51 protein-coding genes and 1 pseudogene (2 of these 52 only partly in view) are annotated in these 55,675 nt (G+C 73.6%); 28 read left to right on the top strand and 24 right to left on the bottom strand.

Annotated features, from left to right (window positions below):
• Both ACBJ59_RS01900 and ACBJ59_RS01895 read left to right on the top strand, forming a co-directional pair.
• Positions 1-920, top strand: the 3' end of a protein-coding gene (locus ACBJ59_RS01900) for a propionyl-CoA synthetase (RefSeq protein ID WP_375108411.1). Its footprint begins 946 nt before the window's first position; only the last 920 of its 1,866 coding nucleotides appear in the window; its start codon lies beyond the left edge, outside the window; its stop codon occupies positions 918-920.
• Between the two features lie 94 nt (positions 921-1,014).
• Positions 1,015-3,858 carry an NACHT domain-containing protein gene (locus ACBJ59_RS01895; RefSeq protein WP_375108410.1) on the top strand — a complete coding sequence of 948 codons (2,844 nt, stop codon included), beginning with the start codon at positions 1,015-1,017 and terminating at the stop codon, positions 3,856-3,858.
• A gap of 40 nt (positions 3,859-3,898) precedes the next feature.
• Here the strand turns inward: ACBJ59_RS01895 and ACBJ59_RS01890 are convergent, their stop codons facing one another.
• The 6 genes from ACBJ59_RS01890 to ACBJ59_RS01865 all read right to left on the bottom strand — a co-directional run bounded on the left by ACBJ59_RS01890 (position 3,899) and on the right by ACBJ59_RS01865 (position 9,179).
• Complete coding sequence (locus tag ACBJ59_RS01890) at positions 3,899-5,056, bottom strand: sensor histidine kinase (protein WP_375108409.1); 1,158 nt, start codon at positions 5,054-5,056, stop codon at positions 3,899-3,901.
• Positions 5,053-5,709 (bottom strand): response regulator transcription factor, encoded by a 657-nt coding sequence (locus tag ACBJ59_RS01885; protein ID WP_364132926.1) that lies wholly within the window; start codon positions 5,707-5,709, stop codon positions 5,053-5,055. Before ACBJ59_RS01885 ends, ACBJ59_RS01890 begins: the two co-directional genes overlap by 4 nt.
• A gap of 95 nt (positions 5,710-5,804) precedes the next feature.
• Positions 5,805-6,398 (bottom strand): response regulator, encoded by a 594-nt coding sequence (locus ACBJ59_RS01880; protein WP_375108408.1) that lies wholly within the window; start codon positions 6,396-6,398, stop codon positions 5,805-5,807.
• On the bottom strand, positions 6,395-7,555 hold the full coding sequence (locus ACBJ59_RS01875) for a sensor histidine kinase (protein ID WP_375108407.1): 1,161 nt from the start codon (positions 7,553-7,555) through the stop codon (positions 6,395-6,397). Before ACBJ59_RS01875 ends, ACBJ59_RS01880 begins: the two co-directional genes overlap by 4 nt.
• Positions 7,556-7,566: 11 nt before the next feature.
• Positions 7,567-8,289 carry an ABC transporter permease gene (locus ACBJ59_RS01870; RefSeq protein ID WP_375108406.1) on the bottom strand — a complete coding sequence of 241 codons (723 nt, stop codon included), beginning with the start codon at positions 8,287-8,289 and terminating at the stop codon, positions 7,567-7,569.
• Positions 8,289-9,179, bottom strand: a complete 891-nt coding sequence (locus tag ACBJ59_RS01865) for an ABC transporter ATP-binding protein (RefSeq protein WP_375108405.1) — start codon at positions 9,177-9,179, stop codon at positions 8,289-8,291. The genes ACBJ59_RS01870 and ACBJ59_RS01865 overlap by 1 nt, the downstream gene beginning before the upstream one ends.
• 153 nt (positions 9,180-9,332) lie before the next feature.
• On the opposite strand from ACBJ59_RS01865, the gene ACBJ59_RS01860 reads away from it, so the two are divergent.
• The 6 genes from ACBJ59_RS01860 (at position 9,333) to ACBJ59_RS01835 (ending at position 16,184) form a co-directional block, all read left to right on the top strand.
• A complete protein-coding gene (locus ACBJ59_RS01860; protein ID WP_375108404.1) occupies positions 9,333-10,427 on the top strand; it encodes a sensor histidine kinase in 1,095 nt (364 codons plus the stop codon).
• The gene (locus ACBJ59_RS01855; RefSeq protein WP_364132908.1) at positions 10,424-11,074 is read left to right on the top strand and encodes a response regulator transcription factor; all 651 of its coding nucleotides are present in this window, start codon (positions 10,424-10,426) and stop codon (positions 11,072-11,074) included. The genes ACBJ59_RS01860 and ACBJ59_RS01855 overlap by 4 nt, the downstream gene beginning before the upstream one ends.
• A 103-nt stretch (positions 11,075-11,177) precedes the next feature.
• Complete coding sequence (locus ACBJ59_RS01850; protein WP_375108403.1) at positions 11,178-13,400, top strand: MMPL family transporter; 2,223 nt, start codon at positions 11,178-11,180, stop codon at positions 13,398-13,400.
• A 48-nt stretch (positions 13,401-13,448) separates the two neighbouring features.
• Positions 13,449-14,336 carry a hypothetical protein gene (locus ACBJ59_RS01845; RefSeq protein WP_375108402.1) on the top strand — a complete coding sequence of 296 codons (888 nt, stop codon included), beginning with the start codon at positions 13,449-13,451 and terminating at the stop codon, positions 14,334-14,336.
• Between the two features lie 33 nt (positions 14,337-14,369).
• Positions 14,370-15,278 (top strand): hypothetical protein, encoded by a 909-nt coding sequence (locus tag ACBJ59_RS01840; protein WP_375108401.1) that lies wholly within the window; start codon positions 14,370-14,372, stop codon positions 15,276-15,278.
• A 21-nt stretch (positions 15,279-15,299) separates the two neighbouring features.
• The gene (locus ACBJ59_RS01835; protein WP_375108400.1) at positions 15,300-16,184 is read left to right on the top strand and encodes a hypothetical protein; all 885 of its coding nucleotides are present in this window, start codon (positions 15,300-15,302) and stop codon (positions 16,182-16,184) included.
• Here ACBJ59_RS01835 and ACBJ59_RS01830 read toward each other — a convergent pair.
• Entirely contained in the window at positions 16,169-17,371 is a 1,203-nt protein-coding gene (locus ACBJ59_RS01830) for a glycosyltransferase (RefSeq protein ID WP_375108399.1), read from the bottom strand. The genes ACBJ59_RS01835 and ACBJ59_RS01830 overlap by 16 nt on opposite strands.
• A 4-nt stretch (positions 17,372-17,375) precedes the next feature.
• Entirely contained in the window at positions 17,376-18,191 is an 816-nt protein-coding gene (locus ACBJ59_RS01825; protein WP_375108861.1) for a formylglycine-generating enzyme family protein, read from the bottom strand.
• Between the two features lie 138 nt (positions 18,192-18,329).
• On the opposite strand from ACBJ59_RS01825, the gene ACBJ59_RS01820 reads away from it, so the two are divergent.
• Genes ACBJ59_RS01820 through ACBJ59_RS01810 form a run of 3 tightly spaced genes read left to right on the top strand, consistent with a single transcriptional unit; the run spans position 18,330 to position 20,943 of the window.
• Positions 18,330-19,553, top strand: a complete 1,224-nt coding sequence (locus ACBJ59_RS01820; protein ID WP_375108398.1) for a cytochrome P450 — start codon at positions 18,330-18,332, stop codon at positions 19,551-19,553.
• Positions 19,554-19,562: 9 nt separating this feature from the next.
• A complete protein-coding gene (locus ACBJ59_RS01815) occupies positions 19,563-20,522 on the top strand; it encodes a Ppx/GppA family phosphatase (protein WP_375108397.1) in 960 nt (319 codons plus the stop codon).
• A gap of 58 nt (positions 20,523-20,580) precedes the next feature.
• Entirely contained in the window at positions 20,581-20,943 is a 363-nt protein-coding gene (locus ACBJ59_RS01810; protein WP_375108396.1) for a hypothetical protein, read from the top strand.
• Between the two features lie 9 nt (positions 20,944-20,952).
• Here ACBJ59_RS01810 and ACBJ59_RS01805 read toward each other — a convergent pair whose 3' ends face one another.
• Complete coding sequence (locus ACBJ59_RS01805; protein WP_364132878.1) at positions 20,953-21,384, bottom strand: ATP-binding protein; 432 nt, start codon at positions 21,382-21,384, stop codon at positions 20,953-20,955.
• An 89-nt stretch (positions 21,385-21,473) separates the two neighbouring features.
• Positions 21,474-22,019, bottom strand: a complete 546-nt coding sequence (locus ACBJ59_RS01800; protein WP_375108395.1) for a TetR/AcrR family transcriptional regulator — start codon at positions 22,017-22,019, stop codon at positions 21,474-21,476.
• 160 nt (positions 22,020-22,179) lie between these two features.
• On the opposite strand from ACBJ59_RS01800, the gene ACBJ59_RS01795 reads away from it, so the two are divergent.
• The gene (locus ACBJ59_RS01795; protein ID WP_375108394.1) at positions 22,180-23,109 is read left to right on the top strand and encodes a GNAT family N-acetyltransferase; all 930 of its coding nucleotides are present in this window, start codon (positions 22,180-22,182) and stop codon (positions 23,107-23,109) included.
• 7 nt (positions 23,110-23,116) lie between these two features.
• On the opposite strand, the gene ACBJ59_RS01790 is transcribed toward ACBJ59_RS01795, so the two are convergent.
• From ACBJ59_RS01790 to ACBJ59_RS01775, 4 genes are all read right to left on the bottom strand, one after another.
• Positions 23,117-24,394 (bottom strand): AAA family ATPase, encoded by a 1,278-nt coding sequence (locus tag ACBJ59_RS01790; RefSeq protein ID WP_364132870.1) that lies wholly within the window; start codon positions 24,392-24,394, stop codon positions 23,117-23,119.
• Positions 24,391-25,830: a hypothetical protein gene (locus ACBJ59_RS01785; RefSeq protein ID WP_375108393.1), complete on the bottom strand. Its 1,440-nt coding sequence runs from the start codon at positions 25,828-25,830 to the stop codon at positions 24,391-24,393. Before ACBJ59_RS01785 ends, ACBJ59_RS01790 begins: the two co-directional genes overlap by 4 nt.
• 64 nt (positions 25,831-25,894) lie before the next feature.
• Positions 25,895-27,025 (bottom strand): hypothetical protein, encoded by a 1,131-nt coding sequence (locus ACBJ59_RS01780; RefSeq protein ID WP_375108392.1) that lies wholly within the window; start codon positions 27,023-27,025, stop codon positions 25,895-25,897.
• Positions 27,022-27,816 carry a hypothetical protein gene (locus ACBJ59_RS01775; RefSeq protein ID WP_375108391.1) on the bottom strand — a complete coding sequence of 265 codons (795 nt, stop codon included), beginning with the start codon at positions 27,814-27,816 and terminating at the stop codon, positions 27,022-27,024. Before ACBJ59_RS01775 ends, ACBJ59_RS01780 begins: the two co-directional genes overlap by 4 nt.
• A 171-nt stretch (positions 27,817-27,987) precedes the next feature.
• On the opposite strand from ACBJ59_RS01775, the gene ACBJ59_RS01770 reads away from it, so the two are divergent.
• Positions 27,988-28,590: a PadR family transcriptional regulator gene (locus ACBJ59_RS01770; protein WP_375108390.1), complete on the top strand. Its 603-nt coding sequence runs from the start codon at positions 27,988-27,990 to the stop codon at positions 28,588-28,590.
• Entirely contained in the window at positions 28,580-29,305 is a 726-nt protein-coding gene (locus ACBJ59_RS01765) for a VOC family protein (protein WP_375108389.1), read from the top strand. Before ACBJ59_RS01770 ends, ACBJ59_RS01765 begins: the two co-directional genes overlap by 11 nt.
• 7 nt (positions 29,306-29,312) lie before the next feature.
• Here the strand turns inward: ACBJ59_RS01765 and ACBJ59_RS01760 are convergent, their stop codons facing one another.
• Both ACBJ59_RS01760 and ACBJ59_RS01755 read right to left on the bottom strand, forming a co-directional pair.
• The gene (locus tag ACBJ59_RS01760; protein WP_375108388.1) at positions 29,313-29,990 is read right to left on the bottom strand and encodes a class I SAM-dependent methyltransferase; all 678 of its coding nucleotides are present in this window, start codon (positions 29,988-29,990) and stop codon (positions 29,313-29,315) included.
• Positions 29,991-30,051: 61 nt separating this feature from the next.
• Positions 30,052-30,549, bottom strand: coding sequence for an ATP-binding protein (locus ACBJ59_RS01755; RefSeq protein ID WP_375108387.1), 498 nt, complete (start codon positions 30,547-30,549; stop codon positions 30,052-30,054).
• 242 nt (positions 30,550-30,791) lie between these two features.
• Here ACBJ59_RS01755 and ACBJ59_RS01750 point away from each other — a divergent pair, with 242 nt between their 5' ends.
• Positions 30,792-32,453 (top strand): PstS family phosphate ABC transporter substrate-binding protein, encoded by a 1,662-nt coding sequence (locus ACBJ59_RS01750; RefSeq protein ID WP_375108386.1) that lies wholly within the window; start codon positions 30,792-30,794, stop codon positions 32,451-32,453.
• Here ACBJ59_RS01750 and ACBJ59_RS01745 read toward each other — a convergent pair.
• Genes ACBJ59_RS01745 through ACBJ59_RS01730 form a run of 4 tightly spaced genes read right to left on the bottom strand, consistent with a single transcriptional unit; the run spans position 32,401 to position 35,566 of the window.
• The gene (locus ACBJ59_RS01745; protein WP_375108385.1) at positions 32,401-33,579 is read right to left on the bottom strand and encodes a glycosyltransferase family 4 protein; all 1,179 of its coding nucleotides are present in this window, start codon (positions 33,577-33,579) and stop codon (positions 32,401-32,403) included. The genes ACBJ59_RS01750 and ACBJ59_RS01745 overlap by 53 nt on opposite strands.
• Positions 33,503-34,231, bottom strand: coding sequence for a GDSL-type esterase/lipase family protein (locus tag ACBJ59_RS01740; protein ID WP_375108384.1), 729 nt, complete (start codon positions 34,229-34,231; stop codon positions 33,503-33,505). The genes ACBJ59_RS01745 and ACBJ59_RS01740 overlap by 77 nt, the downstream gene beginning before the upstream one ends.
• Positions 34,228-35,343 carry a glycosyltransferase gene (locus ACBJ59_RS01735; protein WP_375108383.1) on the bottom strand — a complete coding sequence of 372 codons (1,116 nt, stop codon included), beginning with the start codon at positions 35,341-35,343 and terminating at the stop codon, positions 34,228-34,230. Before ACBJ59_RS01735 ends, ACBJ59_RS01740 begins: the two co-directional genes overlap by 4 nt.
• A gap of 34 nt (positions 35,344-35,377) precedes the next feature.
• The gene (locus ACBJ59_RS01730) at positions 35,378-35,566 is read right to left on the bottom strand and encodes a hypothetical protein (protein WP_375108382.1); all 189 of its coding nucleotides are present in this window, start codon (positions 35,564-35,566) and stop codon (positions 35,378-35,380) included.
• 161 nt (positions 35,567-35,727) lie between these two features.
• Between ACBJ59_RS01730 and ACBJ59_RS01725 the strand changes: the two genes are divergently transcribed.
• The 4 genes from ACBJ59_RS01725 (at position 35,728) to ACBJ59_RS01710 (ending at position 41,600) form a co-directional block, all read left to right on the top strand.
• Complete coding sequence (locus ACBJ59_RS01725) at positions 35,728-37,536, top strand: glycoside hydrolase family 15 protein (protein ID WP_375108381.1); 1,809 nt, start codon at positions 35,728-35,730, stop codon at positions 37,534-37,536.
• A gap of 79 nt (positions 37,537-37,615) precedes the next feature.
• Positions 37,616-38,170: a TetR family transcriptional regulator gene (locus ACBJ59_RS01720; protein WP_364132841.1), complete on the top strand. Its 555-nt coding sequence runs from the start codon at positions 37,616-37,618 to the stop codon at positions 38,168-38,170.
• Position 38,171: 1 nt separating this feature from the next.
• Positions 38,172-39,362 carry an FAD-dependent oxidoreductase gene (locus ACBJ59_RS01715; RefSeq protein ID WP_375108380.1) on the top strand — a complete coding sequence of 397 codons (1,191 nt, stop codon included), beginning with the start codon at positions 38,172-38,174 and terminating at the stop codon, positions 39,360-39,362.
• Between the two features lie 216 nt (positions 39,363-39,578).
• On the top strand, positions 39,579-41,600 hold the full coding sequence (locus ACBJ59_RS01710) for a SpoIIE family protein phosphatase (protein WP_375108379.1): 2,022 nt from the start codon (positions 39,579-39,581) through the stop codon (positions 41,598-41,600).
• On the opposite strand, the gene ACBJ59_RS01705 is transcribed toward ACBJ59_RS01710, so the two are convergent.
• Positions 41,601-41,792 (bottom strand): hypothetical protein, encoded by a 192-nt coding sequence (locus ACBJ59_RS01705; RefSeq protein WP_375108378.1) that lies wholly within the window; start codon positions 41,790-41,792, stop codon positions 41,601-41,603.
• 34 nt (positions 41,793-41,826) lie between these two features.
• On the opposite strand from ACBJ59_RS01705, the gene ACBJ59_RS01700 reads away from it, so the two are divergent.
• The 9 genes and pseudogenes from ACBJ59_RS01700 to ACBJ59_RS01660 all read left to right on the top strand — a co-directional run bounded on the left by ACBJ59_RS01700 (position 41,827) and on the right by ACBJ59_RS01660 (position 50,452).
• Entirely contained in the window at positions 41,827-42,597 is a 771-nt protein-coding gene (locus ACBJ59_RS01700) for a carbohydrate ABC transporter permease (RefSeq protein WP_375108377.1), read from the top strand.
• 392 nt (positions 42,598-42,989) lie between these two features.
• Positions 42,990-44,138, top strand: a complete 1,149-nt coding sequence (locus ACBJ59_RS01695; RefSeq protein ID WP_375108376.1) for an inositol-3-phosphate synthase — start codon at positions 42,990-42,992, stop codon at positions 44,136-44,138.
• A gap of 303 nt (positions 44,139-44,441) precedes the next feature.
• Positions 44,442-44,981, top strand: a pseudogene (locus ACBJ59_RS01690) (SCO3242 family prenyltransferase); the annotation flags it as partial.
• Between the two features lie 283 nt (positions 44,982-45,264).
• On the top strand, positions 45,265-45,513 hold the full coding sequence (locus tag ACBJ59_RS01685; protein WP_375108868.1) for a hypothetical protein: 249 nt from the start codon (positions 45,265-45,267) through the stop codon (positions 45,511-45,513).
• A complete protein-coding gene (locus tag ACBJ59_RS01680; RefSeq protein WP_375108860.1) occupies positions 45,510-46,466 on the top strand; it encodes a sugar phosphate isomerase/epimerase family protein in 957 nt (318 codons plus the stop codon). The genes ACBJ59_RS01685 and ACBJ59_RS01680 overlap by 4 nt, the downstream gene beginning before the upstream one ends.
• The gene (locus ACBJ59_RS01675; protein WP_375108859.1) at positions 46,466-47,068 is read left to right on the top strand and encodes an EboA domain-containing protein; all 603 of its coding nucleotides are present in this window, start codon (positions 46,466-46,468) and stop codon (positions 47,066-47,068) included. The genes ACBJ59_RS01680 and ACBJ59_RS01675 overlap by 1 nt, the downstream gene beginning before the upstream one ends.
• Positions 47,068-47,946, top strand: coding sequence for a TatD family hydrolase (locus ACBJ59_RS01670; RefSeq protein ID WP_375108375.1), 879 nt, complete (start codon positions 47,068-47,070; stop codon positions 47,944-47,946). Before ACBJ59_RS01675 ends, ACBJ59_RS01670 begins: the two co-directional genes overlap by 1 nt.
• Positions 47,946-49,073: a metabolite traffic protein EboE gene (gene eboE / locus ACBJ59_RS01665; RefSeq protein WP_375108374.1), complete on the top strand. Its 1,128-nt coding sequence runs from the start codon at positions 47,946-47,948 to the stop codon at positions 49,071-49,073. Before ACBJ59_RS01670 ends, eboE begins: the two co-directional genes overlap by 1 nt.
• Positions 49,070-50,452, top strand: a complete 1,383-nt coding sequence (locus tag ACBJ59_RS01660; protein ID WP_375108373.1) for a nucleotide pyrophosphatase/phosphodiesterase family protein — start codon at positions 49,070-49,072, stop codon at positions 50,450-50,452. The genes eboE and ACBJ59_RS01660 overlap by 4 nt, the downstream gene beginning before the upstream one ends.
• A 27-nt stretch (positions 50,453-50,479) precedes the next feature.
• Here the strand turns inward: ACBJ59_RS01660 and ACBJ59_RS01655 are convergent, their stop codons facing one another.
• The 3 genes in view from ACBJ59_RS01655 to kdpB are tightly spaced (each overlapping or abutting the next) and all read right to left on the bottom strand, a layout consistent with a single transcriptional unit that may run on beyond the window.
• Complete coding sequence (locus ACBJ59_RS01655) at positions 50,480-53,053, bottom strand: DUF4118 domain-containing protein (RefSeq protein WP_375108372.1); 2,574 nt, start codon at positions 53,051-53,053, stop codon at positions 50,480-50,482.
• Entirely contained in the window at positions 53,050-53,886 is an 837-nt protein-coding gene (locus ACBJ59_RS01650) for a potassium-transporting ATPase subunit C (protein WP_375108371.1), read from the bottom strand. The genes ACBJ59_RS01655 and ACBJ59_RS01650 overlap by 4 nt, the downstream gene beginning before the upstream one ends.
• On the bottom strand, positions 53,887-55,675 hold the 3' portion of the coding sequence (gene kdpB, locus ACBJ59_RS01645) for a potassium-transporting ATPase subunit KdpB (protein ID WP_375108370.1). It continues 296 nt past the right edge of the window; the window shows 1,789 of its 2,085 coding nt (coding positions 297-2,085); its start codon lies off the right edge, out of view; its stop codon occupies positions 53,887-53,889.

Genomic DNA, 55,675 nt, shown 5'->3' with positions numbered 1-55,675 from the left:
GGGTGGTGGCCACGCACGACGTGCGCACGCTGTTCACCGCGCCGACCGCGATCCGCGCCATCAAAAAAGAGGACCCATCCGGCAATTTCGCGAAAAAGTGGGACCTGTCCGGGCTGCGGTACCTGTTCCTGGCCGGCGAACGGCTCGACCCCGACACCTACCACTGGGCCTCCGACCTGCTCGGCATCCCCGTCATCGACCACTGGTGGCAGACCGAGACCGGCTGGCCCATCGCCGCGAACTGCGTCGGCGTCGAAGCCCTGCCGATCAAGCCCGGCTCGCCGACGAAACCCGTACCCGGCTGGGACGTGCACATCCTCGACGCCGACGGCAAAAACTGCCCGCCGGGCACGGAGGGCGCGGTCACCGTGAAGCTCCCGCTCCCGCCCGGCGCGCTGCCCACCCTCTACCGCGACGAGGCCCGCTTCACCCGCTCCTACCTCGAGCGCTACCCCGGCCACTACCTGACGGGCGACGGCGGCCACCTGGACGGCGACGGCTACCTCTACGTCATGGGCCGCATCGACGACGTGATCAACGTGGCCGGCCACCGGCTGTCGACCGGCTCGATGGAGGAGGTCATCGCCTCGCACCCCGACGTGGCCGAGTGCGCCGTGATCGGGGTGGCCGACGAGCTGAAGGGGCAGCTCCCGATGGGGTTCGTGGTGCTGAAGGCGGGCGCCGGGCGCGACCCGGAGGAGGTGGAGCGCGAGCTGACCGCCCTCGTACGCGAGCGCATCGGCCCCGTCGCCGCCTTCCGCCGCGCCGTCGTGGTGGCCCGGCTGCCGAAGACCCGCTCGGGCAAGATCCTGCGGGCCACGATGCGGGACATCGCCGACGGCAACCCGTACACGGCGCCGTCCACCATCGAGGATCCCGCTGCGCTGCCGGAGATCGCACAAGCCGTGAAGGGAACATGACGCGCAGGTAACGTTCAGATCGTCCTGGCGAAGGAGCCTGCGGAGATCGGGGCGTTCAGCGCATGATGGGACATCCCAGTCCCGGGAGAAGGCCATGATCGATACCCCGAGCTACGCCGACGCCCTGAGGATTCTCGGATGCAAGGACGGCAGGCTCGTCAAGGTGATCGGGCTCGCCTCGGCGGCGGAGCGTACCGGGTGGGCGCTGGCCGGCGGCCCTCGGCTCGCGACCAACCTGCGTGACATGCGCGACGGCATCATCGCCTACGGCGAGGACGTCGTACGCCGCATGCCGGAGCTGAGGAGCGGCGTCGACCGGTTCACGCGCACGCAGCGGCTGGCCGCGGCGCACGCCGCGATCGTCGTGGCGGCCTACTTCGAGGCGCTCGGCGAGGCGAAGCTGCCCTTCACGCTGGACCAGCTCGACCACGGCGGCAGCGCCCGCACGATCTCCCACGGCGTGCCGACGCAGGAGCGCTTCGCCAGGCTGATCGCGAGCCTGCTGCTGGAGCGGCTGCCCACGCCCGAGCCGCACGTGCCCTTCTCCGAGACCCGCACGGCCGTGGAACGTGCCTATCAGCGCATGTCCGAGGCCGTGGCGGGATACGTCGGCGGCCTGGCGGTCTGGGACGAGCTACCGGTCGACGACCAGCTCCTGCTGCCCCGGCTGCTCGCGGAGGGGCCGCCCGCGCACGCGCTGCGCATCTACGACGAGGACTACCGGTCGCTGGCCCTCGACAGCCACGAGTTCGGGGTGCGCAGCCTGGTGACCGAGCGGCCGCCATCGGCCACGGCGCTGTCGCGGGTGGCGTGGCTGCTGGCCGAGCTGGCCCCGCCCCGGGTCGGCGACCGCCCCATGATCCACCAGGTGCGGATGGCCGCGAACGCGCTCGACCAGCCGCTCCTGCTGGCCGGCAAGCACCCGGAGGACGTCTCGCTGCCGCTGCTGGGCGAGGGCTACCTGAGCCCGCGCTGCCGGGTGGCCGAGCTCAGGCGCGAGTCCGAGCCCGCGCAACGGAGCTGGTGGGAGCGCCAGCGGCTGCTGCCCGACGCCGAGGCGTTCCTCGCCGGGCACCTCACCTCGCTGCGCGCCACGCGGGCGCCGCTGCTCGTGCTCGGCGAGCCCGGCTCGGGCAAGACGAAGCTGACCGAGGTGCTGGCCGCGCGGCTGGCCAGGTCGGAGTTCCTGCCGATCAGGGTGGAGCTGCGCCAGGTGCGGGCCCGGGCGAGCCTGACCGAGCAGGTCGAGCAGGCCGTGGCGGCGGTGCTGGGGGAGGAGGTGTCCTACGCCGACCTGGTGGCGGCCGGGGACGGCGCGATGCCGGTGATCCTGCTGGACGGGTTCGACGAGCTGGTCCAGGGCGACACCGGCCGCTACGACTACCTGGAGCGCGTGCACGAGTTCCAGGCCAGGGAGGCCGGCCTCGGGCGGCCGGTCGCGGTGATCGTGACCAGCCGCACGGTGGTGGCCGACCGCGTCCGCTTCCCCGACGGGCTGCTGGCGCTGCAGCTGCAGCCGTTCGACGACGACCAGGTACGCCAGTGGCTCGACATCTGGGACCAGGCCAACCGCGCCCTGCTGGCCCGGCGCGACCTGAAGCCGCTGCCCGCCGAGGCGGCGCTCGTCCACGGCGACATGGCCCGGCACCCGCTGCTCCTGCTGCTGCTCGCCCTCTACGACGCCGGCGGCAACGCGCTGCAGCACGACCACGGCCCGCTCGGCCGGTCCCGCCTGTACGAGGTCCTGCTGCGCGACTACACCGAACGCGAGACCGGCGGGGCCCGCCGGGTGGCGATCGACCAGGAGCTCGTGCTGCTCGGCTCGGTGGCGCTGTCCATGCTGGCCCGCGGCAGCCAGGTCATCACCGACGAGGAGCTCGACCGGGACGTGCCGGCCCTGTGCCACGGCGGCGAGGAGGACCCCGGCGAGGAGCAGGAGCGGGTCGACTGGGCGCGCAAGGCCACCGAGCGGTTCTTCTTCGTCCGCAGGAAAGGCCACGCGTTCCTGCACTCCACGTTCGGCGAGTTCCTGGTGGCCTGGCTGACCATGTACGCGCTGCGCGACCTCGACCGGCGCCGCCACCTGCTGGGGGACGAGCCACTCGCCCTGGTGCAGGCCGTGGACGACGACCTGCTGTACGCCGTCATCTCCCACTCCTGCCTGGCCGAGCGGGGCCCGACGGTCGGGTTCATCCTGGAGCTGCTGGCCGAGGTGCCCTCGGAGGTGCGGGCCCGCTGCGTGGAGCAGCTGTCGGGGCTGCTGCGGCGCTCCCTGCACGAGCGGCCCAGGCGCCACTTCACCGGCTTCCGCCCGGTACGCCATACGATGACCCGCCGCCTGGCCGCCTACTCGGCGAACCTCACCCTCCTCATCGTCACCGCCTCGGAGGAGCCCGTCACGGTCTCCTCGCTCCTGCCCGGCCCCGACCACCTGGAGCAGTGGTCCTCGCTCACCCACCTGTGGAAGGGGCAGCTCGGGCAGGAGGGCTGGTCGGGGCTGGTCACCGCCCTGTCGGCGCACCGGGTGATGGACGGCGGCCGGGAGGACGTGGTGCTCGGGGCCGGCACGGAGCCCACGGGCATGGGCGACGTCGTCGTCGCCGTGGCCACCGGGCACGCGCCCCGCCACCGCCGGCTGCTCGACCTGCTGCTGCGGGCGCTGGGGGAGGGGCGCGCCCTGCCGTACCGGGATCGTGCCGCCATCCTGCAGGAGCTGCTGCGCACGGTGGCCGTCCGGTCTCCGGCCATGCACCAGGCGCTGGGCGCGATGTGGCACGAGGAGGGGGCCGACCGGGCCGAGCTGCGGCCGCTCCTGCACGCCCTGCTGGCCGACCCGGCGGACCGGATGGCGACCTGGGAGCAGCTGGTCAAGGCGGGCATCCCGGAGACCGCCCTGTGGGAGATCCACCAGAGCGCCCTGATGCCGGACGAAGGCTAGGGCACGACCAGGGCACGACCAGGGGACGGCTACGGCACGGCTACGGCACGGACTCGCCGGCGGGCAGCTCCACCGTGATCGTCAGCCCGCCCTCGTCCCGCGGCCGGGCCGTGACCGTGCCGCCGTGCGCCTCGGCGATCACCCGTACGATCGACAGGCCGAGCCCGCTGCCCCGCTCCGAGCGCAGCCGGTCGCCGTGCAGCCGCCGGAACGGCTCGAAGATCGTCTCGATCTCGTACGCCGGCACCTGCAGCCCCGTGTTGGCCACCACCAGCTCCACCTGGCCGGTCCGCCGCCGCGTCGTCACCCACACCTCGCCCTTGGGGTGGTTGTGCCGGACGGCGTTCTCCACCAGGTTCTGCACCATCCGCTCCACCAGCACCGCCTCGCCCGCCGTCGGGGCCGAGTCGAGCAGCCGGTGCATGCTCACCTCCCGCTCGGCCGCCTCGGCCGCGGCCTGGTCGAGGACGTGCTCGGCCACGTCCGTCAGGTCGAACGGCCGCCGGTCCAGCACCGCCTGCTCGCCCTCGGCCAGCGCCAGCAGGCCGTCGATGAGGCGCTCGTGACGGGTGTTGACCAGCAGCAGCGACTCGCCCAGCCGCTTGACGTCGTCGGTCGCGTCCGGCCGCCGCACGGCCACGTCCACCAGCGTGCGGTTGATCGTGAGCGGCGTGCGCAGCTCGTGGGAGGCGTTGGCGACGAACCTGCGCTGGCCGTCGAACGAGCGGGCCAGCCGGGCGAGCATGGCGTCGTAGCTGTCGGCCAGCTCCTTGAGCTCCTCCCGGGGGCCGTCGTAGCCGATGCGCTCGGTCAGGTCGTGGCTCTGCGCCACCCGCCGCGCCGTCTCGGTGACCCGCCTGAGCGGCCGCAGCACCAGCCCGGCCGACCACCAGCCCAGCCCGAACGCCCCCGCCGCGCCGGCCGGGATCCCGATGAGGCCGGCGGTGCGCACGTTGCCGAGCGTGTCGCGCTGGTAGACGGTGCGGACCTGCATGGCCCGCTGCCGCGCGATCTCGTACGGGTCGTCCAGCCGGCGGAAGGTCCGCCAGCCGTCGATGGTGATGCGCTCGGGGGTGAGCAGGCCCGTCCGGTATTCGAGGCTCTGGCGTACGACGAGGTAGACCCCGGCCGTGACCAGGCCGCCGAGCACCAGGAACACCCCGGCGCAGGCCAGGGCGAAACGCAGCCGGGCGCTCATGGGATGCGGTAGCCCGAACCGGGCACGGTCTCGATGACCTGGGGCTCGCCGAGCTTCTTGCGCAACTTCATCATCGTCGTACGCACCGTGTTCGTGAACGGGTCGATGTGCTCGTCCCACACCTTCTCCAGCAGCGTCTCGGCCGAGACCACCGCCCCCTGGGCGCGCAGCAGCTCCGCCAGCACGCCGAACTCCTTGCGGGCCAGCGGCACGTAGCGCCCGTCGCGGAACACCTGCCGGTGCGCCCAGTCCAGCCGCACCCCGGCCCGCTCCAGCATCGGCGGGTCGGCCTTGCGCGCCCGCCGCCCGAGCGCGTGCACGCGGGCCAGCAGCTCCTCGAACGCGAACGGCTTGGGCAGGTAGTCGTCGGCCCCCAGAGACAGCCCCGCCACCCGGGACCGCACGTCGGAGGCGGCGGTCAGCATGAGCACCCGCACCAGCCCGCCGCGCTCGACCACCGTCCTGCACACCTCGTCGCCGTGCGTGCCCGGCAGGTCGCGGTCGAGGATCAGCACGTCGTAGTCGTGCACGCCGAGCCGTTCGAGCGCCGCGTCCCCGTCGTAGGCGACGTCCACGGCCAGCGCCTCCCCGCGCAGCCCTTCGGCGATCGAGTCGGCGAGCATCCGCTCGTCCTCGGCGATCAGAACCCGCACCGCGCCCCCAAAAGATCTTGCATGCCGCCAGTCTGCTGCGAACGGCATAACGCGGGCATAACCACAGCGCCCCAGGCTAGCGCGCACCCGGGGGGTCACAGCCAGCCGCGCGACTCCGCCACGCGTACGGCCTCGGCGCGGTTGCGGGCTCCCGTCTTGCCGATGGCCGACGACAGGTAGTTGCGTACGGTGCCCTCGGTCAGGAACAGCCGCCGGGCGATGTCGGCCACGGTGGCCTCGCCGGCGGCGACGCGCAGCACCTCGGCCTCCCGCTGGGTGAGAGGGCTCGGGCCGGTGGTCATGGCGGCCACGGCCAGCTTGGGGTCGATGACGCGCTCGCCGGCCATCACCCTGCGCACGGCGGCGGCCAGCTCGGCGGCGGGGGTGTCCTTCACCACGTAACCGGCCACGCCCGCGGCCAGCGCCCGGCTGAGGTAGCCGGGGCGGCCGAACGTGGTCACGATGATCACCCGGTGGCCGGGCAGGCGCTCGGCGACCTCCAGGCCGGACAGGCCGGGCATCTCGATGTCGAGGAGGATCACGTCGGGGGCGTGCTCCCGGGTCGCCGCCATCACCTCGTCGCCGCGGCCGACCTCGGCCACGACCTCGATGTCGTCCTCCAGGCCGAGCAGCGCGGCCAGGCCGCCCCTGACGAGGTCCTGGTCGTCGGCGATCAGCACCCGGATCATGAGTCCGCCCCGGCGGGGTCCGGGGTGCTGGTCTCCAGCGGGACCCGCACGTAGAGACGGTAGCCGCCTTCGGGGCGCGCCCCCACCTCCAGGCGCCCCCCGGCGGCGCCGACGCGCTCGGCCAGCCCGGCCAGCCCGTTCCCGGCCCCTTCCGGCCCGGTTCGGGGCAGCGGGGTGGGGCGGCCGTCGTCGCGGACCTCCAGGGCGGCCGCCGTCCCGCTCACGCGCAGGTCGATCCAGCAGCGCCGGGCCCGGCTGTGGCGCAGGACGTTCGTGGCGGCCTCCCGTACGGCCCAGGCCAGGAGGGTCTCGGCGGCGGCGGGGACGGGCCCGTCGGCGGGGGAGACGGTCACCTCGATCCCGGCCACCCCCAGATTCCGGGTGGCGCTCTCCAGCTCCTCCGACAGCGACGGCGCCCGGTAGCCCGCGATCGCGTGCCGCACCTCGTCCAGGGCCCGCCGCGCGGCCTGCTCCACCTCGGTCATCTCGCGCCCCGCCCGGGCGGGGTCGGCGGTGGCGAGGCGGGCGGCGAGCTGGCTCCTGATCGTGATCGAGGTCAGCGTGTGCCCGAGGGTGTCGTGCAGGTCCCTGGCGAAGCGCAGCCGCTCGTTCTCCACGGCGAGCCGCGCGACCTCGGCCCGGGCGGTGTTCAGCCGGGCCACCAGCAGCCCCATGTGCTTCATGCTGTACACCGCCACGGCCTGCGCCGCGACGACGAGGGGCAACCACCAGACCTGGGTGAGCGGCACGCCGGCCGACAGCAGGGCCAGGCTCTCCCCGACGGCGGTCGCGGCCGACGCCGCCGCGAAGGCCGGGGTGCGCAGCGTCGCGGCGAACGCGCTGATCGCGAACACGAACGACGTGTACGCCCACGGCTCCCCGAACACCGGCAGCAGGGCCAGCCCCGCCCCGACCAGCCCGGCCAGCGCCCACCGCCGCGGCACCATGGCCCGGCCGCTCAGCATCCGCCACATGATCGCCACCCAGCAGGCCGCGAACACCGCCAGCGCGCCCAGCGCCGCCACCACGAGGAGCGGCTCCGGACCGGTGGCCAGGAACGACCACAGCGGCCAGCCGGTCAGCAGCAGCCAGGCGCAGGACCCGGCCCGCGCCGCCGTCCGGCCCCGGCTGAAGTCCGGATCCCGCACCCGTGTCATCGCAACGACCGTCACACTGCCCGACGGTAACGCCACACGGCCAGCGCGCAGAACAGCAGCGTCCAGGCGGCCAGCACGGCGAGCGAGGTCAGCGTTGGCGGCCGGCCCTCCAGCGCCCGCCACCCCAACGACCCTGCCTGGTAGGCCGGGCTGTACTCGGCCAGCGTCCGCATCCCCTCCGGCATGGCCCGCACCGGCAGCCACAGCCCGCCCAGCACCGACAGGCCGAAATAGACGGCCATCATGGCCAGGTTCGCGCTCTGCCCCTTCATCGTGTAGCCGAAGGCGATGCCCAGCGCCGCGAACGGCAGCACGCCCACCCAGATCAGCACCACCAGGGCCGGCCAGGTGCCGAACGGGAGCCGCACGCCGGACAGCAGCGCCCCGGCGGCGAGCATCACCAGGATGCTCGGCAGCACCCCCGTCGCGCCGCCCAGCAGCTTGGCCGTCACGTAGCCGTGCGCGGGCAGCGGCGTCACCGCGAGCTGCCCCAGCCAGCCCTTGCTCCGCTCCAGCGCGATGGCGCCCCCGACGAACAGCGCGCCGCCCATGGCGCCGTACGTGGCCATCGACACCATCGTGTACGCGGCGAAGTCGCCCACCTGCCCCTGCGGCACGACGTCGAGCACCTTGGTCCACAGCAGGTACAGCCCCAGCGGGAACACCGTCAGCATGACCAGCCCCACCGGGTTGCGGAAACCGCGCACCAGCTCCAGCCTCAGGTACGACCTCATCAGCCCCGCCCTCCCGTCAGGGTCACGAACGCGCTCTCCAGGTCCGTGCTCTCCAGGCGCACGTCCCTGACGTCGTCGTACATCGCGAACACGGCCCGCAACGTCGCGTCGGAGTCGCTCGTGCGCAGCGAGACCGCGCGCCCCTCCACGCTCACCTGCCGCACCCCGGGCAGCAGCTCCAGCTCGGCGGGGTCCGCGGCGTCGAGCACGCAGCGCACCTCGACGCCGCCGACCAGCGCCTTGACGGTGGCCACGGAGCCGTCGGCGACGACCTGGCCCGCCGCGAGCAGGACGACCCGGTCGGCGTAGTCGTCGGCCTCGGCGAGGTAGTGGGTGGCGAAGACGGCGGTGCGCCCCTGCGCGGTCCTGGCGCGGAGCTCCTGCCACAGGGCGCGGCGGCCCTCCACGTCCAGCCCGACGGTCGGCTCGTCCAGCACCAGCAGGTCCGGGTCCCCGACCACGCACAGCGCGAACCTGACCCGCTGCCGCTGCCCGCCCGACAGCCGCCCGATCCGCTGCCCGGCCAGCTCCTCGACGCGCGCGGCCCGCATCACCCGCTCCGGCGGCAGCGGGTCGGGGTACATCCCGGCCACCGCCGTCACCAGCTCCCCCACCCGTACGTCGTCCAGCAGGCCCGACTCCTGCAGCAGCACCCCGACCCGGCCCGCCCGCAGCGCCTCGACCGGCGGGCGGCCGAGCACCCTGGCGGTGCCCGAGCCGGGGGCGAGCAGGCCGAGCGCGACGGACAGCAGCGTGCTCTTGCCCGCCCCGTTGGGGCCGAGCACCGCCACCGTCTCACCCTCGCCGACCTCGAGGTCGACGCCGGCGAGCGCGGTGACCGGGCCGTAGGTCTTGGTGACGGCCCTGAGTTCCAGCGCGTTTCCAGTCATGCGATCACCCTGCTGGAGGGGGTGGGGGCGGGTGTAGTGCCGTACGTCAGCCGGGGCCGTATGACGTACGTCATGCGCTACCGCGTCCGGTGCAGCCCGGGTACCGCGTCGGCGGTATCGCGGAGGGCTGGAGGGGCGCACTAACGTGCACGTATGCGGACGATTGCCCTGGTATGCGGCATGGGGGTGGCCGTCTACACCTCCACCGTCATGGCGTACGGCAACCAGCCCGGCGCCCGGCCGCTCGACCTGCTCGGCCACGTGCTGCTGACCGTCGCGGCGCTCGGGCTGGCCTGGTGGCAGCGGCGGCCGGAGCTGGCTCTGGCCTTGTGCGCGGGGGCGGCGGCGGCCGTGTTCACGCTGGGGTACGCGCTCGCGCTGTGGCCGGTGCCCGCGCTGATCGCCGTGTTCTCGGCCATCGCCGCGGGGCGCCGGGTGGCCGGCTGGGCGGGGGCGGCGTTCCTGGTGGCGATGCCGGGGGCGGTGGCGGTCGTGCGGCCCGAGACCGACATCGTGCTGGCCGCGATCCTGTGGGCGCTGCTCGTGCTGGCGGCGGCGCAGCCGGCGGAGGTGTCGCGGGCCAGGCGGGCCTACACCGCCGAGGTGGAGCGGCGGGCGGCCGACGCCGAGCGTACCCGGGAGGAGGAGGCGCTGCGGCGGGCCCAGGAGGAGCGGCTGCGGGTGGCCAGGGAACTGCACGACGTCACCTCGCACACGGTGTCGGTGATCGCCCTGCACGCGGCCGTCGCCGCCGAGGCCGTCGAACGCGCCGGCGGCCCGTCCGAGGCCGCCGCCGCCCTCCAGGTGATCCGCTCCTCCAGCAGGCAGGCCCTGTCCGAGATGCGGGCCGTGCTCGGCGTGCTGCGCCCCGGGTCGGGTATCGCGCCGCCGCCGGGGTCGGCGCAGTTGCCCCGGCTGCTGGAGACGGCCGGGCTGCCCGTGCGGCTCGACGTCGAGGGCGAGCGCCGCCCGCTGCCGCCGGCCGCCGACCTGACCGTCTACCGTGTCGTGCAGGAGGCACTGACCAACACCATGCGCCACGCCGGAGCCACCGCGGCGACCGTGACGCTGACGTACGAGAGCGGGGCGGTGACCGTGCGGGTGGACGACGACGGGAAGGGCGCCCAGGCCCCGCGCGGGCACGGGCTGACCGGCATGGCCGAGCGCGTCGCCGCCGTGGGCGGCCGGCTGACCACCGCGAACGTCCCCGGCGGCGGCTTCCGCGTCACCGCCAGGCTGCCGGCGTGATCAGCGTCCTGCTGGCCGACGACCAGCCCCTCGTCCGGGCGGGCCTGCGGGCGCTGCTCGACACCGAGGACGACCTGACCGTGGTCGGCGAGGCCGCCGACGGCGCCGAGGCGGTACGCCTGACGCGGCGGCTGCGGCCCGACGTCGTCCTGATGGACATCCGCATGCCGGAGCTCGACGGCCTGGCGGCCACCCGCACCCTGGCCGCCACCGGCGTGCGCGTCGTCGTGGTCACCACCTTCGACCTCGACGAGTACGTGTACGAGGCGCTCCGCGCCGGCGCCAGCGGCTTCCTGGTCAAGGACGCGGAGCCGGCCGAGATCCGGCACGCCGTCCGGGTGGCCGCCCGGGGGGACGCGCTGCTGTCGCCCGGCGTCACCAGGCGGCTCATCGAGGAGTTCACGGCACGGCCCGCCGCCCCCGACGACGACCGGCTGGCCCCGCTGACCGGGCGCGAGCGGGAGGTCCTGGCCCGGGTCGCCCGCGGCCTGACGAACGCCCGGATCGCCGAGGAGCTCTTCATGAGCCCGCTCACGGTCAAGACGCACGTGAACCGGATGATGACCAAGCTGTCGGTGCACGACCGGGCCCAGCTCGTCGTCATCGCCTACGAAACCGGCCTGATCCGCCCCGGCAACCCCACCTGACGGGCGGCCCCCGACCCCCGCCTGCGGAGTACCGCCATCGATGTAGTCACTCGCCCGCGTCCGGACGACGACCGCGGGTGCCCGCCCTTTCTAGCGTCGCCGCATGATTCGTTTCTGCATCCGTCACCGGCGGCTGGTGGTCGTGCTGTGGGTGGCGCTGTCGGCCGCGCTCATCGCGGCGGCGGCCACCTGGCCGGGCCCCTCGGACGACGACTTCTCGCTGCCGGGCTCCGAGAGCCTCCGGGCCGCCGCCCTGCTGGACGGGGCCGCTCCGGAGGCACCGGGCGCGCTGGTCGTCTCCGCCCCGTCCGGCGTCGACTCCGCCCCCGTACGCGACTCCGTCGCCGCCCTCGTCACCCGCATGAACGCCGTCCCCGGCGTGCACGTGACCCCCGGCGCCCAGCGCGTCTCCGAGGACGGCACCATCGCCTCCATCCCGATCGACTACCCGGACCCGGCGGCCGCACGGCAGCTCGGGGAGCTGCGCGACGGCTTCCGGGCAGACGGTGTGACCGTGGAGCTGAGCGGGGACGACTTCGCCGACTTCACCCCGGGAGGCGTCACGGAGGGTGCCGGGCTGCTGGCCGCCGCGGTGGTGCTGCTGGTGGCGTTCCGCTCCCTGATCGGCGCCGCGATCCCGCTGGTCGTCGGCGTGGTCGGGGTGACCTGCGGCGTCGCGCTGCTCACCGTCCTGTCCAACGTGGTCGGCACGCCCAGCTTCGCCGTCTACCTGACGATCATGCTCGGCCTGGGCGTCGGCATCGACTACGCCCTGCTGATCGTCACCCGCTTCCGCACCGCGATGGCCGCCCGCCCGACGGTGGCCCGCCCGACGGTGGGGAGAGGCCCGAGCACCTTCGCGGCCCCGACCGGCGGCACGGCCTGGACCGCCGACACGGCCCCGGGCGACGGCGCGAGCGCGGGCATAGGCGCGGGCGCAGACGGTGGCACGGGCACTGGCAGTGGCACGGGCACGGGCAGTGGCACGGGCACGGGCAGTGGCGCGAGTGCGGGCGGGGGTGCGGTTCCTGCGGGTGGTACGGGGGTGGCGGTGGAGGAGGCCGTGCGGGAGGCGATGCGGACGGCGGGGCGGTCCGTGCTCTTCGCCGGGCTCATCGTGATCGCCACCGGTTCCGGCATCTTGTTCCTCGGCCCGTCGCTGGGCGGCGGGGTGGCGCTGGCGGCCGGGTGCGGCGTGCTCATGGTGATGCTCGCCGCCCTCACCCTCCTCCCCGCGCTGCTGCGGATGATCGGCCCGCGGATCGACAGGTTCGCGCTGCCGCGCCGGAAGGAGGGCGTACCGCTGTCGTACCGGTGGAGCCGGGTCGTGCAGCGCAGGCCGTGGCTGACCGGCGCGGTGGCGCTGGTGGCGCTCGGCGTGCTCGCCCTGCCCGCCGCGCACCTGCGCGTCGGCTGGTCGGACGCGGGCAACCGGCCGGTCACCGACACCACGCGCCGCGCCCACGACCTGCTCGCCGTCGGCTTCGGGCCGGGCATGGCGGGCCCGCTCGTCCTGGCCGCCGGCGGCGCGGCGCCGGGCGCGGACCTCGCCAGGGCGGTCGGCCAGGCGGCCGGCACGCCGGGTGTCGCGCGGGCCTTCCCCGCCGGGGAGCGCGCCGCGATCGTGATCCCCGCCACCGGCCCGCAGGACGAGCGCACGGAGGAGCTCATCCACCGGCTGCGTGCCGAGCTGCCGGGGCCGGTGCTCGTCACCGGCTCCACCGCCGCCGCCCTCGACTACTCCCGCCATTCCGCCGACCGCCTCCCGTGGGTGGTGGGGGCGGTGCTGCTGGCGGCGTTCGTGCTGCTCACGGCCGTGTTCCGGAGCCTGGTGCTGCCGTTGAAGGCGATCGCGGTGAACCTGCTGTCCATCGGCGCCGCGTACGGCGTGATCGTGGCCGTCTTCCAGTTCGACGTGCTCGGCCGGGGCACCGCGGGGCCGATCGACGCGTGGGTGCCGACAATGCTGTTCACGATCATGTTCGGCCTGTCCATGGACTACGAGGTGTTCCTGCTGTCCCGGATCAGGGAGGAGTATCTGCGGGACCGTGACAACGCCCGCGCGGTCGCCGCCGGGCTCGCCAAGACCGCCAGGGTCATTACCGCCGCGGCTACGATCATGTTTTGCGTGTTCGCCGCGTTCGGCGCTTTCGATGATCGCGCGCTGAGCACCATGGGGGTCGGTCTGGCCGCCGCGGTGCTGGTGGACGCCACGGTGGTGCGGCTGGTTCTGGTGCCTGCCGTCATGGAAGTGCTCGGCGAGCGTAACTGGTGGTTCCCCAGCCTGACCTTTCGGAGGCTGACACTCAGGCGGTTTACTACGTAATATCCGAACATCACGAGCGTTGGGGGCGCCAGGGTGCCAGGACAGAACGTGGGTGTGGTCGTCGATCCGGCGGTGCCGCCGGAGGTTGCCGGACTGTTGCGTGCCAACGCCCCGTTGTTGTCCAGGGTCAGAGCCGGGTGGGTGCCCCCCGCGGGCGTGGCCCCGTCGCGCCGCCGCAGCCCCTCCAGCGCGCTGCTGCTGGCCGCCACCCCGGTCGTGATCGCGCTCATGGCGGTGCTGCTGGCCTCGCCGATCGCGCCGGCCGGGTTCGTGCTCCTCGGCACGTACGTCTTCATCGTCCTGGTCAAGATCGCCTCCATGAGCGAGGTGGCCGAGAACGACCGGCCGCACGAGCGCGGCGTGTACGAGCAGGCCCGCTGGTACGACGGCCGCTTCCTGATCCCCGAGGACTTCGACCAGGACGCCAGGCTCGTCCTGACCAGGGCGCAGCGGGCGATCGGCTCCGTGCTGCGCTCCCACGTCAACGCCGAGGGCCTGCTCGACGACGCCCGCAACGCCATCATGCTGCCCGCCCAGGAGTGGGAGATCGCCCGCCTGCTGGCCAAGCTGTCGGCGCTGCGCCTGGAGCACCGCGAGCTGCTGTCCAGGGGCATCGCCCCCGAGGTGGCCGCGGTGATCGAGCCGCTCGAACGGGCCCTGGTCAACAGCGAGGCCGCCGTGGTCGCCCGGGTCGAGGCGCTGGAACGTTACGCCGGGCACGTGGCCGAGGCCGAGCGCGCCTACCACGCCCGCGGCCAGATCGAGGAGCTGCGCGCCAGGCTGCCCCGCTACGAGGAGCTGCTCGCCGAGTCGGGCGCCGACTCGCTGGCCGTGCCGGAGATCGAGCGGCTGGCCGAGGACGCCGACGTCCTCGAACGCACCTTACGCCGCAGCGTCGAGTCCGCCCACGAGGCGTTCCGGTACCTGGAAAGCTGACTCTCGGACAGACCGGCACATAGGATCGGTAACGTGCCCGGACGTCATGCCAAGGTGATAGTCGATCCGGCAGTGCCCGACGACGTCGCGGCCTTACTACGTGACCATCGCAAGCTCCTCCTGCGCATCCACACGGGCTGGGTTCCCGAGCACAGGCGCCGCCTGCCCGTGGTGGGGCTCGTGGGCCGGCTGGCGGCCACCGCGACGGCCCTGGTGGCGGCCGTGTACGGCCTGGGGCTCTTCGTCGCCGAGCGCTACCCGCCGTTCGTGGTGATCATGACGGGGGCGGCGCTGCTCATCGTCAGCGTCCTGCTCAGGCCCAGGCCCGACGCCGAGGTGGAGCGGCGGCACGCCCTGGAGCGGGAGGTGTACGAGGCCGCCCGCCGCCACGAGGGCCGCTACGTCCTGCGCGAGCGGCTCGACGAGCCCGCCAGGGCTCTCATGACCCGCGCCCAGGCCGCCATCGAGCAGGTCATGGACTCCAGGGTGAACGCCGAAGGGCTGCTCGACGGCGTACGCAACGGCGTGATGCTGCCCGCGCAGGAGTGGGAGATCGCCCGGCTGCTGGCCAAGCTGTCACAGCTGCGCGCCGAGCACCAGGAGGTGGTCGCCGAGGGCGTCACGCCCGAGGTGGCCGCCGTGGCCGAGCCCCTCGCCCACGTCCTCGACAGCAGCCAGCGGGCGGTGCTGGCGCGCGTCGAGGCGCTGGAACGTTACGCCGGCCACGTGGCCGACGCCGAGCGCGCCTACCGCGCCCGGCACCAGATCGAACAGCTCAGCGCCAGGCTGCCCCGCTACGAGGAGCTGCTCGCGGAGACCGGCGCGGACGGATCCGCGGTCCCGGAGCTGAGCCGATTGTCCGACGATGCCGACCGCCTGGAGCAGGCGTTACGCGACAGTGTCAGCTCCGCGCACGAGGCTTTTCGCCACCTTGGTGGCTGACTTCGCTTAGGATCCGGATTCGTGGCGGATGTGGTAGTAGACCCCGGGGTGCCGCCGGACGACGCCCAGCTGCTCAGGGAAAGCCGGCGGGTGTTGCTCAAGATGCGCCAGGGCTGGGTCCCCCAGCCGCGGCGGACGATCTCCGGCACGCACTACCGGATGATCGCGGCGTTCGGCACGGTGGCCTTCTTCGGCCTGTTACTCGGCGTCGGGGCCCTGGGCCGCGGGCTCGGCCTGCTGCTGCTCGTGCTGCTCGGCATCCCCATGATGATCGTCCTGTTCGTCCGCAACGACCTGCCCGAGGACGAGGAGGACGAGTACGAGCGGGAGGTCTACGAGCAACTCCGCTGGTACGAGGGCCGCTACGTGCTCACCGAGGACCTCGACGAGTCCTCCGCCCGCCTCCTGGCCCGCGCCCAGCGCGCCATCGCCACTGTGACCACCTCCCGCGTCAACGCCGAGGGCCTGCTCGACGACGTGCGCAACGGCGTGATGCTGCCCGCGCAGGAGTGGGAGATCGCCCGGTTGCTGGCCAAGCTGTCCGCCCTGCGCACCAAGCACAGGGAGACCGTCTCCCAGGGGCTCACGCCCGAGGTGGAGGCCGTGGCCGAGCCCCTGGCCCGGGCGCTGGACAGCAGCGAGGACGCCGTGCTGGCCCGGGTCGAGGCGCTGGAACGTTACGCGGCCAACGTCACCGAGGCCGAGCGCGCGTACCTGGCCCACCACCAGATCGAGGAGCTGCGCGGCCGGCTGCACCAGTACGAGGAGCTGGTGGCCGAGACCGGGGCCGACGGGTTCGCCATCCCGGAGCTGGAGCGCCTGGCCGAGGACGCCGACCGGCTGGAGCAGGCGCTGAGGCGGAGCGTGAGCTCCGCCCAGGAGGCCTTCCGCTACCTCGACCCGTAAGAGCCGTGAGGTCCCTGGGATCCATGGGATCCATGAGACCCCTGGGCCCCGGGGAAGCCCTGCCGGCCGGCGGTCTCCAGGAGCAGGTCGCACACCGCGTCTGCCGCGTCCACCCGGCCCAGCTTGCCCGCCGCCAGCCCCATCGCCTGCCGCAGCCCCGGATCGGCCAGCAGCGGCATCAGCTCCGCCAGCAGCATCTCGCCCGTCGGACGCGGCTCCAGCAGCGCCCGCGCCGCCCCGGCCGAGGCCAGGTAGCCGGCGTTCTTGCGCTGCTCGTCACCGCCGGTCGGGATGAGCGGGATCAGCACCGAGGGCTTGCCGATGGCGGTCAGCTCCGACACCGTCCCGGCCCCGCTGCGCGAGATCACCACGTCGGCCGCCGCGAACAGGTCGGCCAGCTCCGCCCCCACGTACGGCACCGGGTGGTAGCGGTCGGCCAGGTCGGGCGGCAGCGCCACGGCCCGCATCTGGTCGATCCACGCGGGCCCGCACTGGTGCACGATCTGCGCGTGCGGCAGCAGCACCGGCAGGATCTCCGCGATCAGCGTGTTGATCTGCTTGCTGCCCTGCGCACCGCCCGTCACGTAGATCAGCGGCACCTCGAACGTCAGCCCGAACAGGTCGTAGGCCGCCGCCCGGTTGCCCTGCAGCAGCTCCGGCCTGATCGGGTTGCCCGTCACCACGGCCTTCGACCGCGCCGAGGCGGGCAGATACTCCAGCGACGACTCGTGTGACAGCGCGATCCGGGTCGCCAGCCTCGACAGGATGCGGTTGGCCAGCCCCACCACGGTCGTCTGCTCGTGCATCACCAGCGGCCGGCGGATCAGCTTGGCCGCCACCCCGATGGGCACCGCCACGTAACCCCCGGTCGACAGCACCACGTCGGGCAGGTAGCGGGCCGCGTGACCGACCGCCTGGAACACCCCGATCGGGATGCGGAACACGTCGGCGATGTTCGTGCCCAGCTCCTTGAGGTTGGGGCGGCGGCGCAGCTTTCCCGTGGTGATCGCCTTGAACGGGATGCCGTGCTCGGCCGTGATCCGCGCCTCCAGGCCGTTGGCGGTGCCCACCCAGAGCACGTCGTGCGGCACCTGACGTCGCTGGACGGCCGAAAGGGTCGTCAGGGCCGGATAGGTGTGACCACCGGTGCCGCCGCCGGTGATCAACAGTCGCAGGGTTCGTGACATGCGATCAGAGTATGGCCGCACAGCGGAAGCCGGTGTGCCCGGTCGCCGAGTCGGGCGTGTTCGAGGTGCGCGCCGCCACGCGGTAGCGGTTGCAGTAGGAGTCGTGACACATGTACGAGCCGCCCCGGATCACCTTCGCCGTGCCCTCGGCGGGGCCGGTGGGGTTGTCGGCGTACGGCTCCCAGCCGGTGCCCCACCAGTCGGCCGTCCACTCCCAGACGTTGCCCGAGACGTTGTAGAGCCCGTAGCCGTTCGGCTGGAACGACTTGACCGGCATCGTCCCCTTGCTGGGCGCGGTCGGGAAGTGGCCCTGCCAGATGTTGCACCGCTGCCGCCCCTTGGGCTCCAGCTCGTCGCCCCACGGGTAACGCCTGCGCTCCAGCCCGCCCCTGGCCGCCATCTCCCACTCCGCCTCGGTGGGCAGCCGCTTGCCGGCCCACGTGGCGTACGTGGCGGCGTCGTTCCAGGACACGTGCACGACGGGATGGTTCTGCCGGTCGCCGATCGCCGAGCCGGGGCCCTCCGGCGAACGCCACGTGGCCCCCTCCACCCCCACCCACCAGGACGCGCCCGGCACGGTGGCGTCCATCACGCCGGCCGTGGCGAACTGGTGGAACACGAAAGACCAGCCGATCCGCTCGGCCTCGGTGACGTAGCCGGTCTCCTTGACGAACGTGGCGAACTGCGCGTTCGTCACGCACACCGGATCGATCATGAACGGGTCGAGCCGGACCTCCCGCACCGGCCCCTCGCCGTCCTCCGGACGCCCGTCGGGATCGTCCCCGCCCATGAAGAAGGTCCCGCCCGGAATGCGCACCATCCCGCGCGGCGCCGCCCGCCGCGCGGTGATCCGGACGCCCTCCTGGTACGGCCCGGCGGCGTCCCTGCTCGGGCCACAGCAAGCGCTCAAAGATCCCCCAAACGTGTCATGACACCAAGGAAGGGTAGTCCCTGGAGCATGCCCACGATCACGCGGGCGGCCCCGGTCACCGCAGCCCAGGCGCTGACCCTGGCCGCCGTGCTGGCGCTGCCGGCCCTGGCGCAGGGCGTCGTGGTGCGCCGCCCGTCCATGGTGCGCCTGGCGGCGCTGGCCGACGCCGACGGGCGCGCGATCCGGCTCCTGCGCCGGCTGCGGGCCGAGCACGGCGACGGGCCGCTGCTGGTCCCGATCCCGGGGCGCGGCCCGGCCCTGCTGCCGCTCGCCCCGCACGACGTGCGGGCGGTGCTGGAGGACCGGGCGTTCACCCCCGCCAGCAGGGAGAAGCGCGGCGCGCTGGCCCACTTCCAGCCCGACGGCGTGCTGATCACCCCCGAGCGGGAGCTGCGCGACCGGCGGCGCGAGCTGAACGAGCGGGTGCTGTGCTCGGAGTTCGCCCCGTTCACCCGGGTCGTCGAGGAGGAGGTCGCCACGCTGCCCCGCCACGGGGTGCTGACGTGGCCGCGCTTCCAGGCCGCGCACCGGCGGATCGTCCGCCGCGTCGTGCTCGGCGACGGCGCCCGCGACGACGTGACGCTCATCAGGCAGCTCGACCGGCTCCGCCGCGACGCCAACTGGTCCTGGCTGCGCGGGCGGCGCACCGACGTGCGCAACGCCTTCCGGCGCCGCCTGGCCGGACACCTGGCGCGGGCCGAGCCCGGCAGCCTGGCCGCCGTGCTCGCCGGCGCCCATGCGGCGGCCGACGTGCACGCCGAGGGGCAGGTGCCGCACTGGCTGTTCGCCTACGACGCGGCCGCCATGGCCTCCTACCGGGCCCTGGCCCTGCTGGCGTGCCACCCAGGGCCCCACGACCGGGACCGCCTGCGGGCGGCCGTGCTGGAGTCCGTGCGGCTCTGGCCCACCACGCTCGCCATCCTGCGCGACGTCACCGGCCCCACGCCGTGGGACGTCCCGGAGGGCACGACGGCGATCGTCCACAGCCCGTACGTCAACAGGGCCGAACCCGGCGACTCCTACCGGCCCGAGCTGTGGCTCGGCGGCGGCCAGGAGTGGGCGGGGGTGCCCTTCAGCGCCGGGTTCGCGCGCTGCCCGGGGGAGGAGCTGGTGCTGTTCACCTCGGTCGCGTTGCTGGACGCCTTCCTGCGTGAGCGCTCAGTCAGACCGTCCGTCACGTTGGAGGATCCGGTGCCCGCCTCGCTCGACCACTTCCGACTCCGTTTCGCCGTAAAAGCCGCATACCGGTAGCGTTTTCCCATGCGACTCGGCGTGCTGGACATCGGCTCGAACACCGTCCATTTACTGGTCGTCGACGCCCATCGCGGCGCCCGGCCCATGCCTGCCTACTCTCACAAGGTCGACCTGCGCCTGACCGAATACCTCGACAAGGACCACCGGTTGCGCAAGGAAGGCATCGAGCGGCTCGGCAACTTCGTCGAGGAGGCCGTCCACCTCGCGGAGGACAAGGGGGTGGAGGACCTGCTGGCCTTCGCCACCTCAGCCGTGCGCGAGGCCGCCAACGGCGAGCAGGTGCTGGCGGAGATCGACGAGCGCTGCGGTGTGCACATCGCGGTCCTCTCCGGGCGCGACGAGGCCAGGCTGACGTTCCTGGCGGTGCGGCGGTGGTTCGGCTGGTCGTCGGGGCGGCTGCTGGCGTTCGACATCGGGGGCGGGTCGCTGGAGATCGCCGCCGGGGTGGACGAGGAGCCCGACGTGGCCGTGTCGCTGCCGCTGGGCGCCGGGCGGCTGACGCGCGACTGGTTCACCGGTGACCCGCCGTCCGCCGACGAGGTGCGCAAGCTGCGCAAGCACGTACGCGCCGAGATCGCCCGCACCGTCGGCGACGTCGTCCGCTACGGCGAGCCCAACCGCGCGGTCGCCACGTCCAAGACGTTCAAGCAGCTCGCCAGGATCGCCGGGGCGGCGCCCTCCAGCGACGGCCCGTACGTCTCGCGCTCGCTGTCGCGCCAGGACATGGCCGACTGGGCCGTCAAGCTCACCACGATGGACTCGGCCGAGCGGGCCCAGCTCTCCGGCGTGTCCGAGGGCCGGGCGGCGCAGCTCGCGGCCGGTGCGCTGGTCGCCGACGCGGCCATGGACCTGTTCGAGGTGGACCGGCTCGACGTGTGCCCGTGGGCGCTACGCGAAGGAGTGATACTGCGCCGGCTCGACCTGCTGCCGGGACGGCTCGATCAGCTCAACGGCGGGGCGGAGTAAGCTCGATATAGCCCTATTTATTGGCATAAAGCACTGGTTGGCGGGCACTTTTCGCCGAATGATGACAGTGCTCGGCACGATCGGCTCCCTGGTGGTCGTCCTCCTCCTCGTCGTCCTGGCCGTGCTGCTCATCTCGGCCGTCGCGATGGTCACGCTGCTGGCGATGGCCGCCTCGATGACGCAGTGGAGGACGGTGTGGCGGCGGCTGACCCGGCGCCGGAGCGGGCTGGAGCTGAAGCTCAGCGGGCCGGCGGTGCCCGAACGCCTGCGGGCGGAGCTGCACGGGAGCGTGTCCCGGGTGCGCCGCCGCTTCCTGCTCGGGGATGCCCGGCCGGGGGAGCGCAGGGCCGCCGAACGGGGCGGAGGCCCCCCTCGGTCCCGGCTCCACCGGCGTGCGGTGGAGCGCCATACCAGGACCTAGGGGAGCCTCTCAGGTGGTCATGAGGTGCCGCCCGGCCGCCCCCGGCGCGTACCGCAGGCGTTTCTCCAGGCAGACCACCGCTCCGTGCTCTTGCCTATTGGTGAAGCGGATGTCGTCGGCGAGCGCGCGCATGATCTGCAGCCCGCGTCCGTGCTCTGAGCCGGGGTCGGGTATGACCAGCTTGCGCGGGTCGAACCCGTTGCCCGTGTCCACGACCTTGATGATGCAGAGGTGGTCGTGGACCGACGCGCTGACCGTGTAGTCGTCGCTGGGGGCCGCGTGCTTGATCACGTTGGAGCACGCTTCGGTGAGCATCAGTTCGATGTCGTCGCGGATCTGTGGCTCGACGCCGAGCGACCGCAGCGTGCCGTCCAGCATCTGCCTGATCAGCGGGACGCTCGCCGCATCCCTGGGCAGTCGGAGCGCTATCGTAGCCTCCACTGCGCCTCCTCCCGTTGGATGCGTGTCAGCCCCCTGCCCCCGATGCGGTGTCCCAATCGTCCGTTTCTGGAGGGGCGGGAGCGAAACCGCTACGGCTCCAGCAGGCGCATGGCGACCGCCAAGGTCGCCTTGTGGATCTCCTCCTCGGAGAGATCGTCCGCCTTCGTCAGCCATTTGCCGGCGTGCAGCGCGAACAGCGCCAGCGAGTGGCTGATCCGCTCCGTGGGCGTGGCGTCCGGCTCGCTCATCTCGGCCGTGAGCTCCATCATCCGCTCGCGGATCTTGATCATCGTGGGGTGGTCACGCAGCGCGGTCTGGTTGCGCTCCAGGAACCGGGCGATCCCGAGATGCCGGGTGGCGCGGATGCTCGCGGCGTAGCGCTCGACCAGCTCGCGGCGCATCTCCGGGGTCCTGGGCCGGCTCCTGACCCAGGCGAGCAGCTCCTCCAGGGCGGCCAGGCGCATCTCGACCAGGCTCGCCACGATGTCGTCCTTGGTCTTGAAGTGGTAATAAAGTGCGGCCTTCGTCACCCCGAGCTCCTCGGCGATCTCCCGCAGCGAGGTCGCCTCGTAGCCCTGCTCGGTGAAGAGCCTCAGCGCGATCTCCTGGATCCGGGTTCGCGTGTCTTCCCGCACTTCGCACCTATTTCGACTTGACGGCCGGCAAGTAAGTACCCGGCTCATTCTACGTTTGCCGGTCGGCGGCAAGCCGGAGGTGACCGGGTGCCGTCCCGCTGCGCGGCGCCGTCCCGAAAATGGGAGGCGCGCTCCCGGCGCGTTGTGGACAATCCCTCCCATGCACACCATCAGCCGGCCACGGGTGGACGACGCCGCCGCCATTCACGAACTCGTCGCGGCCTACGACACCTCGGTGATCGGCGGCCCCGACTCCACGCTCGACGACGTCGTCGACGAGCTGGTCGAACCGGGCTTCGATCGCGACAGGGACGGCTGGCTGGCGCACGACGCCGGCGGTCGGCTCGACGGCTACGCCTGGGTCTGCCGCAACGGCGAGAGCGACCTGGTGGACGTCGAGGTGATCGTCCGCCCCGGCGTGGACGGCCTGGCGGACGAGCTGTGGCGGGCCGTGCTCGACCGGGCGGCCGAGCTGGGCGGGGAGCACGGCCACGACTCCGTCACGCTGCACATCGGCGTCTACCGCGACGACACGGCCAAGCAGGCCAGGACGAAGGAGCTGGGCTTCGAGCCCGGCACCAGCTTCCACCGCATGCGCATCGACCACGACGGCCCGGTGCGGCCGCCCGCCGCGCCGCCCGGCCTCACCCTGCACACGGGCGAGCCCGAGGACGTGCGGCGCGAGGCGCACCGCGTGCACCAGGAGGGCTTCGCCGAGCACTTCGGCTTCGTCCCGAGCTCCTATGACCAGTGGTACGAGCGCAGGCAGGCGATGACCGTGACCGACTGGAGCCAGCTCACGCTGGCCCGCCTCGACGGCCGGCCGGCCGGGGTGCTGATCGGCAGCAACCAGTTCCTGCCGGACGAGGGCTGCGGCTACGTGGCCACGCTCGCCGTGCTGCCCGAGTTCAGGGGGCGGGGGCTGGGCCGGTTCCTGCTGCGGCACGCGTTCGCCGCCGACGCCGCCCGCGGGCGCAAGGGCACGATCCTGCACGTCGACTCCAACAACACCACGCCGGCCCTGGGCCTGTACGAGTCGGCGGGGATGCGCCAGGTCATGGCCATCGACGTCTGGCGCCGCCGCCTCTGACCGGGCCTCACACCCGGTGGCGGGACAGGTGCTCCAGCACCGACTGGTTGGCCTCCCACCCGTCGGGGAACTTCACCGGGACCCCCAGCTGCACCGGCTCCGCCGATGGATGGGCGTCCAGCAGCTCGGCGATGCCCGCCCTGGCCACCACCACGCACGCGTGCCGGTGCCGTGAGGCCAGCACGCACAGCCGGCCCGACTCCAGGTGGAAGGCCGTGGCGTCCCTGCGGCCCGACAGCGGGTGCAGCACGATCGTGACGTCGTACTCGCGGCCCTGCAGCCGGTTGGCGGTGTCCACGGTGATCTCCGGCGGCAGGCCCGCGGCCCGGATGGCGGCCACCTGGTCACGGTGCGCGGCCCCGACCGCGATCCGGTCCGCCGTCACCGGCCCCTCGCCCTGCTCGGAGCCGGCCACCGCGCCGCGCTGCAGCAGCCGCTCGGCCAGCAGCGCCACCGCCCGCACGGCTTCCGCGTCGGTGCGTACGGTGTGCCGGTTCGGCAGCTCCAGCAGCGCCCACCCTGACCGGGCCGCCTCCTCCAGCGCCCGGTCGTGCACGGTGCCCATGCCGCCGGTCGACAGCTCCATCCACCGGTCCCCGTGACCGGTGCCCGACCGGAACCCGGTGAACGGGTAGAACGCCTGCGACACCACCGGCGCCGCCGACGCCGGCAGCCGCCACGACACCGGCAGCCGGTGCACGGGCAGGTCCGGGTTGTGCCGCAGCAGCACCGACACGGCGCTCTGCAACGGGTCCCACGACAGCCCCGACCAGCGGTCGCCGTCCACGATCGAGAACGGGTCGAGCTGCCCGGGGTCGCCCACGAACAGCGCCCGCTCGAACAGCCCCGCGATCCGCAGCAGCTTGTCCGAGCGCATCTGGTACGCCTCGTCCACGATCGCCCACGGCCACACCCGGTCGCCGATCCACGCCCATTTGTCGGCCGTGGCGATGACGATGTCCGGGTCGCCCAGGTCCTGGATCCGGGTGCCGACCCGGACGCCGGGCAGCTCCAGCATGCGCAGCGGCGGGACGTACCCGCTCGCCGACAGCCGGCCCACGGTCAGGTGCGGGTGCTTGTCGCTGATCCGGGCCACCAGGTCGTCGACCTGCTCGTTGGTCTGGGCCACGATCATCAGCGGCTCGCCGGTGGCCGCGATGTGGGCGGCGGCTCGTACGACGAGGGTGGACTTGCCCGCCCCGGGCGGCGAGTCGACCACCACGCCGCGGTGCCGCGGCAGGTCGGCCAGGACGTTCCTGATGACCTGCTCCGGGCTGTCGGTCACGACCAGTCCTCCTGGGCGTCCTCGTCGTCGGGCACGTATGCCTGCTGTGGTTCCTGTGGCGGCCCGCCGTGCGTCCACGGCGTCGCCTCGGCCTCGGGCAGCGCCGGCGAGCCCTGGAAGTCGTCGGTCAGCGAGGTGTAGCAGACCCGCTCGCCGAGCTCCGGCACCGCTCCCGGGGCGGCCGTCCTGCCCCGGCCCATGCCTTTGGTGATCTTGAGCGTCACCAGGCCCTCGCCCGCCTCCACCAGCTCGGCGCCCTGGCCGCGGCGCTGCGGGGTGCCGAGCGACGTGCCGGGCGCGAGGTGCACGGGGTCGTCGGTCTTGATCACGACCAGCGGGCGGAGCTTGCGCGAGCGGCCCTCGCCCTCGGTGTTGTCCGGGACCGTCTCGACCACCTCGCCCGCGAACGCCTCGCCGGTCAGGCGGTATTCGGCCATCACCAGGGGGTCGTCGTAGGCGCGCTGCACGTCGTAGCCGGCCTGGGCGCGTTCCATCCGGGCCAGCTTGGCCGCCGCGGTGACGGCGCCGTCGCGGCGGGGCTGCGGCGGGGCGCCCTCGGCGATGTGCACCGCCATGCCGCTGAACGAGCCGCGGTCCTGCTCCCACCGCTGCGCCACGCTCGCGCCCTCCGGCAGGGCGGCGAGCAGGTCGATCGCCTGCCACATGAGCCGCCACGTGGGCTCCAGCTGGGTACGCAGCGCCTCGGTGATGCGCTCGGCCGACTCGCTCTCGATCGCCGGGGCGAGCACCTCGGCGTCGAACCCCGGATCGGTCGCGGGCCCGGCGGGCGGCCAGATCAGCGGGTCCTCCGCCTCGTCGCTCGGGCCCGTGGTGATCCAGGCGAGCAGCGCGGCCAGGTTGGCGTCCTCCAGCGAGCTCTGCCCGCTGGCCCAGTGCCGGCCCAGCTCCTCGGTGGCGGCCAGCATCAGCGACGAGCCCGGGTAGGCCGCCCGCTCCCCGAGATAGGTCAGCCACCGCCCGAGCAGCGGCACCCCCTCGGGCACCGGGTACGGCCCCTCGGTGCTGCGGAAGCGCGTCGAGCGCCCGAGCAGGCGGGTGAAGGCCACGCCGGCCGGGTTCGGGACGAGCAGCTGCGGCGCGTCTAGCGCGCGCTCGTAGGGGTCGGCGTTCCTGCGCTCCACGGTCTCGGTGTCGTTGAGGAAGCTCTCGACGTACGGCAGCAGCTCCCCGGCCAGGTCGGCGGCCCAGGCGAAGCGCAGGTCGCGGTTGCGCGGCTGGGTCACCACGAGCAGGCGCGGCCGGTCGCGGTCGGTGCCGAGCATCGCCGCCAGCGGCGCGGCGGCCTCGCCCGAGAGCTTGAGCGGGATGAACACCATCGGCCGCGCCGAGAGGTGGCAGTGCCTGACGGTCGCGACGGGCTGCGCGATGCCCTCGTCCAGGGCCCGCAGCCGGGCGAGCGAGGTCAGCAGGCTCATGTGGGGCTTCTCCGCGGCAGGCTCAGGTCGATCGGTCTCCGCGGCGGGGTGGTCGGCGGCGGGGTCATGTCAGGCACTCCCTGCGCAGGCGTTCGGCGTTGCGGAGCAGCCGGGCGATCTCCTCCTGGCCCTCAGCGGGGTCGCGGGCGCCGTCGGCCAGGCCCAGCGCCTCCGCCACGGAGGCGACGCCGCCGAGCTCGTCGCGCACCTGGCGGCCGAGCAGGTCGGAGGCGCCCTCCTGGCGGGCCTCGTCGCGGCAGAAGAAGCACAGGTCGCACGCGGACAGGCAGTCGGGCGCGTAGCGGGCCGTGGTCCTGCGCACCGCGTCGGCCAGGTCGGCGACCGGCCTGGTGGGCCGGCCGTCCTCGTCCGGCCGCAGGTCGAAGGTGAGGTCCTCGGGCAGCCCCTCCAGCAGCCGGTCGAGCGTGGTCATCCGGGTGAGCTGGCGGCGCAGCACGGCCAGCTGCTTGCGTACGTCGACCAGGGTCGCGACGGGCCGGTTGGCGAAGTTCTCCGGGCAGACCAGCACCACGTCGTGCGACACCTTCAGCGGGTCGTGGCCCAGGTCCTCCAGCAGGGTGCGCAGCGCCAGCACGTACACCGCCGCCTGCCGCGCCGCCGCCGCCACCGCCGACGGGTCGGCCTGCCCGTCGATCACCGCGAACGACTTGATCTCCACGATGTGGAACCGCCCGCCCAGCTGGAAGGCCACCACGTCGGGCTCCAGGTAGGCGGTGTGCCCGGCGATCTCCAGGCTGAGCAGCGGATGGTCGTAGAGCGTGCCGGCGTCCTGGCCCTCGCCCGCCGCCCGGTCGAACAGCGCCCTGGTGTGGGCGTGGCGCAGGTGGGCGCCGACGTTCTCGACGTCGTGGTAGGACACCTCGGCGATCGGCAGGCCGAGCAGCTCGCGCAGCATGCGCAGCAGCTCCGCGCACCCGTCGGCCTTGACCAGCGCCTCGAACATGTTGCCGCGGGTGATCGCGAACGGCGACTGCCCGAACGGCGCGGGGAACCCCAGGTGCCGGGCGGCGGCGTCCTTGTCGATGCCGGCGCCGTCCATGAGGGCGCGGCGGGTGCAGCCGGGGTTGGCGGCCAGGGCCGCGATGGCGCGGGCGTCGTGCGGCTGCTGGGGCGTGGTGCCCCGCAGCGCCTCCAGCCGGTGCACATGGTCGCCTTCGCGCTTCAAGCCGCTCACTTCGCGTTCTCCTTCTTGATCGTGCTCAGCGTAGCGGCGCCGAACAGGCGCGCGGCGTCACCGAGCTGCGCCGCGGCGCGTTCCGCCAGCTCGGCGCGATCCCGCGTGTCGCGATCGGCGTGCACGCGCAGCTCCGCGCGGGCCGCCTCGACCACCCTCCCGGGGTCCTGCGTGCCGAGCGTGCCGTCGGTGGCGCCCGGGATGTTCCTGGCCATGCGGACCAGTAAGCGGGCCCCCCGCCCGTTGCCCGCCTCGTTCCTCAGCTCCTGCTCGGCCACCGCGATGGCGCAGGTCAGGAAGTCGACGCGGGGGCTGAGCGGGCCGACCACGCGCCGCTCCAGCGGCCACGTGCTGAGCGTGAGCAGGCCCCGGGCGGGGGAGAGGCGGTCGGTGAGCGCGGCGCACAGGTAGTACGGCCGCCCGTGGGGGGAGGACCTGAACGAGCGCTCCTCGTCCCTGCGCAGGCTGGTGAGCTGGTTGCTGCGGATCGTGCCGCCGAAGAACGCCTCGCTGACGGCCACGACCAGCCTGGGCTGGGCGGCCGCGCCCAGGAGCCCCAGCCCCTGGTGCACCTGCTCCCGCACGGTGACCAGGCGCGGCGGCTCCTCCTTGGCGCCGCCCGCGGGCCGGGCCTGCTCGCCGCTCACGAGGGCGTCCCAGGCGCGCTCGGCACTGCGCAGCTCGGCCCGCAGGACGCGGGCGGTCGCGCCGTCCCGGGCGCGCATCGCCTTGCGCACGCCGGCCCGCAGCTCGTCGATCCGCCGCTCGAGATCGTCCAGCCGGTCACTCATGGCGCGACTGTACCAACAGTCCCAGCATTTTCCAGTAATTTGCCGACATTGACGCCATTGCGTGATCTACATCGTAAAGGCGCTTGCCCGGTCGCACTAGCCAAGTTTGGCTAGCGACGGTACGCTTCCCGGGAGCTAGCCAAATTTGGCTAGCCGTCTTTGGGGAGCTCGATGAAGTCGGTACGGCTACTGGTCCTGGGAGCGCTGCGCAGGCGCGGACGCGCACACGGCTACCAGGTCCGCGCGGATCTGGAGGCGTGGGGCGCGCACGAGTGGTCCACCGCCACGTCCGGCTCGGTGTACCACGCGCTCAGGAGCATGGCCGCCCAGGGCCTGCTGGTGACGCACGAGACGGTCCGCTCGGAGGCCGGGGGACCGCCGCGGATCGAGTACGAGCTGACCGGCAGGGGCGAACAGGAATACTTCACCCTGCTGGGCCGGGCCCTCACCGACCACGAGCCGGGCCTCGACGTGCTGGGCGCCGCCGTCGGCCTGATCGAGGACCTGCCCCGGGAGCGCGCCCTGGAGATGCTGCGCGAGCGGGCCAGCGCGATGCGCGAGTGGCGTACCAGCATCACCTCGCATCTACCGGCGGGCACCGATCTGGACACCTGGGGACCGGTGGGCGAGGTCCTGTCCCTGTGGCTGACCACCGCCGAGACCGGCGCCCGATGGACGCACCGGCTGATCCGCCGCCTGGAGGAGGGCGCGTTCACCATGGCCGGCGAGGACCCCGCACCCACGCAACCCGATGGAGGAACCCATGGCCAATGAGATCACCGTGCCGCTGCTTCCCTGCCGGTCCATCGACGAGATCGAAGATTTCTACACCATGCTCGGGTTCACCCGGACCTACCACCAGGTTCGCCCGAACCCGTACGTGGCCCTCGAACGCGAGGACCTCCAGCTGCACTTCTTCGGCATGCCGGGCTTCGACCCCGAGGACTCCTACGGGACCTGCCTGGTCATCGTGCCCGACACCAGGGAGCTCTTCGAGGCGTTCGCGGCGGGCATGCGCGCGGTCCACGGCAGGCTCCTGATCTCCGGGATCCCCCGGATGACCCGGCCCCGCAGGCGCAAGAACGCCGACGGCCATTCCGGGTTCGCCGTCATCGACCCCGGCGGGAACTGGATCAGGATCTCGTCCGCCAGGCCCGCGCCGGAGGGGGAGTCCCCCGGCAGGCTCACCACGACCCTGCACAGCGCGGTCGTGATGGGCGACTCCCACGGCAAGCACGTACGGGCGGCCCAGATCCTGGACGCGGCCCTGGAGCGCGACCGGGCCACCGCGACGCCCGCCGAGCTGCTCGAAGCGCTGGCCTACCGTGCCGAACTCGCCCTCCGCGCCGACGACTCCGCTGCCGCCGGCGACGCCCTCGCCCGAGCCCGCGCGCTCACCCTCTCCGACGCCGAGCGGGACAGGCTGGCCGAGAGCCTGGCCGCCCTCGACGACCTGGAGGCCGTCCTCCGGCCCGCCCCTCGCCCCTGACCGCGGGTCAGAGCGGGAGGGCCACCACCCAGCTGCGGTCCTCGGTGAGGAAGCGGTCCAGGCGCAGCCCCTCGGCGGCCAGCTCCGCGGCGAGGTCGTCGTCGGTGAGCCGCCTGGAGGAGAACGACTGCGTCCACACCTTGTCGTCGCCGTACGTGTAGCGCATGGTCGCTTCGTAGATCCCCGGCGACACCTCCTCGACGGCCGCCATCGTGATCGTGATGTCGCCGTCGTCGCGTCCCATGCCCGGGTGCCAGCGGTCGTGCGCGTCGGCGGGCATCCACTGGATCAGCACCGCGCCGGAGGGCTTGACGTGCCGCGCGCAGGTCGCCAGCAGGGCCTGCCGGGTGGCGTCGTGCACGGTGTTCACGAGCTGGGAGGCCAGCATGACGGTGTCGAAGCGCCGGTCGAGCCGCAGGTCCTGGACGCGGGCGAGCACGGTGCGGGTGCCGCGCACCCGGGCGAGCATCTCGGGCGACTCGTCCACGGCCACCACCGCGAAGCCGCGGTCGAGCAGCGGATGCGTCACCCGTCCGACGCCGGCGCCGAGCTCCAGGACGGAGCCTCCGGGCGGGGTCACCTGGGCGACGATCTCGGGCTCGTCGCCGGCGGCCAGCAGGCTGTAGAACTCGACAGGGGATCCGTCAGGGGTGATGGGGCCGGGGCCGGTACCTGATTCACGCATGTCTCGAAACTATCCCCGCGGATCAAGGCGGGTGGGGCCATCGCGCACGATCGGCCATCGGCTATGGCACGCCGACCGGTTGTGCGGGGTGGTGGTCGCTCCGGACGCGCTGGTCGGGCCGCTGGTCGGGCCGGTGGTCGGGCCGCTGGTCGGGCCGGTGGGGCACGGCGGGGTGGTGGCGGACGCCCAGCGTGAGCAGGGAGCCGTGGCCGGTCTGTTCGAGCGCGACCTCGTCGCACAGGTGCTGGATCACCCACAGGCCGTACCCGTGGGACCCGGCCGGGTCGACGCGGGCCGAGGCGAGGTGGTCGCGGGTCAGGCGGCCCGCGACGTCGAGGATCTCCACGACGATCCGGCCGACGGCGGTGCGGGCGGTGAGGGTGCCCGACCCGCCGCCGTGGTCGAACACGTTGGTGACGGCCTCGTTCACGGCCAGCACGAGGTCCTCCAGCCGCCCACGGGGCAGGCCGCTGTGGTGACCGTGGATGCGCACCAGGTCCCTCATCAGGCCGAGGTCGGCCGTGATGGGACAGCGCAGTTCGAACTCGAAAGTCATCATCGTCTCGCCGCCGGGGGCCAGGAGGAGTCCGTTGGCCCCTTTGGAGCTTTCCCCGCAGGAGATCGCCAAACGTCCGGATGGCGAGCCGGCCGCCGGGCGGGCCGTGGTTCCCCTGGCCCGCCAGGCCGGGGAGCGTATGACGATATTTACTGACCCGTAATTCTTCGTGAACACCTGGCAACACGCGCCCCATAAGCCCGCCGGCCACGAGAATTGAGGCAGCTTGACCCAAGGGGGCGTGGGTGGTCGTGCTGGAACTGCTGGGCCGGCTGGTGAACTTCCTCGGCGGCGTCGGTCCCGTGCTGTTCGGGATCGCGCTGCTGATGGCCGCGCCCTTCGTCGACCGGCTCGTCGTACGCCGCAAGCGCCTCACGTTCCGCGTCCTGTACAACTCCAAGATCGGCGTCGGCCCCGAGCGGCTCGACGGGGCGGATCCGGCCGAGGCGGGGCCGCCGCAGCTGAGCCGGGTCGTCCGGCTGCTCGACCGGATGAGCATCGTGGTGATCCGCATCCGCAACAGTGGCAGCTACGACATCGACCCCGACGACTTCGACAAGGCGCTGTCGTTCACGTTCGGCGGGCGCGTCGTGTGGAACGCCCGGGTCTCCGACGCCAGCACTCCCGAGCTGCGCCAGCGGTTACGGGACTCGCTGCGGTTCTTCCCCGACGAGGACAAGCCCGCCCGCGACAACCTGCTCACCGTACGCCGGCGCCTGTCCGACCGCATGGCGCGCTGGGTCGGCGGCGCCCAGAACCAGGAGGTCGCCGAGCCGAACTGGCACGGCGTCCGGCTGGACCGGCTCACCCTCAAACGCGGGCAGAAGGCCAAGCTCGTCGTCGTCCTGCGCGAGGCCGGCCCCGGCGGGGTGGACGACATCACCAAGGTCGTCGAGCACGCCGGCAAGCTCAAGGACGCCGGCCTGATCAAGGACGAGAGCAAGGCCCGCCGCGTCACCCTGCCGCGCGTCAGCGCCACGCTCGTCGTGCTGCTCACCCTGGTCCTGGTGCTCAGCCAGCTCGCCCGCCCGGTCGACAGTTCGGTCGCGTGCGCGTCCGGGGAGCTGAGCGTGGAGGGGTCGAGCGTGCTGATGGAGACCATGCGGGCGGTCGCCGCCGAGTACACCCGGGTGTGCGGGGACGACACCGAGATCGCCACCCGGGAGACCGGCTCGCTGAGCGGCGTGCGCGGCCTGCTGAACGCCGACGCGGCCCGGGCGGACGGGCGCATCGCGCTGTCGGACGGCAAGAGCCGCTATCACGACCGGCTGTACGGGGAACGGCTGGCGATCGTCGTCTACTTCGTGGTGGTCAACAGCGGGGTCGGGCTGACCACGCTGGGCGTCGAGGACCTCCAGAAGATCAACAGCGGCGTCTGGACCGACTGGAGGCAGGTCCGCGGCGAGGGCCCGTCGCTGCCCATCAGGATCGTCGGCCGCGGCCAGGACTCCGGCACCCGGCAGCTGTTCGAGGAGAGGGTGCTCGGCACCGGCGAGAACGTGCTCTCCTCCGAGGAGTGCCTGGAGAAGGACCGCAACCCGGACGCGCCCGTGATCCGCTGCGAGCGCGACGACAACGCGGAGGTCCTGGAGAAGATCAGCACGACCCCGGGCGCGATCGGGTACGCCGACGCCGCATCGGTGGCCGAGGCCCGCCGGGCGGGCAGCATCACGGCGCTGACCCTCGACGGCAAGGCGTTCGACGCCGCCACCGCCGTGGAGTCCGGCTACCCGTTCTGGACGGTGGAGTACCTCTACCTGAGGGCCCGGCCGCGGCCGGGCTCGGCGGCCGCGAACTTCCTGCAGTTCGTCCGCGGCCACAGCCTGGCGCGGGTGCGGCTGACGGAGGCGGGGTTCAGGCCGTGCACGGGGGCGGAGGGTCCCGTGGAGCTGTGCCATCTACGCTGAGCGTCCCCGGCGATCCGGCCACGGGCATCGGCACCTCCAGCACGTCGCGGTAGTGGGCGAGCAGCTCCTCGCACAACGCCGGCCAGGCGCGCCCGGCGACCGACGCCCGGGCCAGCCCCGCCAGGCGCGCCCGCAGTGAGGCGTCCACCACGAGCCGGGCCACGGCCGCCCGTAGCCCGGGCAGGTCGTCCGGCGGGTGGAGCAGGCCGTTGACCTCGGGCCGGACGAGGTCGAGCGGTCCCCCGGCGGCCGGCGCGACCACCGGCACGCCGCAGGCCAGCGCCTCCTGCACGGCCTGGCAGAACGTCTCGTTGCTGCCGGTGTGCACGAACACGTCGAACGACGCCACCGCCCGCGCCAGGTCGGGCCCGGTACGCAGGCCGAGGAACTCCGCCTCCGGCAGCCGGCGCCGCAGGCTCCTCTCCGAGGGCCCCGCCCCGACGACGGCCAGCCGCACCCCGGGCAGGTCCGCGACCGCGGCGAGCCGGTGCACCTGCTTCTCGGCGGCCAGGCGGCCCGCGTACCCCACCACGACCTCCCCGCCGGGGGCGAGCCGGCGGCGCAGGGCCGCGCAGCGGCGGCGCGGGTGGAACAGCTCCAGGTCGACGCCGCGCCCCCACAGGGCCAGGCGGGGGATGCCGCGGGCGGACAGCTCCCGCAGCGTCGCCCTGGAGGGGGCGAGGGTTCTGGCCGCGCCCCGGTGGACGCGGCGCAGCCAGGACCAGATGGCGCCGCCGGCCGCGCCCAGGCCGTACTGGCGGGCGAACCCCGCCAGATCGGTCTGGAACACCGCGACGGCGGGGACGCCGAGCCGGCGCGCGGCCGCCGCGCCCGAGGCGCCGAGCACGGCGGGGGAGGCGAGGTGGACGAGGTCGGGCTTGAACCCGCTCAGCGTGCGCCTGACGCGCCTGCCGGGCAGCCCCACCGAGACGGAACGGTAGAACGGCAGGGCGAGGCCGGGGATCGGATGGACGGGGAAACCGGCGTAGGCGGGCGGCGCGGGGGCGGGCGCGAGCACGATCGCCTCGTGCCCGGTCGCGGCCAGATGGTCAAGGATGTGGCAGACCGAGTTGACGACCCCGTTCACCTGCGGCAGGAACGACTCGGCCACGATGGCGACCCTCATGCTCCGGTACATCCCTGTCGCGGTCGACTCGCGGCTCACCAGCAGGCGCCCGGCAGGCGAATTCCACGGCAACGCGGGTCTGCCGCCGCTCCTCGGCGACGAGCCGGGCGAAGGCCGGCAGGAAGTCCCAGCAGCGCCTGGCCAGCCAGGCCGTGCCCGCCGTGGCCAGCCAGAACGCGCCGGCCCACGCCGTGGGCTCGGGAGCGGCCGGCTCGGGGTCCGGCAGGCGGACCGCCAGGCCCCGGGTCCCCAGCCGGGCGGCGAAGAGCCGGGCGAGCTGCCGGTGGCCGCGCTCGCTCGGGTGCAGCCGGTCCAGGCCCCACATGCGCGGGTCGGGCAGCGTGCTGGTGAGCACCGTGGCGCCCGTCTCGCTCAGTCGCGCCACCAGCTGCTCGTAGTCGGCCGCGAAGACGGCCGGGTCGAAGTCCCCGCGCAGGGTGTCGTTCACGCCGACGAGCACGGTGGCCAGCGACGGCCGCAGCTCCAGGGCGCGGGGGAGCTGGTCGCGCAGCACGTCGGCCACGCGCGCGCCGCAGACCGCGTAGTTGCCGAGCCCCACGGTGACCGAGTCGCCCAGCGCCGCCAGCCGGATCCCGGGGCGCCCCGGCCCGCCGCCCGTCCCGGGCTCGGGGGCGTGCCGATGGCCGCTCATCCGGGCCTCACCGGGGTGCCGGCCAGGCCGTGGGCGCGCAGGAAGCCCCGGACCGCGGCCGGCCAGCCGTACCGCTCGGCCTGGGCGCGCGCGACCACCGCGCGCGGCGGGTCCGACGGCGACAGGAGCAGCTCCACGGCCCGCGCGTACGCGGCGGGATCGTCCTCGATCGCGACCCCCGCCGCTCCGACGACCTCCGGCAGGGCGCTGTCACGGCTCGCCACGACCGGGGTGCCGCTGGCCAGCGCCTCCAGCGCGGCCAGCCCGAACGTCTCCACCGGACCGGGCGCGAGGGCCACGTCGGCGGTCGCCAGCAGCGCCGCCAGCCGGGCGCGCTCCGTGACGTGGCCGAGGAAGACCACCGGCAGCCCCGCCGCGCGCCTTTCGAGCGGGCGCCGCAACGGCCCGTCACCGGCCACCGCCAGCACGGCGGGTACGCCCGCGCGCCGCAGCTCGGCCAGGGCCAGGACGGAGCGGTCCGGCCGCTTCTCCGGGTACAGCCGGCCGCAGTGCACCAGCAGCGCCTCGCCCCCGGGGGCCAGCCGGGAGCGGAGCCGGGCGTCGTACCGGCCGGGGGCGAACGTGGTGAGGTCCACCCCGAGCGGCACGCGGGTCACGTTCGCCGCGCCCAGACGCCTGAACTCGGCCTCGGCCCACGCGGTCGTGCAGATGACGGTGTCGTAGCGGGCGGCCGTGGCGCGGTTGAGCGCGTCGGCGAGCCGCGCGGGCGGGCCGTACAGGCGGAACAGCGCCGACAGGCTCTCGTGGGAGACCATGACCGACGGGATCCCCTGGGCCCGCGCCCAGGCGCCGGTCCAGCGCAGGGTGGTGCGGTCCGAGACCTCCAGGCGGTCGGGCCGGAGCTCCTCCAGCAGCCGCCGCAGCGGGCGGCGGGCGGCGATGACCCGGTAACCGCCGAGCCCGGGGACGAGCGGGCCGGGCAGGGTGATGACCCGCCCGCCCGCCGTCTCCGCCTCCCGGGCCCGCTCACCGGGAACGACCAGTACGGGTTCGTGGCCCGACGCCGCGTACCCGGCGCCGAGCTCGTCGAGGGCGACCCGGAGGCCGCCCGAGGAAGGGGTGACGAAGTTCGCCAGCCGTACGATGCGCATGATCGGATGGTTGCCGCGCGGGCGACCTCCCCCGCTAATGAGGGATGAAGCGGCCACTAACGGTCGCCGGCGAATAACACGTGCCCGGCGGGTCGAAGGCGCCCTTCGCGGCCGCCGCGGCCGACGGCGCGAGCCCGAGCGCGCCCATGGCCGCGAAGAGCGCCCCTGCCCCGCCGGACACGCCGACGGCGGACAGGAAGTCGCGTCTGCTGTACCCCGACACCCACCTCCATGATCTGTTGGGCGGAGTCTGAGCATGCTCTGTTGCGACTGAGGTTTCCAGGCACTCACCAGGGCGCCCATGAAGGGTGAAACGTCAAGGAATGGGAATCCCTTGACGAACGGCGGAGCCCATCGTGCCGCCCGCCTGCATACGTTGGGGACATGCAGGCAGACACCCGTTACCTGCCGATCGGGGAACACGGGCTCATCGGCGACCTGCGCACCGTCGCGCTCGTTGGCACCAATGGCACCATCGACTGGTACTGCTGCCCGTCCTTCGACGCCCCCAGCGTGTTCGCCTCGATCCTGGACGCCGACCGGGGCGGGTCATTCGAGCTGGCCGCCGACACCCCGGCGACGACCAAGCAGTTCTACTTCCCCGACACCAACGTCCTGATCACCCGCTTCTTCGCCGACGACGGGGTGGGCGAGATCCAGGACTTCATGCCGATCGCGGACGATTCGCGCGAGGCCGACCGGCACCGGCTGATCCGGCGCGTCTCCTGCGTCCGCGGCACGCTCCCGTTCCGCGTCCGGGTGGCGCCCCGCTTCGACTACGCCAGGCAGGAGCACACCGTCCACCAGGACGGGTTCCGGACGACCTTCCAGTCGCCGTCCCTGGCGCTGGCCCTGTCGGCCAGCGTGCCGGTCGAGACCGACGGGCGGGACGTCTGGAGCGCGTTCGAGCTCAACGAGGGCGATCACGCGGTGTTCGCCCTCGACCGGGTCGGCTTGGGGATCACGCCGCGCGGCTGCCCGATGGAGGAGGCGGAGCGGGAGTTCGTCGCCACCGTGCGGTACTGGCGCCGGTGGCTGTCCGCCTCCCGCTACCGGGGCCGCTGGCGGGAGGTCGTCCACCGCTCGGCACTGACGCTGAAGCTGCTCACGTACGCCCCGACCGGCGGCATCGTCGCCGCCCCCACGACGAGCCTGCCCGAGCGGATCGCCGGCGGGCGCAACTGGGACTACCGGTACGTGTGGATACGCGACGCCGCGTTCTGCGTCTACGCCCTGCTCAGGCTCGGCTTCACCGAGGAGGCCGACGCGTTCATGGGCTTCCTGTCCAGGCACGTCCCGCTCAGCGGCGACGGCCCCAACGGGCCGCTGCAGATCATGTACGGCATCGACGGCCGCAGCGACCTGCCCGAGCACGAGCTGAACCACCTGGAGGGCTACCGGGCCTCCGCCCCCGTACGCATCGGGAACGCCGCCGCCGGCCAGCTCCAGCTCGACATCTACGGCGCCCTCATCGACTCCGTCTACCTCTACAACAAGTGGGGCGACCCCATCTCCAGCGACCGCTGGGACCAGGTGTGCACGCTGGTCAACTGGGTCTGCGACAACTGGGACCAGCCCGACGAGGGCATCTGGGAGACGCGCGGCGGGCGCAAGAACTTCGTCTACTCGCGGCTGATGTGCTGGGTCGCCATCGAGCGCGCCATGCGCATGGCCGCCCAGCGCGGCCTGCCCGCCGACATCCCCCGCTGGCGCGCCAACCGGGACACGATCTACCGCGACATCATGCGGCAGGGGTGGTCGGAGCGGGCGCGGGCGTTCGTGCAGCACTTCGACGAGGACGTGCTGGACGCGTCCATCCTGATGATGCCGCTGGCCAAGTTCGTCTCGCCCACCGATCCCAAGTGGCTGTCCACCCTCGACGCGCTCGGCCTCGGGCTGGTCTCGGACTCGCTGGTGTACCGCTACGACCCGGAGGTCAGCCCCGACGGCCTGGAGGGTCCCGAAGGCACGTTCTCGATCTGCTCGTTCTGGTACGTCGAGGCGCTGGCCCGCGCCGGCCGCGTCGACGAGGCCCGCCTGGCGTTCGAGAAGATGCTGACCTACGCCAACCACCTCGGGCTGTACGCGGAGGAGATCGGGCACACCGGGGAGCAGCTCGGCAACTTCCCGCAGGCCATCACCCACCTGGCGCTCATCAGCGCCGCCTTCAACCTCGACCACGCCCTCGGCTGACCCGGCGCCACCCGACCGCGGGACGGGAAGGCCCGGGCGTGCTACATTGAATAAACGTTTATTCAATGTAGGTGGGGCGATGGCCAGGACACGAAACGAGCAGGCGGTGTGGCGCCGGGAGCAACTGCTGGACGCGGCGCTGAAGGTGTTCGCCGCCAAGGGCGTGGACGGCGCCACGGTCAAGGACGTGGCGCAGGCGGCCGGCGTGACCCCCGGCCTGCTGTACCGCTACTTCGACAGCAAGGAGGCGATGGTGGCGACGCTGCTGTCGGAGCGGGGCTTCCTGCCCCGGCTGCGGGAGCTGCGGGCCGACGCCCTCGACAGCCGCCCGGCCACCGTCGTGCTGACCGAGCTGCTGGAGGCGTTCGATCGCCTGCTGGCCGGCCACGCCGACCTGATGGCGGTGTTCTTCAGCGCCGCCCAGGCTCGCGCGCCGCTGGCGACGCTGGTGAGCGAGGGCCAGCGGCTGATCGGCGACTTCCTGGCCGAGCGGGTCGCCGCCGGCGAGCTGCGCGCACATGACACCGCCACGGCGGCCAGGACCCTGTTCGCCACCGTGGCCGTCAACCGGCGGCTGGGCACCCCCATCGACGTCGCCGCCCTGGTCGGGCTGCTGTTTCCGGAAGAGGGATGAGATGCGCGCACAGTGCTGTGTCGTGGGCGGAGGGCCGGCGGGGATGATGGCCGGGCTGCTGCTGGCCCGCCAGGGCGTGGAGGTGATCGTGCTGGAGAAGCACGCGGACTTCCTCAGGGACTTCCGCGGCGACACCGTCCACCCCTCCACGCTGGAGGTGATCGCCGAGCTGGGGTGGATCGAGGAGTTCCTCGGCCTCCCGCACACCAGGATGCCCGAGGTCTCGGTGAACATGGGCGGCAAGGACGTCACCTTCGCCGACTTCAGCCGCCTGAGGGTGCGCTGCCCCTACATCGCCTTCATGCCGCAGTGGGACGTGCTGGACTTCCTGGCCGGCAAGGCCGCGGCCTTCCCCTCCTTCCGCCTCCTGCGCCGCGCCCGGGTGACGGAGCTGCGCACCGAGCGCGGGCGGGTGACCGGCGTCCTGGCCGACACCGAGGACGGCCCCGTGGAGGTGCGGGCGGATCTGGTGATCGGGGCGGACGGCCGCCACTCCACCGTACGGGCGCGGGCGGACCTGACTCCCGTGAGCGACTCGCCGCCCATGGACGTGCTGTGGTTCCACCTGCCCCGCAGGGCACCTGATCGGGTGCCCTTCTTCCAGGGCGGCAAGGGGGCCTTGATCTCCATCGACCGCGGCGACTACTGGCAGATCGCCTACGCGATCCCGGCGGCCGCCTTCGGCGAGCTCAAGACCGCCGGGCTGGAGGCGTTCCGGGAACGGGTGGCGGGCCTGGCGCCCGCCCTGCGCGACCGCGTCCACCAGCTCGACTGGGAGGCGGTGCACCACCTGACCGTCCGGGTGGACCGGCTGCCCCGGTGGCATCGGCCAGGGCTGCTGTGCATCGGTGACGCCGCCCACGCCATGTCACCCGCGGGCGGCGTGGGCATCAACCTGGCGGTGCAGGACGCGGTGGCCACCGCCAACCTCCTGGGCCCCTTACTCGCCGGGGGCGGCGTCCCCGGGGAGGCCGAGCTGGCCCGGGTGCAGTCGCGCCGGGAACGCGCCGCGAGGGTGACGCAGGCGTTCCAGCTCAGGATCCTGCGCGGCCTCTACCCCAAGGACCTGGGCGACGACACGACACAGCACGTGCCGCCGATCTTCACCGCGTTCCGGACGCTGCCGCCGCTGCGGCACCTCATGGGCCGCTTCATCGGCATGGGCGCCCGCCCGGAGCACATCGCCGCGTAGCTCCGGAGCCGGCCCTGTCTGTCGGCCCTGTCTGTCGGCCCTGTCTGTCGGCGCTGTCTGTCGGCGCATGGTGGGCAGGGGTGCGCTCGAAGCGGGGTGGGGAAGTTGCGAGCATATGTCGTGACAAGGCTTGGTCAAGCGAGGATAAACCCAGGTCAACCGCATTATTCTGGCCTGACGTAGGGCACTCTTGTCGAGACGCGGTTGGAAGGTGACATGGCCACACCCGCGGAAGAGACGACACCGGCAGTCGTCCTGATCGACGCCGAGGGCACCGTGATCGGCTGGACGCGGGCCGCCGAAGAGCTCTCCGGGTACCGCGCCCAGGACATCCTCGACCGCCCCGCCGCGACCCTGCTCCCGCAGGCCGATCGGGAGGACGCGGTCCGGCGGCTGGCCGCCCGGGAGCACTGGTCCGGGGTGGCCGAGATCCGCCACCGCGACGGCCACCGGGTCGTCGTGCGCGTGGAGGGGGCCCGGCTCGCCACCGCGCCGGGGAGGGACGCCTGGCTCGTGTCGGCGACGCCGGCGGTCGTGGACCTGTCGGGCGGGACGGGCACGCTGCTGGAGTCGCTCATCAGCCGCTTCCCCGTGGCCGTGGCCATCTGGGATCTCGACCTGCGCTGCGTCTGGCTGAACGCGGAGGCTGAGCGTCTCAGCGACGTCTTCCCCCACTACCGGCTCGGCCGATCGCTGAACGAGCTCATCCCGGGGGTGGACACCCGGTCCGCCAAGGAGGCGATGCGGAGGGTGCTCTCCGACGGCGAACCCATGATCGACCGTGAGGCGCGCTGGACCTCGGCGGACGGCCGCGAGGAACGTACGCTGTCGACCTCGCTCTTCCGCCTGGAAGGCACGGACGACCGGCCGCTGGGCGTGTGCTCGCTGGCGCTTGACATCAGCCACAGCCGCGCCCGCGACCGCCTGGCGCTGCTCCGCGAGGCGAGCATCCGGATCGGCACCACGCTCGACGTCGAGAAGACCGCGCAGGAGCTGGCGGATCTGGCCGTGCCGGTGCTCGCCGACTACGTCACCGTCGATCTCGCCGAGTCGGTCGTCCCCGGCGGTGAGCCCCTGCAGCGGCTGGCGTCCACGGAGGAGAGCATCCCCGTGTTCCGGCGGGCGGGGGTGGCCTCGGTCTACGGCGGGACCCCCGAATCCCTGTGGCCGCTCGGGCAGGCGGTCTTCGTCCCGCCGTCGTCGCCCTTCACCAGGGTCCTGGTCTCCGGCCGGTCCCATTTCGAGCCCGTCCTCGACACCTCGCCCGGCACCTGGCTCGACCAGGACCCCGATCGGGCGAGGGTCATCCACGGCACCGGGATGCACAGCCTGATCATCGTCCCGCTGCAGGCACGGGGCGACATCCTGGGCGTCGCCGTGTTCGTCCGCCACCACAACGCGGCGCGGTTCATGCGCGACGACCTGATCCTGGCCGAAGAGCTGGCCGCCCGAGCCGCGCTGAGCCTGGACAACGCCCGCCGGTACACCCGCGAGCGCACCGCCGCGCTGGCGCTGCAACGTGACCTGCTGCCGCGCAACCTGCGCGGTGGCGACGCGGTCGAGGTGGCCTCCCGCTACCTGCCCTCCGGCGTGGGCGTCGGAGTCGGCGGCGACTGGTTCGACGTGATCCCGCTGCCGGGCGCCGGGGTCGCCCTGGTCGTCGGCGACGTGACCGGGCACGGCATCAACGCCGCCGCGACGATGGGTCGCCTGCGCACCGCCGTACGCACCCTGGCGTACCTGGGCCTGCCGCCCGACGAGCTGCTCGCCAACCTCGACGACCTGGTCGTGCGCCTGGCGGAGGAGGACGCCGGCGCCGACGGCCTCCCGCTCGGCGCCACCGGCGCCACCTGCCTGTACGCGGTCTACGACCCGGCCACCCGCAGGTGCACCATGGCCACGGCCGGGCACCCGCCACCGGCGCTCCTGCGCCCCGGCGGAAGCGTGACCTACCCGTGCCTGCCCAGCGGCACCCCGATCGGCCTGGGCCTGAGCTCCTTCAAGTCCATCGACCTCGAGCTCGATCCCGGGACCGTGATCGCCCTCTACACCGACGGCCTGATCGAGACCCGCGAGGCGGACCTGGACGCGGGCATGGAGCGCCTCGCCGCCGCGCTGGCGCAGGGCGCGCTCCCGCTGGAGAGCCTGTGCTCCTCCGTGATCAGCGCCATCTTGGGTGACACGCCGGCCGAGGACGACATCGCCCTCCTCCTGGCCCGCACCCGGGCCACCGGCTGATCACCAGTTGAACATCGTCCCGTCCTCCAGGCGGCTGACCGGCAGGGCCGGGCACCCGGCGCCCGCCGCGGGTCGCGGGCGCCGTACCTGGCCGGCTTCGTGCCGCTCATGCAGATCTACCGCGACGCCTTCCTCCGCGACGACCTGCCGCTGGCCTCGGCCGCCTCGGTCGTGGGCCAGGATCCTGCCCACCCTCGTCCTGCTCGCCGGGGCCTTCTACTGCCTGGTGCCGGTCGCCTGGGTGGTCGTGGCCGCGACCAAGTCGAGCGCGGAGCTGTTCTCCACGTTCACGTTCGCCCCCGGGACGGGCCTGCTGGACAACCTGCGCGACCTGTTCGCCTACGGCGACGGCCGGTTCCTGCTCTGGGCCGCCAACAGCGCCCTGTACGCGGTCGCCGGCTCCGCGGCCTCGACCCTGATCTCGACGCTGGCCGGGTACGCCATGGCCAAGTACGACTTCCGCGGCCGGACCGTGCTGTTCTACGCGATCCTGGCCGGCGTGCTCCTGCCCGGCATGACGCTGGCGATCCCGCAGTATCTGATCATGTCGGAGACCGGCCTGGTCGGCGGCTACTGGTCGGTCCTGCTGCCGGGTCTCATCTCGCCGTTCGGCATCTACCTGGCCCGCGTGTACGCCACCGCCTCCGTGCCCGACGCCACGCTGGAGGCGGCCAGGATCGACGGCGCGAGCGAATATCGCATCCTGGGCGCCATCGGGCTGCGCATGATGCTCCCCGGCATGGTGACGATCTTCGTGCTGCAGTTCGTGGGCACGTGGAACAACTTCCTGCTGCCGTACATCATGTTGTCGGACGAGTCCACGTTCCCGATCACCGTGGGCCTGTACACCCTGCTGTCCAAGGGCTCCTCGGAGCCCGCCCTGTACGGCATCGCCATCGTCGGCGCCGCCGTGTCGGTGATCCCGCTCATCGCGCTGCTGCTGTTCCTGCAGCGGTTCTGGCGGCTCGACCTGCTCAGCGGCGGCCTGAAGGGCTGACCTCCGCACAAAACCCGCCCGCAGAACGTGAACAAGATTCGGCTCCTTCTTGAACGGCGGCGGTTTCCAGCGGATCCTGGTCTCTGAGCCCGATCATCACAAACGTCTTACGTCTCATGTTCACCCTCGACGTCCGGTGGCTGCCGGGGCACCGCCTCGGCCACGAGCAGACCTTCGCCCGCGAGGGGAAGGCTTCCTGGAAGCGATCGCCACCGGCACCGGCACCCGAGCCGCCTCTCCGGCGACGGCTCGCGGGTGCGGCGCGTGCCGGACCGCGGTCGGGAACGAGCGCGCGGTTCGCGGGAGCCGCCTGACCTCTGTGGAGGATGTGTGACGAGGCCGATCAGGCGATTCACCGGCCGGTGCGCCGGCCAGCGCGCGGAGGAGACCCCATGAGAACCGGAGCATGGCTGATCGGGGCACGCGGCTCGGTCGCCGTCACCAGCATGGTCGGAGCGCTCGCCATCCGGGCGGGCCTGGCCGCGCCCACCGGATGCGTCCTGGAGTCGCCCGGTCTGCGCGACCGGATCCGGCCCGGCATCGGGGACCTGGTCTTCGGCGGCCACGACATCACCTCCGTCCCGCTGGACAAGAAGGCCGCCGAGCTGGCCGAGGCGGGGGTCGTGCCGTCCTCCCTCGTCCTGGCCGTGCAGAGGGAGCTCCTCGCCGTCGACCAGCGCGTACGGCCGGTGCCCACCGCGCCGACGCAGGCCGAGGCCGCCAAGGCCATCGGCGCCGACCTCGACCGGTTCCGCCGCGTGCACGACCTGGACCGCGTCGTCGTCATCAACGTCTCGACCACCGAACCCGTCCCGCCGCCGCACCCCGCCCACGACGACCTCGACGCCCTGCGCGCCGCGCTGGCCGGCCCGGAGGCCATCCTGCCGCCCAGCGCGCTGGCCGCGTACGCCGCCCTGCTCGCCGGCTGCCCGTACGTCGACTTCACCCCCTCGACGGGCGCCCGCCTGCCCGCGCTCGACGCGCTCGCCCGCGAGCGCGGCCTGCCGTACGCCGGCCGCGACGGCAAGACCGGCGAGACCCTCGTCAAGTCGGTGCTCGCCCCGATGTTCGCCCAGCGCCACCTGAAGGTCCGCACCTGGTCCGGCGTCAACCTGCTGGGCGGCGGCGACGGTGCCAACCTCGCCCAGCCGGGCGCGAACGCGGCCAAGGCGGCCAGCAAGCAGCGCGTGCTGGCCGAGACGCTCGGCTACACGCCGCAGGGGGAGACGCGCATCGACTACCTGGAGGACCTCGGCGACTTCAAGACCGCCTGGGACCTCGTCACGTTCGAGGGCTTCCTCGGGACCGGCATGCGGATGGAGTTCACCTGGCACGGGTGCGACTCGGCGCTGGCCGCGCCGCTGATCCTCGACCTGGCCCGGCTCACCGCCGCCGCCCACCGCGCCGGACGGGCCGGCCCGCTGACGGAGCTGGCCTTCTTCTTCAAGGACCCCCTCGGAGAGGTACCGCACGGGCTGGCCGAGCAGTGGCGGGCCCTGCACGACCTCATCGCCACCCTCAGCCCCGAGGCCACGCCGTGACCCGGCGGTCCGCCGCGACGCCGCCCTCCGCCGTGACACCGCTCCGCCGTTACCCCGGCTCCCGCCGCGCCGCGGGCAGCGGCCCGAGCGTGGCAGAACGTCTCGCGGGGAAGTGGAAAGACGCGGCAGCGGCCCGGCACGGCAGGACCCGCGCGCCGGGGCCGGTGGCGAGGGACGGCGTGGCGTCGGGCCGGCACTGTCCGGGCTGGCACGGTGCGGGCCGGCACGGTCCCGGTCGGTGCTGTGCTGGTCGTGGTGCCCGAGCGGGTCGGCGTGGGAGGTCCTGGTGAGAGGAAAGTGCCGATGACGGCCCTGCGGGACCTGCTGGAGCTCGTCCGGGCGCCGGCCGCGTTGTCGGTCCCGGGCGACGTGGTGGCGGGGGCGGCGGCCGGGCGGGCGCTCGGCGGGCGCACGCTCGGCCTGGCCTGCTCCTCGGTCTGCCTGTACTGGGCGGGGATGGCCGCCAACGACTGGGCCGACCGGCACCTGGACGCCGTCGAGCGGCCCGAGCGTCCCATCCCGTCGGGCCGGGTGCCGCCGGGCACCGCCCTGACCCTGGCCGCCGGGCTCACCGTCGCGGGCGTCGCCATGGCGGGGCTCACCGGGGGGCGTCGCGCCCTGGCGGTCGCCGTACCGCTGGCGGCGGCCGTGTGGACGTACGACCTGGTCGCGAAGAACACCTCCGCCGGACCCCTCGCGATGGCCGCCTGCCGGGGCCTCGACGTGCTGCTGGGCGCCACCCCCGGCCGTCACCTCGCCGCCGCGCTGCCCTCGGCCCTCACCGTCTCCGCCCACACCTACCTCCTGACCGACCTGTCCCGTGGCGAGACGTCCGGCACCAGCCGCCTCCGCCCGGCCGCCACCCTGGCCGCCACGCTCGCCGTGGCCACCACCGCCGCGGCCCCCCCCCCCCCCCCCCGGCCCCCCCCCCCCCCCCCCCCCCCCCCCCCCCCCCCCCCCCCGCCCCCCCCCCCCCCCCGCCCCCACCGGAGCGCCCCTCTTCCGAGCCCTCAGCCAAGTCGCCCCCAGCCTCCTCCGAGGTTCCCGCCGCTCATCCGGCCCGGGACTACGCCCCGAAGCCCGTCACCCGTCCGGCCCGAGCCACCTCCCCGTCACCAGGCGGCCCGTGGCCGGCGCTGTCGCGCAGGCCGGGCTCGCCGGCTGGTACGCCGCGCAGTTCGGGTCCCCGCAAGCCCGTGCCGTCGCCGATCCCTCGGCGGCCCGGGTGCGCGCCGCCGTCACGGCCGGGATCGTCAGCCTGCCCGCACTCCAGGGCGCCCTGGCCGCACGCGCCGGCGCGCCCCGCATCGGTCTCGCCCTCGCCGCGGTGGTCCCGCTGGCCCGCCGCCTGGCCAGAAAGCTGTCCCCGACATGATCCGATTCGGCTACGGCACCAACGGCTTCGCCAACCACCGCCTCCCCGACGCCCTCGACGTCATCGCCGATCTCGGCTACACCGGAGTGGCCCTCACGCTCGACCACCACCACCTCGACCCCTACGCCGACGGGCTGGGGCAGCGGGTGGCCAAGGTGGCCGACCGCCTGCGCACGCTCGGCCTGGCCGTGGTGGTCGAGACCGGCGCCCGCTACCTGCTCGACCCGCGCCGCAAGCACGCCCCCACCCTGCTCGACGACGACCGCGACAAGCGGATCGACTTCCTGCTCCGGGCCGCCGCCATCGGTGCCGACCTGGGGGCCGAGGCGGTGTCGTTCTGGTCGGGGGTACGTCCCGCCCACGTGCGTCCCGAACTGGCCTGGGACCGGCTGGTGGAGGGGTGCGCGCGGGTCCTGGAGGGGGCGCGCGGCCTGCCGCTCGGGTTCGAGCCCGAGCCCGGGATGCTCGTCGACACGATCGCCGGCTGGCACGCGCTGCGCCGGGCACTCGGCGCGCCGGACGGGTTCGGCCTCACGCTGGACATCGGCCATTGCCGGTGCAACGAGCCCGAGCCGGTGCCCGACTGCGTCACGGCCGTCGCCGAGCACCTGGTCAACGTGCAGATCGACGACATGCGCCGGGGGACGCACGAGCACCTCGAGTTCGGGGAAGGGGAGATCGGCTTCCCGCCCGTGCTGCGGGCGCTGGCCGCCGCCGGCTACCGGGGCCTGGTCGCCGTCGAGCTGCCGCGCCACTCGCACGCCGCCCCCGACGTGGCCGCCCGCTCGCTGGCCTTCCTCCGCCACGCCGAGCGGGCGTCCCTCCACCCGGCCGAGGCACCCGCCTCCGCCGGTGGGGACGAGCGGGCGTCCGTGCGCCAGGCCGGGGTGCCTGCTTCCGCCCGTGAGGGTGAGCGGTCCGAGCGGGGTGCTGTCGAAGGTGGAGGTGCGTGATGTCGACCGAGGGGCTGCGGGCCGCGCTCCGGGACACGGCGCACTGGGCGTGGCTGGACGGCGCGCTCGTGGCCGCCGCCGAGCGGCCCGGGACGGTCGGCCGGGCGTTCGCCGCCGCCGGACGGCGTACCGGACGGGCGCCGCTGCCCGCCGCGCCCGGCTGGACGGCCGACGAGGCGGCGCGGACGCTGCTGCTGGCCGCGCTCCCGCCCGATCGGGCCGCCGCCGAGGCCGGCGACCTCTACCACCACGGCGACGCCGACGAGAAGCGGGCCGTGCTCAAGGCCCTGCCCATGCTGCCGGTCGGTACGCAGGCCGTCCCCCTCCTGCACGACGCCATCCGGACCAACGACGTCCGCCTGGTGGCCGCCGCCCTCGGCCCGTACGCCCGCCACCTCGACCAGGCCGCCTGGCGGCAGGCGGTGCTCAAGTGCGTGTTCATGGGCGTGCCGCTGGACGCCGTCGACCGGCTGGACGAGCGGGCCGACCCGGAGCTGGCCGGCATGCTGGCCGACTTCGCCGCCGAGCTCGCCGCGGCCGGGCGCCCCATGCCCGGCGACGCCGCCGACCTGCTCCGCCGTCTCACCCGCGAGGAGACCTGATGCGCATCTTCGACCCGCACATCCACATGACCTCACGCACCACCGACGACTACGCCCGCATGGCCGCCGCCGGGGTCCTGGCCGTGGTGGAGCCGGCCTTCTGGCTGGGGCAGCCGCGGACGAACCCGGGCTCGTTCACGGACTACTTCGACTCGCTCATCGGCTGGGAGCCGTACCGCGCCGCGCAGTTCGGCGTCGTCCACCACGCCACGATCGCGCTCAACCCCAAGGAGGCCAACGACCCCCGCTGCCGCCCCGTCCTGGACCTGCTGCCGCGATACCTGGACAAGGACCGCGTCGTCGCGGTCGGCGAGATCGGCTACGACTCGATGACGCCGGAGGAGGACGACGCCTTCGAGCGGCAGCTCGCCCTGGCCGTCGAGCACGAGCTGCCGGCGCTCGTGCACACGCCCCACCGCGACAAGGCCCGCGGCACCCGGCGCACGCTCGACGTCGTGGCCGCCTCCGGCATCGCGCCGGAACGGGTCGCCGTCGACCACCTCAACGAGGTGACCGTCGGGCTCGTGAAGGACTCCGGCTGCTGGATGGGGTTCTCCATCTACCCCGAGACCAAGATGTCGCCGCCGCGCATGGTGGAGATCCTGCGCGCGCACGGCCCGGAACGCGTGCTGATCAACTCCGCCGCCGACTGGGGCGTCTCCGACCCGCTCCTCACCCAGGAGACCGCCAGGGCGATGCTGGCGGCCGGGTTCGGCGAGGACGACGTGGACCGGGTGCTGTGGCGCAACCCTGTGGAGTTCTACGGCCAGTCCGGCCGCCTCGACCTGACCGCCGCCGGCCCGGGCGCCCGCGACACCGAGCCCGCGTTCGCCGAGCCGACGTTCGCCGGCAGCTCGATCCGGCGCGGCGGCGAGTGATGCGGCTGCGGCACCCGTCGGGGACACCGCTGCACCTGAGCTACTGCACCAACGTGCACCCGGCCGAGGACCTCGACGGCATCGTCGCCCAGTTCGACACGTACGCGGTCCCGGTCCGCGCCCTGCTCGGCACCGACGTCCTGGGGCTGGGGCTCTGGCTGGCCGCGCCCGTCGCCGCCGAGCTGGCCGCAGACCCCGCCGCGACCGGCCGGCTCGGCCGCGAGCTGGCCGCGCGGGGCCTGGAGGTCGTCACGCTCAACGGCTTCCCGTACCGCGCCTTCCACGACCCGGTGGTCAAGCGGGCCGTCTACCACCCCGACTGGACCACGCCGGCCCGGCTGGCGTACACGCTCGACCTGGCCCGCGTCCTGGCCGGCCTGCTGCCGGACGACGCGGCCCGCGGCTCGGTCTCCACCCTGCCGCTCGGCTGGCGCGAGCCGTGGGACGCCGCGATGGCGGACCTGGCCGCCCGCCGCCTGGACGAGCTCGCCACGGGCCTGGCCGCCGTCGAGTCCGCCACCGGCCGGGTCGTACGGGTGGCGTTCGAGCCCGAACCCGGCTGCGTCGTGGAGAGCACCGAACAGGCCGTCGCCCACCTGGCCGGCGCCGACACCGACCGGCTCGGCATCTGCCTGGACCTGGCGCACCTGGCCTGCGCGTGGGAGCGCCCGGCCGACGCGCTGGGCGCGCTGCGCGCGGCCGGTCTGCCCGTCGTGAAGGTCCAGCTCTCGGCCGCCCTGGAGACCACCCATCCGCCCGCGCTGGCCGAGTACGTGGAGCCGCGCTTCCTGCACCAGACCCGCACCCCCGCCGGGCACCGGGCCGACGACCTCGACGAGGCGCTCGACCGCCGGCTGCCCGGCCCGTGGCGGGTCCACTACCACGTGCCGCTGCACGCCGACCCGGCCCCGCCCCTGGCCACCACCGTCCCGGTGCTGCGCGAGGCGCTCGCGGAGCTGGCCGGCGGGCCTGATCCGCTGTGCGACCACTACGACGTGGAGACCTACACCTGGGGCGTGCTGCCGCCGGCGCTGCGGCCCACGACCTCCGCCGAACTGGCCGCCGGCATCGCCGGTGAGCTGGACTTCGCCCGTACCGAGCTGTGCGACCTGGGAGTGAAGGCATGACCTCGCTGTTGGTCCTGGACGTGGTCGGACTGACCCCGCGGCTGCTGGCCCACATGCCGCGCCTGCGCGCCGTCGCCGGGAGCGGTTTCCAGGCCGAGCTGGGCACCGTCCTGCCCGCCGTCACCTGCTCGGCGCAGTCCACGTTCCTCACCGGCCTGCCGCCGTCCGGCCACGGCGTCGTCGGCAACGGCTGGTACTTCCGCGACCTCGGCGAGGTCCTGCTGTGGCGCCAGCACAACGCGCTGGTCGGCGGCGAGAAGCTGTGGCACGCCGCCCGCCGCGAGCGGCCCGGCTTCACCGTGGCCAACGTGTGCTGGTGGTACGCCATGGGCGCCGACGTCGACTGGACCGTCACGCCCCGCCCGATCTACCGCGCCGACGGCCGCAAGGAGCCCGACTGCTACACCGACCCGCCCGAGCTGCACGACGAGCTGACCGCGAAGCTGGGCACGTTCCCCCTGTTCAGCTACTGGGGGCCGGGGGCCGGGATCGCCTCGTCGGCCTGGATCGCCCGGGCCACCGAGCACGTCATGGCCACCCGCGATCCCGACCTCACCCTGGCCTACCTCCCGCACCTCGACTACGACCTGCAGCGCTACGGCCCCTCCGACCCCCGGGCCGCCGCGGCCGCCGCCGAACTCGACGCCGTCCTGGCGCCCCTGCTGGACGCGGCGGGGGACCGGACCGTGGTGGTCCTGTCCGAGTACGGCATCACCGACGTCTCCCGCCCCGTGGACGTCAACCGGGCCCTGCGCGCGGAGGACCTGCTGCGGGTGCACACGCAGGACGGCATGGAGTACCTGGACCCGTGGACCTCCCGGGCGTTCGCCGTCGCCGACCACCAGGTGGCGCACGTCTACGTCCGCGACCCCGCCGACGTGCCCGCCGTGGCCAAGCTGTGCGCGTCGGTGCCCGGCGTGGCCACGGTGCTCGATCAGGAGGGGCAGGCGGCGCACGGGCTGGACCATCCCCGCTCCGGCGAGCTGGTCCTGCTGGCCGACCCCGACGCGTGGTTCACCTACTACTACTGGCTCGACGAGGCGCGGGCCCCCGACTTCGCCCGCCTGGTCGAGATCCACCGCAAACCGGGCTACGACCCGGCCGAGCTGTTCTTCGACCCGGCCGGCCCCGCCGCCGCCAAGCGCCGGGCCGGGCTGGCGCTGCTGCGCAAGAAGCTCGGCCTGCGCTACCTCATGAACGTCGTCGGCCTCGACCCCGGGGCGCGGGCGGTCCGCGGCTCCCACGGGCTGCTGCCCGCCGACCCCGCCGACGCGCCCGTCCTGCTCTGCTCCGACGCGTCCGCGGCCAGGGAACGGTACGCGGCCGTGGAGGTCAAGGACCTGCTCCTGAGCCTCGCCCGAACGCCGGTCAGGGGGTGAATCGGTAGCCCGTGCCGGGCTCGCTGATCAGGCCGGGATGCCGTTCGGCGGCCCGGCACGGCGCGGAGGAGCCGCCCGGGACGAGACCGGCAGCTTGACGATCATGGTGAGACCTCCGCCCGGTGTCTCCTCGGGTTCGAGGGTGCCGCCCATGGCCTCGGTCAGCCCGCGTGACAGCGCCAGCCCCAGGCCCACGCCGGTGCCGTTGTCGCGGTCGCCGAGCCGCTGGAACGGCAGGAAGACCCGGTCGCGGGCCTCGCGCGGGATGCCGGGCCCGCGGTCGACGACGCGGATCTCCACGTCGTCGCCGTGCGTGCTCGCGGTGACGAGCACGTTCCGGCCGGGCGGGCTGTGCCGCACGGCGTTGCTCATCAGGTTGACCAGCACCCGCTCCAGCAGCGCCGGGTCGGCGACGACGTCGGGCAGCTCGATGTCGACGTCGCCCTCGACGCGCTCGCGCAGCGAGCCGAGGTCGTCGATCGCGCGGGGCACGACGTCCTCCAGGGCGACCGGCTGGAGCGACAGGCCCAGCACCCCGGCCTGCAGGCGGCTCATGTCCAGCAGGTTCTCCACCAGCCGGTCCAGCCGGACGAGCGACTCGTCGGCGGTGGCCAGCAGCTCCTCCTGGTCGCGCGCCGACCAGGCGACGTCGTGGCTGCGCAGGCTCTCCACGGCGGCCTTGGCGGCCGACAGCGGCGTACGCAGGTCGTGGCTGACGGCGGTCAGCAGCGCGGTGCGCATCCGGTCGGCCTCGGCCAGCGGCCTGGCCTGCTCGGCCTCCTCCTGCAGCCGCTCCTGGCGCAGCGCGACGGCGGCCTCGGCGGCGAACGCCTCCAGCACCCGCCGGTCGCTGGCGTTCAGCAGGCCGCCCCGCGCGGCGAGCACCAGCCGCTCGTCGATCCGCACGTCGGTGTCGGCCACGCCGGGGCTGGTGCACGGGGTCGTGCCGGTGGTCGCCACGATGCGCCACGCCTCGGGCTGGGACCGGTCGTCCGGGGTGGGCTCGCCGGTGCGTTCGAGCAGCGTGACCGAGTCGAGGGAGAACGTCTCGCGCAGGCGGCCGAGCAGCGAGGAGAGCGCGGCCTCGCCGCGCAGCACGTGCCCGGCCAGCGTGGACAGCGCCTCCGCGTCCGCGCGGGCCCGGGCCGCCTCCCTGGTACGCCGGGCCGCCAGGTCGACGATCGCGCTGACCGCGGCGGCCACCAGCACGAACACCACGAGCGCGAGGAAGTTCTCCGGGTCGGCGATGGTCCAGGTGGCGAGCGGCGGCGTGAAGAACCAGTTGAGCAGGAGTGACCCGCCGACCGCCGCCGTGATCGCCGGCCAGGTCCCGCCGATCAGCGCGACGCCGACGACCAGGCACAGGAACAGCAGGATCTCGCTGGGCAGCGAGATCACGTCGCGGAAGGGCAGGAGGGCGGCCGTCAGCAGCGGCAGGCCGGCCGTCGCGACCGCCCAGCCGGCCAGCCGGCGCTTGGTCGTCAGCGCCGCCCGGGAGCGGTCGTGATGCCGGCGCCCCTTTTTGGCCTCCTCGTGCGTGATCATGTGGACGTCGATCGACCCGGACAGTGCCGTGGTCTCCACGCCGACGCCGCGCGAGAGGACCTGCGCGAACCGGCCGCGCCGGGAGGCGCCGAGGACGAGCTGGGTGGCGTTGACGCCGCGGGCGAAGTCGAGCAGCGCCCGCGGGATGTCGTCGCCCACGACCTGGTGGTAGGTGCCGCCCATGCTCTCCACCAGCGTGCGCTGGCGGGCCAGGTTGGCCGGATCGCCACCGGCCAGCCCGTCCGCGCTGGTGACGTGGACGGCCAGCAGGTCCGCGCCCGTGGTACGGGCGGCGATGCGGGCCGCCCGGCGGACCAGGGTGTCACCCTCCGGCCCGCCGGTCAGGGCGACGACCACCCGCTCGCGGGTCTCCCAGGTGCCGGCGATGCCGTGGTCGGCGCGGTAGCGGTCGAGCTGGTCGTCGACCTTGCCGGCGACCCACAGCAGGGCCAGCTCGCGCAGCGCGGTGAGGTTGCCGACGCGGAAGTAGTTCGACATGGCCGCGCTGACCTTCTCCGGCGCGTACACGTTGCCGTGCGCCATGCGGCGGCGCAGCGCCTCCGGCGACATGTCGACCAGCTCGACCTGGGTGGCCCGGCGCACCACCTCGTCCGGCACGGTCTCGCGCTGCGGGATGCCGGTGATCTGCTGCACGACGTCGTTGACGGACTCCAGGTGCTGGACGTTCACCGTGGAGATCACGTCGATGCCGGCGTCGAGGATCTCGTCGATGTCCTGCCAGCGCTTGGCGTTCTTCGAGCCGGGCACGTTGGTGTGGGCCAGCTCGTCGATCAGCGCCGCCGTGGGCGCGCGCTCGATGACGGCCTCGGCGTCCAGCTCGGTGAAGGTGGCCCCGCGGTGGACCAGCGTCCGGCGGGGGATCACCTCCATCCCCTCCAGCAGCGCGGCGGTGCGGGGGCGGCCGTGGGTCTCGACGAAGCCCACGACCACGTCCCGGCCGCGCTCGCGGGCGCGGCGGCCCTCGCTCAGCATCGCGTACGTCTTGCCCACCCCGGGGGCCGCCCCGAGGTAGACCCGCAGGCGGCCCCTCCTCACGACCGGTCCAGCGCCAGGTTGAGCTCGAGCACGTTGACGGCGGGCTCGCCCATGAAGCCGAGGGCGCGGCCGGTGGTGTGCTCGTCGATCAGTGCCCGCACCTGCTCGACGGGCATCCCGCGCTCCTTGGCGACGCGGGGCGCCTGGAGGCCGGCGTAGGCGACGGAGATGTGCGGGTCGAGGCCGGAGCCGCTGGCGGTGACCGCGTCCGCGGGGACCGCGGGCGTACCGGAGTTCCCGCGGACCGGAACGGTGCGGCCGGCCGCGTAGTCCTCGCCCGGCTTCGCGCACTCCACCGTCAGGCCCTGGTAGGTGGGGAGGAACGGGGCGGCGGGGCAGGCCTGGTTGACGCTGACGGCGCGGTCCGGGAAGACCTTCAGCACCGCGCCGACCCCGTCGGGGGTGCAGTACGGGCGGGCGCCGCTGACGCCCTCCAGCTCGCCGACCGCCCGGGAGCGGGCGCACACCTGGGTGAGCAGCGACAGCCTGCCCTCGTCCGCGCCGTGGGGCGGCACGTCGATGACGTCTTCGGGGCCGAGGTTGCCGGCGCTGGTGGAGGTGGGGTCGTAGCCGTCACCGGCCGCCGACGGGCGGGACTGGAAGTACGTCCTGACCGGCTTCCCGTCGGCGCCGGTGAAGGACTGGCCGATCAGCGAGCTGCCGACGGACTTGCCGTCCTTCTCGATGACCGAGCCGTTGGCGTTGCCGCTGAACAGCGCCTGGGCCACGCCGGTGGCGGCCAGGGGGTAGATGACGCCGGTGACCACCGTGAGCACGAGCAGCGCGCGCAGGGCGGCCACGTGCTGGCGGATCCAGCTGGGCATGCGGTTCATTTATGACATCCCCGGAAGGAACTGGATGATGAGGTCGATGATCTTGATGCCGATGAACGGCGCCACGATCCCGCCCAGGCCGTAGACGTAGAGGTTGCGGGACAGCAGCTTGGCGGCGCTGGAGGGCCGGTAGCGCACCCCGCGCAGGGCCAGCGGGATCAGCGCGATGATGACCAGCGCGTTGAAGACGACCGCCGCCAGGATCGCCGACTGCGGGCTGGACAGGCGCATGATGTTGAGCGCGTCCAGGCCCGGGTAGACGGCGGCGAACATGGCCGGGATGATCGCGAAGTATTTCGCGATGTCGTTGGCGATGGAGAACGTGGTCAGCGCGCCCCGGGTGATGAGCAGCTGCTTGCCGATCTCGACGATCTCGATGAGCTTGGTCGGGTTGGAGTCGAGGTCGACCATGTTCCCGGCCTCCTTGGCGGCGGAGGTGCCGGTGTTCATGGCCACGCCGACGTCGGACTGGGCCAGGGCGGGGGCGTCGTTGGTGCCGTCGCCGGTCATCGCGACCAGCCGGCCGCCCTCCTGCTCCTTCCTGATCAGCTCCAGCTTGTCCTCGGGGGTGGCCTCGGCCAGGAAGTCGTCCACCCCGGCCTCGTCCGCGATGGCCTTGGCGGTCAGCGGGTTGTCGCCGGTGATCATGACGGTGCGGATGCCCATCCGGCGCATCTCGTCGAAGCGCTCCCGCATGCCGGCCTTGACCACGTCCTTGAGGTGGATCACGCCGAGCACCCGGCCCTTCTCGGCCACGACCAGCGGGGTCCCGCCGGAGGCCGAGACGCCGTCCACGATGTGGCCGATCCCGTCGGTGGGGTGGCCGCCGGCGTCGCGGACCCACTTCATCACCGCCGTGGCCGCTCCCTTGCGCACCTCGCGGCCGGCCAGGTTCACCCCGGACATGCGGGTCTGGGCGGTGAACTGCACCCACTCGGCGCCGTGGATCTCCCGCTCGCGCAGGCCGTACCGCTCCTTGGCGAACACCACGATCGAGCGGCCCTCGGGCGTCTCGTCCGCCAGGCTCGACAGCTGGGCGGCCTCGGCGAGCTCCTGCTCGGTGACGCCGTCCACCGGGACGAACTCGGCCGCCTGCCGGTTGCCCAGGGTGATCGTGCCGGTCTTGTCCAGCAGTAGCGTGGACACGTCCCCGGCCGCTTCGACCGCCCGCCCGGACATCGCCAGCACGTTCCGCTGGACGAGGCGGTCCATGCCGGCGATGCCGATCGCCGACAGCAGCGCCCCGATCGTGGTCGGGATCAGGCACACGATCAGCGAGACCAGCACGATCCCGGTCACGCCGTCGGCGGTCAGCGCGAGCGAGTCGGGCACCCCGGGGTTGATGGACTTGGCGTAGACGGCCAGCGGCTGCATCGTGGCGGTGGCGACCAGGAAGATGATCGTCAGCGCGGCCAGCAGGATGTTGAGCGCGATCTCGTTCGGCGTCCGCTGCCGGTTCGCGCCCTCGACCAGGGCGATCATCCGGTCCACGAAGCTCTCGCCCGGTTTCTGGGTGATCCGCACGATGATGCGGTCGGACAGCACCTTGGTGCCGCCGGTCACCGCCGACCGGTCGCCGCCGGACTCGCGGATCACGGGCGCGGACTCGCCGGTGATGGCCGACTCGTCCACCGACGCGATGCCGTCGACCACGTCGCCGTCACCGGGGATGGTCTCCCCGGCCTCGACGACCACGAAGTCGCCCTGCCGCAGCTCGGGCGCGCCGACCGTGTCCCACTCCGGCGACGTGCGGCTCTTCAGCCGGCGCGCGGTGGTGTCCCGCTTGGCG

The sequence above is a fragment of the Nonomuraea sp. MTCD27 genome (assembly GCF_041950495.1).
Lineage (GTDB): Bacteria > Actinomycetota > Actinomycetes > Streptosporangiales > Streptosporangiaceae > Nonomuraea.
The sequence above is the reverse complement of the archived record's forward strand: the minus strand, read 5'-3'. Positions and strand labels throughout refer to the sequence as shown.

What these genes read in the sequence shown, in the direction of transcription:
- ACBJ59_RS01810 (WP_375108396.1), top strand. Translation starts at nt 20,581, where the DNA reads ATGATGACAGTGCTCGGCACGATCGGCTCCCTGGTGGTCGTCCTCCTC.
- ACBJ59_RS01740 (WP_375108384.1), bottom strand. Translation starts at nt 34,231, where the DNA reads ATGAGCGGCCATCGGCACGCCCCCGAGCCCGGGACGGGCGGCGGGCCG.
- ACBJ59_RS01720 (WP_364132841.1), top strand. Translation starts at nt 37,616, where the DNA reads ATGGCCAGGACACGAAACGAGCAGGCGGTGTGGCGCCGGGAGCAACTG.
- ACBJ59_RS01895 (WP_375108410.1), top strand. Translation starts at nt 1,015, where the DNA reads ATGATCGATACCCCGAGCTACGCCGACGCCCTGAGGATTCTCGGATGC.
- ACBJ59_RS01795 (WP_375108394.1), top strand. Translation starts at nt 22,180, where the DNA reads ATGCACACCATCAGCCGGCCACGGGTGGACGACGCCGCCGCCATTCAC.
- ACBJ59_RS01755 (WP_375108387.1), bottom strand. Translation starts at nt 30,549, where the DNA reads ATGATGACTTTCGAGTTCGAACTGCGCTGTCCCATCACGGCCGACCTC.
- ACBJ59_RS01760 (WP_375108388.1), bottom strand. Translation starts at nt 29,990, where the DNA reads ATGCGTGAATCAGGTACCGGCCCCGGCCCCATCACCCCTGACGGATCC.
- ACBJ59_RS01735 (WP_375108383.1), bottom strand. Translation starts at nt 35,343, where the DNA reads ATGCGCATCGTACGGCTGGCGAACTTCGTCACCCCTTCCTCGGGCGGC.
- ACBJ59_RS01675 (WP_375108859.1), top strand. Translation starts at nt 46,466, where the DNA reads ATGTCGACCGAGGGGCTGCGGGCCGCGCTCCGGGACACGGCGCACTGG.
- ACBJ59_RS01765 (WP_375108389.1), top strand. Translation starts at nt 28,580, where the DNA reads ATGGCCAATGAGATCACCGTGCCGCTGCTTCCCTGCCGGTCCATCGAC.
- ACBJ59_RS01825 (WP_375108861.1), bottom strand. Translation starts at nt 18,191, where the DNA reads ATGGTGCGCATTCCGGGCGGGACCTTCTTCATGGGCGGGGACGATCCC.
- ACBJ59_RS01860 (WP_375108404.1), top strand. Translation starts at nt 9,333, where the DNA reads ATGCGGACGATTGCCCTGGTATGCGGCATGGGGGTGGCCGTCTACACC.
- ACBJ59_RS01870 (WP_375108406.1), bottom strand. Translation starts at nt 8,289, where the DNA reads ATGAGGTCGTACCTGAGGCTGGAGCTGGTGCGCGGTTTCCGCAACCCG.
- ACBJ59_RS01775 (WP_375108391.1), bottom strand. Translation starts at nt 27,816, where the DNA reads ATGAGTGACCGGCTGGACGATCTCGAGCGGCGGATCGACGAGCTGCGG.
- ACBJ59_RS01715 (WP_375108380.1), top strand. Translation starts at nt 38,172, where the DNA reads ATGCGCGCACAGTGCTGTGTCGTGGGCGGAGGGCCGGCGGGGATGATG.
- ACBJ59_RS01650 (WP_375108371.1), bottom strand. Translation starts at nt 53,886, where the DNA reads ATGAACCGCATGCCCAGCTGGATCCGCCAGCACGTGGCCGCCCTGCGC.
- ACBJ59_RS01815 (WP_375108397.1), top strand. Translation starts at nt 19,563, where the DNA reads ATGCGACTCGGCGTGCTGGACATCGGCTCGAACACCGTCCATTTACTG.
- ACBJ59_RS01725 (WP_375108381.1), top strand. Translation starts at nt 35,728, where the DNA reads ATGCAGGCAGACACCCGTTACCTGCCGATCGGGGAACACGGGCTCATC.
- ACBJ59_RS01680 (WP_375108860.1), top strand. Translation starts at nt 45,510, where the DNA reads ATGATCCGATTCGGCTACGGCACCAACGGCTTCGCCAACCACCGCCTC.
- ACBJ59_RS01850 (WP_375108403.1), top strand. Translation starts at nt 11,178, where the DNA reads ATGATTCGTTTCTGCATCCGTCACCGGCGGCTGGTGGTCGTGCTGTGG.
- ACBJ59_RS01745 (WP_375108385.1), bottom strand. Translation starts at nt 33,579, where the DNA reads ATGAGGGTCGCCATCGTGGCCGAGTCGTTCCTGCCGCAGGTGAACGGG.
- ACBJ59_RS01695 (WP_375108376.1), top strand. Translation starts at nt 42,990, where the DNA reads ATGAGAACCGGAGCATGGCTGATCGGGGCACGCGGCTCGGTCGCCGTC.
- ACBJ59_RS01770 (WP_375108390.1), top strand. Translation starts at nt 27,988, where the DNA reads ATGAAGTCGGTACGGCTACTGGTCCTGGGAGCGCTGCGCAGGCGCGGA.
- ACBJ59_RS01820 (WP_375108398.1), top strand. Translation starts at nt 18,330, where the DNA reads ATGCCCACGATCACGCGGGCGGCCCCGGTCACCGCAGCCCAGGCGCTG.
- ACBJ59_RS01865 (WP_375108405.1), bottom strand. Translation starts at nt 9,179, where the DNA reads ATGACTGGAAACGCGCTGGAACTCAGGGCCGTCACCAAGACCTACGGC.
- ACBJ59_RS01890 (WP_375108409.1), bottom strand. Translation starts at nt 5,056, where the DNA reads ATGAGCGCCCGGCTGCGTTTCGCCCTGGCCTGCGCCGGGGTGTTCCTG.
- ACBJ59_RS01785 (WP_375108393.1), bottom strand. Translation starts at nt 25,830, where the DNA reads ATGAGCCTGCTGACCTCGCTCGCCCGGCTGCGGGCCCTGGACGAGGGC.
- ACBJ59_RS01830 (WP_375108399.1), bottom strand. Translation starts at nt 17,371, where the DNA reads ATGTCACGAACCCTGCGACTGTTGATCACCGGCGGCGGCACCGGTGGT.
- ACBJ59_RS01880 (WP_375108408.1), bottom strand. Translation starts at nt 6,398, where the DNA reads ATGATCCGGGTGCTGATCGCCGACGACCAGGACCTCGTCAGGGGCGGC.
- ACBJ59_RS01660 (WP_375108373.1), top strand. Translation starts at nt 49,070, where the DNA reads ATGACCTCGCTGTTGGTCCTGGACGTGGTCGGACTGACCCCGCGGCTG.
- ACBJ59_RS01670 (WP_375108375.1), top strand. Translation starts at nt 47,068, where the DNA reads ATGCGCATCTTCGACCCGCACATCCACATGACCTCACGCACCACCGAC.
- ACBJ59_RS01875 (WP_375108407.1), bottom strand. Translation starts at nt 7,555, where the DNA reads ATGACACGGGTGCGGGATCCGGACTTCAGCCGGGGCCGGACGGCGGCG.
- eboE (WP_375108374.1), top strand. Translation starts at nt 47,946, where the DNA reads ATGCGGCTGCGGCACCCGTCGGGGACACCGCTGCACCTGAGCTACTGC.
- ACBJ59_RS01710 (WP_375108379.1), top strand. Translation starts at nt 39,579, where the DNA reads ATGGCCACACCCGCGGAAGAGACGACACCGGCAGTCGTCCTGATCGAC.